Annotated in this window: 59 protein-coding genes and 1 pseudogene (1 of these 60 only partly in view); 40 read left to right on the top strand and 20 right to left on the bottom strand. The window is 69.3% G+C overall.

The annotated features are described in order from the left end of the window. Nucleotides 1–71: 71 nt before the first annotated feature. A complete protein-coding gene (locus tag CW359_RS32530; RefSeq protein WP_232838711.1) occupies nt 72–380 on the bottom strand; it encodes a helix-turn-helix domain-containing protein in 309 nt (102 codons plus the stop codon). 482 nt (nt 381–862) lie between these two features. Between CW359_RS32530 and CW359_RS32535 the strand changes: the two genes are divergently transcribed. From CW359_RS32535 to CW359_RS32550, 4 genes are all read left to right on the top strand, one after another. Continuing rightward, a complete protein-coding gene (locus CW359_RS32535; protein ID WP_105973795.1) occupies nt 863–1,684 on the top strand; it encodes a helix-turn-helix domain-containing protein in 822 nt (273 codons plus the stop codon). A 7-nt stretch (nt 1,685–1,691) separates the two neighbouring features. Further along, complete coding sequence (locus tag CW359_RS32540; protein WP_105973796.1) at nt 1,692–2,360, top strand: zinc finger domain-containing protein; 669 nt, start codon at nt 1,692–1,694, stop codon at nt 2,358–2,360. A 907-nt stretch (nt 2,361–3,267) separates the two neighbouring features. After that, nucleotides 3,268–3,609: a plasmid mobilization relaxosome protein MobC gene (locus CW359_RS32545; protein ID WP_105973797.1), complete on the top strand. Its 342-nt coding sequence runs from the start codon at nt 3,268–3,270 to the stop codon at nt 3,607–3,609. Further along, nucleotides 3,606–5,321, top strand: coding sequence for a relaxase/mobilization nuclease domain-containing protein (locus tag CW359_RS32550; RefSeq protein ID WP_105973798.1), 1,716 nt, complete (start codon nt 3,606–3,608; stop codon nt 5,319–5,321). Before CW359_RS32545 ends, CW359_RS32550 begins: the two co-directional genes overlap by 4 nt. A 129-nt stretch (nt 5,322–5,450) precedes the next feature. On the opposite strand, the gene CW359_RS32555 is transcribed toward CW359_RS32550, so the two are convergent. Then, entirely contained in the window at nt 5,451–6,137 is a 687-nt protein-coding gene (locus CW359_RS32555; RefSeq protein ID WP_105973799.1) for an SPDY domain-containing protein, read from the bottom strand. 429 nt (nt 6,138–6,566) lie between these two features. Between CW359_RS32555 and CW359_RS32560 the strand changes: the two genes are divergently transcribed. The 12 genes from CW359_RS32560 to CW359_RS32615 all read left to right on the top strand — a co-directional run bounded on the left by CW359_RS32560 (nt 6,567) and on the right by CW359_RS32615 (nt 14,229). Further along, nucleotides 6,567–6,797, top strand: a complete 231-nt coding sequence (locus CW359_RS32560; protein WP_053744568.1) for a hypothetical protein — start codon at nt 6,567–6,569, stop codon at nt 6,795–6,797. After that, complete coding sequence (locus tag CW359_RS32565) at nt 6,778–7,287, top strand: DUF6879 family protein (protein ID WP_198655478.1); 510 nt, start codon at nt 6,778–6,780, stop codon at nt 7,285–7,287. The genes CW359_RS32560 and CW359_RS32565 overlap by 20 nt, the downstream gene beginning before the upstream one ends. A 26-nt stretch (nt 7,288–7,313) precedes the next feature. After that, the gene (locus tag CW359_RS32570) at nt 7,314–8,159 is read left to right on the top strand and encodes a helix-turn-helix domain-containing protein (protein ID WP_105973800.1); all 846 of its coding nucleotides are present in this window, start codon (nt 7,314–7,316) and stop codon (nt 8,157–8,159) included. 97 nt (nt 8,160–8,256) lie between these two features. Then, nucleotides 8,257–8,646: a hypothetical protein gene (locus tag CW359_RS32575; protein ID WP_105973801.1), complete on the top strand. Its 390-nt coding sequence runs from the start codon at nt 8,257–8,259 to the stop codon at nt 8,644–8,646. Next, nucleotides 8,643–9,185 carry an NUDIX hydrolase gene (locus CW359_RS32580; protein ID WP_105973802.1) on the top strand — a complete coding sequence of 181 codons (543 nt, stop codon included), beginning with the start codon at nt 8,643–8,645 and terminating at the stop codon, nt 9,183–9,185. Before CW359_RS32575 ends, CW359_RS32580 begins: the two co-directional genes overlap by 4 nt. Nucleotides 9,186–9,325: 140 nt before the next feature. After that, entirely contained in the window at nt 9,326–9,514 is a 189-nt protein-coding gene (locus CW359_RS32585; protein ID WP_232838712.1) for a hypothetical protein, read from the top strand. A 60-nt stretch (nt 9,515–9,574) separates the two neighbouring features. Next, nucleotides 9,575–10,375 carry a diaminopimelate epimerase gene (gene dapF, locus CW359_RS32590; RefSeq protein WP_105973804.1) on the top strand — a complete coding sequence of 267 codons (801 nt, stop codon included), beginning with the start codon at nt 9,575–9,577 and terminating at the stop codon, nt 10,373–10,375. After that, entirely contained in the window at nt 10,372–11,463 is a 1,092-nt protein-coding gene (locus CW359_RS32595) for a D-alanine--D-alanine ligase family protein (protein WP_105973805.1), read from the top strand. Before dapF ends, CW359_RS32595 begins: the two co-directional genes overlap by 4 nt. A 37-nt stretch (nt 11,464–11,500) precedes the next feature. Beyond that, nucleotides 11,501–12,022 (top strand): C39 family peptidase, encoded by a 522-nt coding sequence (locus CW359_RS32600; RefSeq protein ID WP_105973806.1) that lies wholly within the window; start codon nt 11,501–11,503, stop codon nt 12,020–12,022. Further along, nucleotides 12,022–12,384 carry a glutamate ligase domain-containing protein gene (locus tag CW359_RS32605; protein WP_198655479.1) on the top strand — a complete coding sequence of 121 codons (363 nt, stop codon included), beginning with the start codon at nt 12,022–12,024 and terminating at the stop codon, nt 12,382–12,384. The genes CW359_RS32600 and CW359_RS32605 overlap by 1 nt, the downstream gene beginning before the upstream one ends. Before the next feature lie 194 nt (nt 12,385–12,578). Then, nucleotides 12,579–13,082, top strand: a complete 504-nt coding sequence (locus CW359_RS32610) for a DUF4365 domain-containing protein (protein WP_105973807.1) — start codon at nt 12,579–12,581, stop codon at nt 13,080–13,082. A 1-nt stretch (nt 13,083) separates the two neighbouring features. Beyond that, nucleotides 13,084–14,229 carry a hypothetical protein gene (locus tag CW359_RS32615; RefSeq protein ID WP_105973808.1) on the top strand — a complete coding sequence of 382 codons (1,146 nt, stop codon included), beginning with the start codon at nt 13,084–13,086 and terminating at the stop codon, nt 14,227–14,229. 117 nt (nt 14,230–14,346) lie between these two features. On the opposite strand, the gene CW359_RS32620 is transcribed toward CW359_RS32615, so the two are convergent. After that, nucleotides 14,347–15,375 (bottom strand): LLM class F420-dependent oxidoreductase, encoded by a 1,029-nt coding sequence (locus CW359_RS32620; protein ID WP_105973809.1) that lies wholly within the window; start codon nt 15,373–15,375, stop codon nt 14,347–14,349. A 658-nt stretch (nt 15,376–16,033) separates the two neighbouring features. Between CW359_RS32620 and CW359_RS32625 the strand changes: the two genes are divergently transcribed. From CW359_RS32625 to CW359_RS32665, 9 genes and pseudogenes are all read left to right on the top strand, one after another. Continuing rightward, a complete protein-coding gene (locus tag CW359_RS32625) occupies nt 16,034–16,672 on the top strand; it encodes a (2Fe-2S)-binding protein (RefSeq protein ID WP_105973810.1) in 639 nt (212 codons plus the stop codon). 13 nt (nt 16,673–16,685) lie between these two features. Next, the gene (locus tag CW359_RS32630; RefSeq protein WP_105973811.1) at nt 16,686–17,666 is read left to right on the top strand and encodes an FAD binding domain-containing protein; all 981 of its coding nucleotides are present in this window, start codon (nt 16,686–16,688) and stop codon (nt 17,664–17,666) included. Beyond that, nucleotides 17,663–19,858 carry a xanthine dehydrogenase family protein molybdopterin-binding subunit gene (locus tag CW359_RS32635; RefSeq protein WP_105973812.1) on the top strand — a complete coding sequence of 732 codons (2,196 nt, stop codon included), beginning with the start codon at nt 17,663–17,665 and terminating at the stop codon, nt 19,856–19,858. The genes CW359_RS32630 and CW359_RS32635 overlap by 4 nt, the downstream gene beginning before the upstream one ends. 146 nt (nt 19,859–20,004) lie before the next feature. Further along, entirely contained in the window at nt 20,005–21,171 is a 1,167-nt protein-coding gene (locus CW359_RS32640) for an XdhC family protein (protein WP_105973813.1), read from the top strand. After that, nucleotides 21,165–22,154: a GTP 3',8-cyclase MoaA gene (gene moaA, locus CW359_RS32645; RefSeq protein WP_105973814.1), complete on the top strand. Its 990-nt coding sequence runs from the start codon at nt 21,165–21,167 to the stop codon at nt 22,152–22,154. Before CW359_RS32640 ends, moaA begins: the two co-directional genes overlap by 7 nt. 128 nt (nt 22,155–22,282) lie before the next feature. Next, nucleotides 22,283–22,402 (top strand): annotated as a pseudogene (locus tag CW359_RS46800) (MarP family serine protease); the annotation flags it as partial. Between the two features lie 302 nt (nt 22,403–22,704). Then, on the top strand, nt 22,705–23,523 hold the full coding sequence (locus tag CW359_RS32655; protein WP_157968692.1) for a hypothetical protein: 819 nt from the start codon (nt 22,705–22,707) through the stop codon (nt 23,521–23,523). 292 nt (nt 23,524–23,815) lie between these two features. Continuing rightward, nucleotides 23,816–24,967, top strand: coding sequence for an alpha/beta hydrolase (locus CW359_RS32660; RefSeq protein WP_107503123.1), 1,152 nt, complete (start codon nt 23,816–23,818; stop codon nt 24,965–24,967). A 245-nt stretch (nt 24,968–25,212) separates the two neighbouring features. Then, the gene (locus tag CW359_RS32665; protein WP_105973816.1) at nt 25,213–26,469 is read left to right on the top strand and encodes an MFS transporter; all 1,257 of its coding nucleotides are present in this window, start codon (nt 25,213–25,215) and stop codon (nt 26,467–26,469) included. A 65-nt stretch (nt 26,470–26,534) separates the two neighbouring features. On the opposite strand, the gene CW359_RS32670 is transcribed toward CW359_RS32665, so the two are convergent. Together CW359_RS32670 and CW359_RS32675 are read right to left on the bottom strand one after the other, a co-directional pair. Further along, nucleotides 26,535–27,404, bottom strand: a complete 870-nt coding sequence (locus tag CW359_RS32670) for a helix-turn-helix domain-containing protein (RefSeq protein WP_105973817.1) — start codon at nt 27,402–27,404, stop codon at nt 26,535–26,537. Further along, entirely contained in the window at nt 27,401–28,273 is an 873-nt protein-coding gene (locus tag CW359_RS32675; RefSeq protein WP_232838713.1) for a helix-turn-helix domain-containing protein, read from the bottom strand. Before CW359_RS32675 ends, CW359_RS32670 begins: the two co-directional genes overlap by 4 nt. Before the next feature lie 184 nt (nt 28,274–28,457). Here CW359_RS32675 and CW359_RS32680 point away from each other — a divergent pair, with 184 nt between their 5' ends. From CW359_RS32680 to CW359_RS32705, 7 genes are all read left to right on the top strand, one after another. Beyond that, nucleotides 28,458–29,474, top strand: a complete 1,017-nt coding sequence (locus CW359_RS32680; protein ID WP_105973819.1) for a zinc-dependent alcohol dehydrogenase family protein — start codon at nt 28,458–28,460, stop codon at nt 29,472–29,474. 79 nt (nt 29,475–29,553) lie between these two features. Beyond that, complete coding sequence (locus tag CW359_RS32685; protein WP_105973820.1) at nt 29,554–30,219, top strand: SDR family NAD(P)-dependent oxidoreductase; 666 nt, start codon at nt 29,554–29,556, stop codon at nt 30,217–30,219. Between the two features lie 17 nt (nt 30,220–30,236). After that, nucleotides 30,237–30,776 (top strand): cyclophilin-like fold protein, encoded by a 540-nt coding sequence (locus CW359_RS46050; protein WP_198655480.1) that lies wholly within the window; start codon nt 30,237–30,239, stop codon nt 30,774–30,776. Nucleotides 30,777–30,886: 110 nt separating this feature from the next. Then, complete coding sequence (locus CW359_RS32695) at nt 30,887–32,143, top strand: MFS transporter (RefSeq protein WP_105973822.1); 1,257 nt, start codon at nt 30,887–30,889, stop codon at nt 32,141–32,143. A 120-nt stretch (nt 32,144–32,263) separates the two neighbouring features. Further along, complete coding sequence (locus tag CW359_RS32700; protein WP_105973823.1) at nt 32,264–33,031, top strand: SDR family NAD(P)-dependent oxidoreductase; 768 nt, start codon at nt 32,264–32,266, stop codon at nt 33,029–33,031. A gap of 86 nt (nt 33,032–33,117) precedes the next feature. After that, on the top strand, nt 33,118–33,243 hold the full coding sequence (locus CW359_RS47180; protein ID WP_269805614.1) for a hypothetical protein: 126 nt from the start codon (nt 33,118–33,120) through the stop codon (nt 33,241–33,243). 34 nt (nt 33,244–33,277) lie between these two features. Next, nucleotides 33,278–35,431, top strand: coding sequence for an alpha-galactosidase (locus CW359_RS32705; RefSeq protein WP_198655481.1), 2,154 nt, complete (start codon nt 33,278–33,280; stop codon nt 35,429–35,431). A 227-nt stretch (nt 35,432–35,658) separates the two neighbouring features. Here the strand turns inward: CW359_RS32705 and CW359_RS32710 are convergent, their stop codons facing one another. From CW359_RS32710 to CW359_RS32740, 7 genes are all read right to left on the bottom strand, one after another. After that, nucleotides 35,659–35,874 (bottom strand): hypothetical protein, encoded by a 216-nt coding sequence (locus CW359_RS32710; protein WP_105973824.1) that lies wholly within the window; start codon nt 35,872–35,874, stop codon nt 35,659–35,661. 251 nt (nt 35,875–36,125) lie between these two features. Next, complete coding sequence (locus tag CW359_RS32715; protein WP_157968693.1) at nt 36,126–36,716, bottom strand: TetR/AcrR family transcriptional regulator; 591 nt, start codon at nt 36,714–36,716, stop codon at nt 36,126–36,128. 236 nt (nt 36,717–36,952) lie between these two features. Further along, nucleotides 36,953–37,180 carry a hypothetical protein gene (locus tag CW359_RS32720; protein ID WP_105973826.1) on the bottom strand — a complete coding sequence of 76 codons (228 nt, stop codon included), beginning with the start codon at nt 37,178–37,180 and terminating at the stop codon, nt 36,953–36,955. Nucleotides 37,181–37,202: 22 nt separating this feature from the next. Next, the gene (locus tag CW359_RS32725) at nt 37,203–38,168 is read right to left on the bottom strand and encodes a zinc-binding dehydrogenase (protein WP_105973827.1); all 966 of its coding nucleotides are present in this window, start codon (nt 38,166–38,168) and stop codon (nt 37,203–37,205) included. Nucleotides 38,169–38,217: 49 nt separating this feature from the next. After that, complete coding sequence (locus CW359_RS44920; RefSeq protein ID WP_232838715.1) at nt 38,218–38,604, bottom strand: alpha/beta fold hydrolase; 387 nt, start codon at nt 38,602–38,604, stop codon at nt 38,218–38,220. A 390-nt stretch (nt 38,605–38,994) separates the two neighbouring features. Next, the gene (locus CW359_RS32735; RefSeq protein WP_232838716.1) at nt 38,995–39,339 is read right to left on the bottom strand and encodes an alpha-L-rhamnosidase C-terminal domain-containing protein; all 345 of its coding nucleotides are present in this window, start codon (nt 39,337–39,339) and stop codon (nt 38,995–38,997) included. 120 nt (nt 39,340–39,459) lie between these two features. Continuing rightward, nucleotides 39,460–41,373 carry an ATP-dependent nuclease gene (locus CW359_RS32740; RefSeq protein WP_105973829.1) on the bottom strand — a complete coding sequence of 638 codons (1,914 nt, stop codon included), beginning with the start codon at nt 41,371–41,373 and terminating at the stop codon, nt 39,460–39,462. Between the two features lie 280 nt (nt 41,374–41,653). On the opposite strand from CW359_RS32740, the gene CW359_RS32745 reads away from it, so the two are divergent. Further along, nucleotides 41,654–42,547, top strand: a complete 894-nt coding sequence (locus CW359_RS32745; protein WP_105973830.1) for a phosphorothioated DNA-binding restriction endonuclease — start codon at nt 41,654–41,656, stop codon at nt 42,545–42,547. Between the two features lie 451 nt (nt 42,548–42,998). Here CW359_RS32745 and CW359_RS47680 read toward each other — a convergent pair whose 3' ends face one another. Both CW359_RS47680 and CW359_RS47685 read right to left on the bottom strand, forming a co-directional pair. Further along, on the bottom strand, nt 42,999–43,181 hold the full coding sequence (locus tag CW359_RS47680; RefSeq protein WP_408647543.1) for a hypothetical protein: 183 nt from the start codon (nt 43,179–43,181) through the stop codon (nt 42,999–43,001). 20 nt (nt 43,182–43,201) lie between these two features. Next, the gene (locus CW359_RS47685; protein ID WP_408647544.1) at nt 43,202–43,402 is read right to left on the bottom strand and encodes a hypothetical protein; all 201 of its coding nucleotides are present in this window, start codon (nt 43,400–43,402) and stop codon (nt 43,202–43,204) included. A gap of 164 nt (nt 43,403–43,566) precedes the next feature. Between CW359_RS47685 and CW359_RS32755 the strand changes: the two genes are divergently transcribed. From CW359_RS32755 to CW359_RS46065, 3 genes are read left to right on the top strand one after another with little or no spacing between them, the layout of a single operon-like run. Then, a complete protein-coding gene (locus tag CW359_RS32755) occupies nt 43,567–44,565 on the top strand; it encodes an RNA polymerase subunit sigma-70 (RefSeq protein WP_105973831.1) in 999 nt (332 codons plus the stop codon). Between the two features lie 6 nt (nt 44,566–44,571). Beyond that, nucleotides 44,572–44,868 (top strand): hypothetical protein, encoded by a 297-nt coding sequence (locus tag CW359_RS46060; RefSeq protein ID WP_198655482.1) that lies wholly within the window; start codon nt 44,572–44,574, stop codon nt 44,866–44,868. Continuing rightward, entirely contained in the window at nt 44,865–45,320 is a 456-nt protein-coding gene (locus CW359_RS46065) for a DUF6069 family protein (protein ID WP_198655483.1), read from the top strand. Before CW359_RS46060 ends, CW359_RS46065 begins: the two co-directional genes overlap by 4 nt. A 199-nt stretch (nt 45,321–45,519) precedes the next feature. On the opposite strand, the gene CW359_RS32765 is transcribed toward CW359_RS46065, so the two are convergent. Genes CW359_RS32765 through CW359_RS32775 form a run of 3 tightly spaced genes read right to left on the bottom strand, consistent with a single transcriptional unit; the run spans nt 45,520 to nt 47,914 of the window. After that, nucleotides 45,520–46,254 (bottom strand): NADPH-dependent F420 reductase, encoded by a 735-nt coding sequence (locus tag CW359_RS32765; protein WP_105973832.1) that lies wholly within the window; start codon nt 46,252–46,254, stop codon nt 45,520–45,522. 51 nt (nt 46,255–46,305) lie between these two features. Then, nucleotides 46,306–47,184, bottom strand: a complete 879-nt coding sequence (locus tag CW359_RS32770; RefSeq protein WP_105973833.1) for an alpha/beta fold hydrolase — start codon at nt 47,182–47,184, stop codon at nt 46,306–46,308. Between the two features lie 28 nt (nt 47,185–47,212). Next, nucleotides 47,213–47,914: an SDR family oxidoreductase gene (locus tag CW359_RS32775; protein ID WP_105973834.1), complete on the bottom strand. Its 702-nt coding sequence runs from the start codon at nt 47,912–47,914 to the stop codon at nt 47,213–47,215. 188 nt (nt 47,915–48,102) lie between these two features. Between CW359_RS32775 and CW359_RS32780 the strand changes: the two genes are divergently transcribed. The 4 genes from CW359_RS32780 to CW359_RS32790 all read left to right on the top strand — a co-directional run bounded on the left by CW359_RS32780 (nt 48,103) and on the right by CW359_RS32790 (nt 51,901). After that, nucleotides 48,103–49,602 (top strand): MFS transporter, encoded by a 1,500-nt coding sequence (locus tag CW359_RS32780; protein ID WP_105973835.1) that lies wholly within the window; start codon nt 48,103–48,105, stop codon nt 49,600–49,602. A gap of 483 nt (nt 49,603–50,085) precedes the next feature. Beyond that, a complete protein-coding gene (locus CW359_RS32785; protein WP_105973836.1) occupies nt 50,086–50,655 on the top strand; it encodes a TetR/AcrR family transcriptional regulator in 570 nt (189 codons plus the stop codon). A 284-nt stretch (nt 50,656–50,939) separates the two neighbouring features. Further along, on the top strand, nt 50,940–51,074 hold the full coding sequence (locus tag CW359_RS47185) for a hypothetical protein (RefSeq protein ID WP_269805615.1): 135 nt from the start codon (nt 50,940–50,942) through the stop codon (nt 51,072–51,074). Further along, complete coding sequence (locus CW359_RS32790) at nt 51,071–51,901, top strand: amidohydrolase family protein (protein WP_105973837.1); 831 nt, start codon at nt 51,071–51,073, stop codon at nt 51,899–51,901. The genes CW359_RS47185 and CW359_RS32790 overlap by 4 nt, the downstream gene beginning before the upstream one ends. A 178-nt stretch (nt 51,902–52,079) precedes the next feature. Here CW359_RS32790 and CW359_RS32795 read toward each other — a convergent pair whose 3' ends face one another. The 3 genes from CW359_RS32795 to CW359_RS32805 form a co-directional block, all read right to left on the bottom strand. Then, entirely contained in the window at nt 52,080–52,772 is a 693-nt protein-coding gene (locus CW359_RS32795) for a TetR/AcrR family transcriptional regulator (RefSeq protein WP_105973838.1), read from the bottom strand. Between the two features lie 40 nt (nt 52,773–52,812). Continuing rightward, on the bottom strand, nt 52,813–53,568 hold the full coding sequence (locus CW359_RS32800) for an SDR family oxidoreductase (RefSeq protein WP_105973839.1): 756 nt from the start codon (nt 53,566–53,568) through the stop codon (nt 52,813–52,815). Nucleotides 53,569–53,720: 152 nt separating this feature from the next. Further along, nucleotides 53,721–54,969 carry the 3' portion of a replication-associated recombination protein A gene (locus tag CW359_RS32805; protein ID WP_105973840.1) on the bottom strand. The gene runs 65 nt beyond the window's last position, so only the last 1,249 of its 1,314 coding nucleotides appear in the window; the start codon falls outside the window, past its right edge; the stop codon is at nt 53,721–53,723.

Consider the following 54,969-nt stretch of genomic DNA (forward strand, 5'->3'; position numbering starts at 1 on the left):
CAGCCCCACGACCGGCAACAACGGCTCCAGCACCGACCACTGCCCATCCGAAAGATCCCCACGCCCCACACCTAGATCATCACGGCATGAAGCATGGCCAGGGACTCAGTTCCAAAACACGGCCTAGGCGGCGTGGCTCCCTGGAGGAGGGCCAGGGGTGAGACTCGGAGGGCCTGGGCGAGGGCGACGAGGTCGTCGATGTCGCAGCGGCGTTGGGCGCGTTCGATGCGGGACAGCATCGTGTTGGACATCGGTCGGCCGAGGGCGGTGACGCGGGCGGCCAGCTCACGTTGAGCGAGACCGCGTTCGGTACGGAGGATTTCGAGGGTGCGGGCGGTCCGTATTCCGGCCGGACCTATTTCCAGGGATCGTGCTGCCATAGCTCCCATTGGTAACTCGCATTCCCCGGTTTGGGAAACCGGGGATCGTCGGCTATGTTGCGCCCGGTCGGGCAAGGGGAGTTGCCGCCGGGTTGGGTTCCGGTCGGTCGACGGTTGGTGGCCACATCCTTCGGACAGGTGCTCTGACATGGGGTGTTGTGTTGTAGCTTGCGCCCCGACTGAGGTCAACGGCTTCGCGATGTGATCCTTCTGGCTCGACCCCGTGGGCAACCAATTTCGGCAACCGGCAGTCTGGGATTATCATTTAGGGAATTCTCCGGAGCATGCGTTCGCCGTCAGCTGTCTGACTTCTCGGCGGAACGCTGGACTTCTGCGGCGTTGATGTGGCTGTCTTGGCCAGGCAAAGCCACCAGCCCTCGCAGGCCCCCTCGGGCCGGGAGCTATGCCGCCCTCTCTCTGCGCACCGCCCGGCAAGGGCGCGCACATCCACCTGTCCATCCTGACCCAGGAGCCGCCGACCCATGAGCCTCGACGCCCGCGAGTGGGTGTGGGACCACAGCCGAAGCAAGGGCACCGCCCGCATGGTGCTCGCGCTGATCTCCGACCGCTGCCGCGACCGGAGCTGCGTCGCATACGCCTCCGTGCCCACCCTGATGAAGCGAGCGAACGCCTCCCGTACCGCCGTACGCGACGCCCTGGCCAAGCTGATCGCCGACGGGGAGCTGGTGCAGCTCGTTGGCCGCAAGGGGCCCCGAGGAGAGACGTACTACCACCTTCCAGGCGCTGCCCGGTTCCTCGCCGAACAGGCCGTCGAGGGGGATCAGAATCCGACCCTTGAGGGGTCGGAATCCGACCCTGCCAACCCATTCGAAGAGGGGCCGGAATTCGACCCCGGGGAACAGAATCCGACCCCCGGAGGGTACGGAATCCGACCCGTCGGGGGCACGGATTCCGACCCCCAGAACGGTAGAGAACCGAAGGTGAACGGTAAGAGCAGCAGCAGCTCTGCCCCACTCATCTCCGTCGACCAGTGGCAGATCGACGACGGTGCCCGGGCCTGGTTGCAGCGCCACGGCCATCTCGACCGCCTCGGCGCGGACGCCGTCCGATCGGCCGACGAGAAGTGGCGCACCTACCGGGCTCCATGGGCTCCCCGCACCGCCGCCGCATGGGCCGCCGACTGGCGCGCGTGGATCGCCCGGGAACACACGCCCGCCCCAGGCCGCCCGAACCTGTATGCCGTGCCCGGAAGCACGCCCACCAAGCCCTCCGGCATGACGCGCTCCGAGCAGCACATGGCCGCCCTGCTCGCCGCTCTCGACGAACCGACCGGAACGGAGTAACCCGCCCTTGGACTCACGCGAAGTCGCCGCTGTCCTCGCCTACACCGGCCGCCTCGACCCCCGCACCATCCGCACCGGCACGGGCGAAGCCCGTGACCAGATCGCCCAGTGGCAGGAGTTGCTCAACGACGTGCCCTTCGCCACGAACCACGGCTGGGACATCCGCGAGGCAATACGGGCCCACGTCCTCGACTCCCCGTACCCGATCCTGCCCGTGGACGTCGCCCGCAGATGGCGGGCCCATCGGCGCGACCGCCTCGACCGGCATACCGACCCCATACCGGCTGCCGACCCGGACGATCCTGCCGCCTGGCGAGCCGAGTTGCTCCGCGCCCGGAACGCCGTCGCGGCCGGTGTGGCCGCGCCTTCCACGCACCGGCAGATCACCGGCGAGGGCTCACCTCGCGACATCGAGGAGCGCCTGCGCGCGATCGGGTCATGCATCCCGCCGGCTGTCCGCGCCGAGCTGACCCGCTACCGTCCGGCGCACGCCGCGCGGGAGGCCGCCGTCGCCAGAGGTGTCCCCGACGCGCTCGGTGTCCGGTGCGAGTGGTGCCACGCGCCCGCGGGCACCCCGTGCCGACAACGGCGGGCAAGCCCGGACGGCACCGCCAAGGGCAACGCGGTACGTGCGACTCCCCACCCGTCGCGCATCGACCTCGCCGCAGCTTCGTAGTCCTACGACCGTCGGTCCCGGATCGTCGTACCCGATCGACGGGGACATCCCGATGAGCACCTTGGGGACCGCGTCTCGGGGACCGAGCCTGCACAGTTCGGGGACCAAACTTCGGTCCCCGGCGGCTCCCGCGATCACGGTCACCTCTTGGTGGGGACCGTCGTGTGCGGAAAACGCGGCGCGTCGGATCGGGGACCGTGACCACACCTAGCTGGGGACCGACTCAGGACCGGTCCCTCGGAAACTGCAGCTCAGGCGGGCTATCAGGTCGGTCCCCAGTGCGTCCCCGACGACGGGGACCGACCCCGCATCAGCCCATGCGGTTGGGGACCGGTCCCCGGAGTGCAACAGGACGGGACGGTCCCCCTGACGACGTGTCACAGGGACCGTCCCCGACGAACGTCGCATCGCAGCCCCGAACCGTCTGGGGACCGCGCACCCCCGCGCTCCGAGGACCGGTCCCCGCCGCTCTTCCTTCAATCACGGCTCTCGGCTCAACAGCCCTACCTCAACAGCCCGTCCCAGATCGCTTCCCGCAACAGGCACGTTGCTCCAACCGCTGCGCCATCCGCCACCAGTCGGTACCCCGGCAGCTCAGATCCCCCGACCGCCACACCCCGGAGAACCACACATGCACGACCGACACCATGAATACCGCGCCACCCGACAGGAGACGACGACAACGCCAGCCTCAGGCACAGCAAGTTGTACCGGGAGCAATGCTCCCGGGTTTCCCGCCCCAGGGGTGACGGGAACAGTCCGGCGCCAGGGGGCACCGGACCGTCAGGCAGCGACCGAGGGCGGACCGCAGCCAGGAGAACACCGGCAGGCCGAGTCCTTGTCGAAGAGACGTCAGCGCCCGCGTCAGCCGAAGTCGCGCAAGCGTCTGCACCAGCCCAGTTGCCGTATGAACGACGCCGAGTTCAAGCGTTTCACTGACGCCGCTGCCCACTGCGAGATGTCCAACGCCGCTTTCCTCTCCTACGCCGTCGACAAGGCCGCCCGTGATCTGAACCGCACCGCCGCCGAGATCGCCACCGAACGCGAGGTCATCGACGAGCTGTTCGCAGCCCGCCGCCACCTGGGCCGCATGCACGGCCTGTTCAACCAGGTCGCCAAGGCCCTCAACTCCGGCGCCGACGCACCCCACCTGGATGCCTCGGCCGAGGCCGTCCGCAGCGCCGCCCGCCGTATGGAGGCCGCCGCCGATGCCCTGCTCGCCCACCGCGACGGCGGTGCCCCGGCGTGATCCCCAGCATCCACAAGCGCGGCAGCGAGACCATCGGCCTCATCAAATACCTCTACGGCCCCGGCACCGACGAGGTGCACATCGACCCACACCTGGTCGCTGCCTTCGACCCGCTCACCCCCGATCCCGGCCGCGACCCGAAGGCCACCTATGAGCAGCTTGAGCATCTGCTCGACCAGCCCGTCAACGCCCTGGCCGCCAGCAAGCGTCCCGAGAAGCACGTGTGGCACCTGTCGGTGCGGGCCGCCCCCGAGGACCCGATCCTGTCCGACGAGGACTGGGCGGCCATCGCCCGCCGTATGGTCGCCGCCACCGGCATCGCCCCCGACGGCGACGAGCAAGCCTGCCGGTGGGCAGCCGTCCGCCATGCCGACGACCACATCCACATCATCGCCACCCTCGTCCGCGACGACGGCCGCCGGCCCCGCCGCCACAACGAGGCCCGCCGCGCCCAGGCCGAATGCCGCCGCATCGAAGTCGACTACGGGCTACGCCGCGTCCCGCCCGGGGACGGCACCGCCGCCAAGCCCCCCACCAGCGCCGAACGCCACAAGGCCCAGCGCGAGGGCAGGGAGCAGGCGGCACGTGAGGAACTGCGCGAGACCGTACGGCGGGCAGTGGCGGGAGCCATGAGCGAGGAGGAGTTCTTCGACCGGCTGGCCGCCGCCGGCCTGCTGATCCGCAAGCGCGTCGCACCCTCCGGCGACCTGCTCGGCTACAAGGTCGCCCTCCCGGACAACCGCAACGGCGAGAAGGAGCCCGTGTTCTACGCCGGCTCCACCCTCGCCCCCGACCTGTCCCTGCCCCGCATCCGCAAACGCTTCTCCGGTGGCAGCGCTCCCTCCAGCCGAAGCGAAAACGCGCCCTCCTCCCGATCTCCCGGTCCGGCCGCCGCGCGGCGCAGTACTGCCACCGCAACGTGGCGAACACTGCTGATCATCGACAACGGCGACGACGCCCAGGTGGCCGCACACATTGCCGCCGCCGGAGAGGTCCTGGACGCACTCGCCAAGACCTCCGCCGCCCATACCCGCACCGAACTGCGCGAGGCGGCCTTCGTGTTCGAGCGGGCCACCCGCTCCCACATCAAGGCCGAGCACGGGCACGACCGGGCCCTGCGCCAGGCCGCCCGCGATCTTGTCTACAGCGGGCCGGCGCTCGGCCGCGGGGAAGACGGCGCCACCACCGCGATGGCGATCGACATGGTGTTCTTCCTCGTCACCGCCGCCGCCCACTGGCATGCAAAGAAGGGCCATGCCCAGCAGGCCGTCGCCGCCCACGAGGCCGCCGAACACCTGCGCACCGCCTACCAAGCCGCGGCCGACGTCCCGTTGGGCCTGCTGTACCAGCGGGGTCAGCGCCTGTCCCAGCCCCTGCGCCAAAAGCAGGCCGCCCATCTTCGGGCGGCCGTGCCGGAGCTGGCCGAACAAATCCTGGCCGAGCCAGGCTGGCACGCCCTGGCGGCCACCCTGGCCGATACCGAGAGCGCCGGACACGACCCGGCCGCACTGCTGACGGAGGCTGCCGGACGGCGGGAGTTGGGCACCGCCGGTTCGATCAGCGACGTGCTGGTGTGGCGGCTGCGCCGCCTCGCCGACCTGCCCGCCGACGCCACCACGATGCCCGACCACACCCCCGCTTCGGCCAAGGGCAGCCGGCGCGCTGTCTCGCCCGCCCCGAGCCGAGACAACCAACCCCGCAAGACGCGGTGATGCAGCACATACGCCGGTGCCCCTCCGCCGAGGATAGGCAGGGGGGCACCGGTGAGTAAGGGAGGTGAGTGAGCGACCTGCTCCTTGGCCGGCGCCATCACGCCTGCGGCTCTGTCAGGGCGCGGGTCGTCAGCTGCGGCGGACGATGGTGAGCCGGCCCTCGGCGTTCTTGGGCACGGTGCGGCGGGGCACCGGGACCGGTGAGGCAAGCGATGACGCGAACACGGCCACCAAGTCGTTCGGAACGCTGGCGCTGAAGCTCGCGCACCACAGGTATGAGGCGCCGAGCACGGGCTCCGCCCACGCCTGCCAGCCCACCAGGTCAGGGCGCGGGTCGGCGTCCTCAATGAGCGGCGGCAGCATCTCCAGGGAGACACTGGAGGACAATCCGGGGTCCGTGGCGGTGGTGCGTGGACGGTCCACGTCGCGGATCCAGCCCTGGGCACTGAGCGCGTTGATGACCGTCTCAGGCCCATCGAAGCCCGCGTCGGGTGCCTCACGGGCGTCGATCGCCAAGAGGAGATCGGCGAGCGCCTCGTACGGAACGCCGGCGGTGAAGTACGCGTTCCACTCCGTCATCACGGACGTGGCACGCGGGCGGGCACTCAGCTGCCAGGCAACGGACAGTCCGCCCAGCTCGAACGGGTAGGCCGCGAGGATCCACTCGGCGCCGCGCAGCCCGTCCGGGCTCACGTACAGCAGGGTGTGGCGCGAGGTGGGCCACAAGCGCCAGCCGAGGCCGGCCAGGGTGTCGCCGATCCGCTCGGCGAGAACTTCGTCGTCACCGGCGAGGTGACGCGGGGTGACCCAGTACACGGGGTCCGGCAGGTCGGGACGGGAAGGATCGCTGGAGTGGTGCGGGTGCAGGGGCGCCTCCGTGCGGTCGAGATGGGTTACTGACGGTCTTTGACCTGCGGTTTCATAAGGTCGTCCACGTTGACATGCCCGTCCGCGGAGCACCAGTAGTTTCCGGATCTCCCCTGTCTGCCGTCGGCGAACTGGTGAATCGTCGAAGGGACCCGCGCGCCCTTACATCGACCAAAGATTCCCAGCGAGGAGGGGCGGACAGCTATCAAATCCGGCCATCCCAGGGTGCCCCGGCTGGCGTACCGCTCGTCGCTCTGCCCCGGCCGCGTAAGGTCAACTCCCGTACTCCTGGCAAGTTTCGGCAAGTTCCTCGTTTCACGGCACCGTCGCGGGCAAGCTCTGGCACAGAGATCGTTACCGGCATCCGAGGAGGACATCATGGCCCTGCGTAAGCTCGGTAAGGACCCGGAGAGTCCCAGTGGCGGCTCCCCCACCATCTACCTCGACGAGGAGAAGGACAGCTACCTCGTTCAGGGGCTGAAGGTGGAGGACATCGAGCGCCTCGGGCAGATGGACATCCCCGGCCACGAGTCGGTGGTGGAGATCCCCCGGCGCATGGTGCAGTTCTTCCTGGAGGTGAAGAAGGCCGATGAAGACCCCGACGTTTGAGGAACTGTTCCGCGACTGCCAGCGGACGGCCGTCCATCTGGAGCTGCGCGACGCCTACATGAAGTCGGACCCGGCCTTCGTCGACTGGAAGGCCGGCATGACACTCGACCCGGCCGAGCGCTGGGGCGACTGGCACAGCATCGTCACGGAGGCTACCTCGCGAGGCGTCGAGGTCCGCCGGGCCCGGGTCGTCTCGACGCCCGTCAGCGAGTACATCCGCTTCGAGTACGACGTGACGGACGGCCTGAACATCGCGGCCGGCGAAGACGTGCGCTGGCTCTCTCGGCGCCGCGCAACGGGCCTCACGCTTCCGGGCAACGACTTCTGGCTTTTCGACTCCAACCTCGTCCTCGTCAACCACTTCGACGGCGACGGCGAGAACATGGAGATGGAACTCACCGAAGACCCTGAGGTCGCGAAGCTCTGCGAGTCGGCCTTCGAAGCCGTGTGGACGCGGGCAACACCCCACGCAGAGTTCCAGTCGGCCTGACAGCTCGAACGGCACCTTGCAGCGACATGACATCGCCATCTTCGAGCGTTCAGGAAGCCCGCAGGGCCCTGGGTAAACGCCTGAGCGAAATCCGGCTCGAAGCCGGTCTCACCAAGCGAGCGTTGGCCACCAGTCTCGGCTGGCACGAGTCGAAGTGTTCGCGTTTCGAGAGCGGCACGCGTCCGCCCTCGGAGCGTGACCTTCGTGCGTGGGCTGCCGCTTGCGGCGCACAGAGCGCGGCCGAGGATCTCGTCTCGACGGCCCGTGGCATCGAGGGCATGTATGTCGAGTGGCGCCGGATGGAGCGCACCGGCCTGAAGCAGGCCCAGGAGTCCGTCCTCCCCCTCTGGGAACGCACTCAGCGCTTCCGCATCTACTCGCCGTGGCTGATTCCCGGCCCCGTGCAGACGGGCTCGTACATCACCGCGCTGCTCACCTCCATTCGCAACCGTCGCGGCCTCATCGACGACGTGCCGGCGGCCGTCAGAGTGCGCGTGGAGAAGCAGCAGATCGTGTACGGCAACCACACGTTCGCCATCCTTCTGGAAGAGGGAGCGCTCCGAAAGCGCATAGGCAGCACCGAGGTGATGGCCGGTCAACTCGGCTACCTGCTCAGCGTTATGGCGCTCCCCTCGGTGAGCATCGGCATCATTCCCGAGGACGCCGACCGTTCCAGCCTCTGGCCCGTCGAGGGCTTCTTCCTGTACGACGACCACACGGTCCATGTCGAACTCGTCTCGGCTCACCTCGCCGTGACGCAGAAGCACGAACTTGCCATGTATGCCCAGACGTTCACGGATCTGGCCGAACTTGCCGTCTACGGCCCGGCTGCACGCGAACTCATCACGGCAGCGATCGAATCCCTGGGGTGAATGCCAGGCAAGTTCCGGCACACTCGTAGAGCCTCACCCACCGCCCTTCTTAGCGTTACCGGCACGGCTGGAATTCGTACGCTGAAGGGGCGAAGCGGTGATCACTGTGGCAAGTAGTGGCAAGGCATCGAGAGCAACCGACAGCGCTGGGACCGAAGTTCTCCCGGTCGACGTCGAGACGATCTCCGAGAGCACCGATGCAGTGCTCTCCATGCAGATGGCCACCTCGACCCGCAAAGACATGGACGGGTCCCTGCCAGAGATCATCGGGCACCTCAACCTTCTCCTCGGCGAGGATCTGGGGGCAGACGAGGACGAGGACGTGCGGGAGCTGTTCCGCACGGGGTACCGGCTCCTCGACCTGCAGAACCGTCCGACCGCGGAGACCCCGTCGTTCGGCGCCTTCATCTACCTCCGGGACGCCGCCGACATCACCCGAAGGCTCCTGTGGATCTATGCCCAACGCCACGGACTCGGTGCCCCGTGAGCGTCAGGGAGGACCAGATCATCCGGGAGCTGTCCCACTACATCCACGAGCACCCTGACGAGAAGATGGCGCTGACGCCGGTGTACGACGCCGCCCGCGACCACGCACAGCGCGGGACCTGCACCCACAGCCGGCGCTGCCCCCTCGTGACAACGGGCGCGGTCGTCGTCGATGAACGCAATCGAGTCCTGTCCCTCCGACACGAAGGATCCTTCGCCCTTGCCGAAGCGGAGCCGGAGGCACAGGACGACTCGCTCAGCGGGGCTGCCCTGCGTCTGCTGGCCGAGTCGGTCGGCATTCGCGAAGTATGGACGGAGCCCGACAGCGAGGTCCCCTTCCTGATCGACGTGACCCGAGCCGGGCAACACAGGTACGGTCCCCGCCTCCGGATCGGCTTCCGATACCTCTTCCGGGCCCATTCCGGCGCCGTCGCCCCCTTGGTGATCGAAACGGGCGCGGCGGCCTGGATGCCCCTCGGAGAAATCGGCGTCCCGTCAGTCCGCAACCGCCTTCGCTGCCACCTGGTCGGCGCCCAATGAGCCCCCGGAACCAACAACTCGCCTACATCACAAGCCTCTTCGCACTCGGCGGCTCGATCCTCCTGGCCATCCGGAGAGGCTGAATGTACGAGCGCCGCACCACCGACCCGACTCCTACACCCCCTCCGCCCCTCGGCACCATGCCCGGTCACAGGCAGCCAAGCGACGTCCACATAGGCGACTTCGTGTGCCTCGACGGGTTGTACCTGCGGGTCCGCGACATGAGGTCCGCCGGCACTGCGGGGCACCGCGTGCTGATCTTCGACGAGCGCTCCCCGTGGGTCATGAACAAGCCGACGACGACGTATCGGCCGATCGAACTTCTCTGATCCCAAGCCCAGTTCAGTCATCGCGAGAACTGTCACCTCAGCCCAGCGAGGAGCTTTTGCATGCGCTTCCGCAAGATTCACGGAGCGGGGAACGACTTCGTCCTGTTAACCGACTCCGCACCGGACGGCGAGAAGGACTGGTCGAAGGAGGCGGAACGCCTCTGTGCCAGACGAACCGGCGTAGGCGCGGACGGCCTTGTCATCAGCAGCCTGATCAGCACCAGCCCGGTCGTCCTCGAAGTCGGCTGCTTCAACGCCGACGGCTCAGTCGCGACGATGTGCGGCAACGCACTTCGGTGTACCGCCTGGGCCGCGCACCACGACCACGGCTTCCGCGAGATGAGTCTCCGCATGGCGGGGGTGACGCACGAGGCGATCGTGAGCGACGACTCCGTGTGGGTCACGGCCGAAGTCGGCGCGGTCCATCCCCGGCGAGTTCAGACCGTCATCAACGGCAAGCCGACCTGGTTCGACAGCGCCCACACCGGCACCGAACACGTCGTCGCCCTCGTAGACGACGTGGACGCCATCGACGCGGTACTCGTCGGACGCCTCATCCGCCACCACCCGGACCTGGCCCCGCTGGGGACGAACGTCAACTTCGTACAGGCCGCCGGCCGCCAGGCGCTGAAGATCCGCACCTACGAGCGCGGCGTCGAGGCGGAAACCCTCTCGTGCGGGAGCGGAGCCGTCGCGGCCGTCGTGATCGCCACCCTGCGCGGCCTCGTGTCGCCGCGCACCGTCACCGTCCACAACCGCGCCGGGGAGCCACTCACGGTTCGGCCGCATCCCAACCGGCCGAAGCGGACCCACTGGGTCGGCGGGCCGGTCACCCACACCTTCGAAGGGGTCCTCGCATGACTGTGTTCCTCGACTCCAGCTCCGGCCTCGCGGTGCGAGAGGCCGCCCAGAAGCTTCGTGACTGGCAGCGCGACCGAGCGGGGCTCGGTGTCGCCCTCGTCTACGGGCCGGTGTCAGCGGAGGACCGGCTCTACCACTCGAAGTGCCCCGTGGACCAGCGTTCCGTGACCGCCCTGTCCGGGGCCCTGGACGACATCGGAGCCCGTTGGAAAGTGCTGAACCCGTGCGAGCCGGACTTCATCATGGAGTTGGCCGGGTACGACGTGGCTCTCTCGAACCTGCACGGGCCGTACGGAGAGGACGGGAGGCTACAGGGACTGCTCGACTACCTGCGCGTGCCCTACTGCGGCAGCGGAGTCGCAGCGTCCGCGGTGGCCGCCGACAAGATCCTCTGCAAGCGGGTGATGCTGAGCCTCGGCGTCCCCACGCCCGGATGGTGGGTCTGGTCCGGAGGCCCGATGGACTGGAACGGTCGGGCAGCGATGGTCAAGCCGCCCTTCGGCGGATCCAGTGTCGGCATGAGTCTGGTCCGTGAAAAGGCCGACCTTCCCAGGGCGTTGGCGGACGCGGCCGGCGAGGTGGGCGTAGACGTGTTGGTCGAGGACTACCTGACCGGCGTACCCCTGACCGTCGGGTTGCTGGAGCTGCCCGGAGGGGCGGTCGTCGTGCTGCCCCCGCTCGTCACCGAAGCCACCGAGGCGGAGTTCTACGATGCCGACACGAAGCTCGACGTGGATTCCAGGGGCACCGTGGCCGTACGGGCCGCCGAGCTGCCGCCCGAGATACTGGCCAAGGTCACCGCGTACGCCACGACGCTGTGGGACCGGCTCGGGCTACGTGGTTCGGCGCGCGTTGACTTCATCCTCGCCGAGAACGGACGGCCGTACGTACTGGAGGTCAACAGCACGCCGGGCATGTCCCGTGACAGCAACTTCGTGGTGGGCGCCGCGATGGTCGGACTCACGCACACGGATATCGTAGTGGCGATGCTGCACGAGGCGTTGGCCCGCCCGCCCTACGATGTTCCCCTGCCCACTCCCGCGTTCGCCGGCACCACACTGACCCGGGAGGCTGCCGTCTCACCGTAGGAGCCCGCCCACTGTGTCGCGCGTCCACGATGTCCCCATGTGCCGACAGCTCATCGCCCCCGCCGAATGGGATCTGCACGGAGGATGGGCACTCGGGGACAGGATGGAATGGTCCAACCGGGCGTGCGGCCTGGCGTCACTGAGGATGATCCTGCTCGCCTACAGGCGCCAGGCACCCACGGTCACAGAACTACTGAAACTCGCGGTCAAGAACGAGGTACTGACCCCGCGTGGAGCACTCCACGCGGGGATCGCGAGCCTGGCTACCGACCTCGGCGTCCCAGCGACCGCCGAGCCCGTGCCGGTCGAAGAACTACTCGCCCGCCTCGATGCCGCACCCGTCATCGTGTCCGTCACCGAGCAGTTCCCCGACGACGGCCGTTCGGGAGGCCACCTCGTCATCCTTCGCGGCTACGAGGACGGCCCCGACCCCGCCATCTTCATCCGGGACCCATCGGCCTGGGGGCAGGTGCACGAGCGAATCCCCCTGAGCCGCCTGTCCCCTTCCTACACCGGCCGCGCGATCATCTTCGCGCCCCTGAACAACGGAGAGTCCTGATGCCGGAGGCAGACGGCGACACAGCCGAGGCCCCAGGCGGCCGGAGGATCGCCGTACTCGGAGAGATGCTGGAGCTTGGCGACGAAGCCGTGGAAGCCCACCGCGAGGTCGGGCGCATGGCAGCCGAGAACGGCGTCGATCTCATCGTGGCGGTCGGCGACACACTCGCCAAGCAACTCGCCCTCGCAGCGGGCGCGGCAGGCGTACCGGACATCGCGATGGTCGGCGACAACGTCACCGCCGCCGCCTACCTGGCCTCCATCCTCCGCCCCGGCGACGTCGTCCTCGTGAAGGCGTCACGCGGTGGCCAGCTCTGGCAGATCGCCCAAGCACTCACCGGGCAACCCGTCACCGGCCTATAGGCCGCGCCCAACCCCCGCTAGCCCGCCAGGACATGGTTCAGCGCGATTTCCCACCTCACGGGCGGCCACGCCGGAGCTGTCGACAGCCTCAGGCTCGGACGTGGAACTCCCCGGCGTACGCGGTTCATGAGGCCCTATTCCCCCGGAGCCTCGCTCCGCTTATCCTCGCGATCACGCCAAGGGGAGGGGGACCCGTGGTCGCAGAGGCGACGAGCTGGCAGAAGGAACAAGTCAGCCGCGCGTACGTACATGTCCTTGCCACTCAGGGCGGTTACACGATCTGCGACTGGAACGTCGACAAGGACGGCGTCGATGTCACCCTGCGCTCGCACGGCCTGATGGTCGACATCCAGCTCAAGTGCACGCAGAGCCCGCGCATCGTTCGCGGCGGCTACAGCTTCGACCTCGACGTCGAGACGTACGACAAGCTGCGCGACCCGGAGCGATCAGCCCCGGGCCACCTCGCCTTGCTGATAGTCCCCCCGGACATCGGCCGGTGGGTGACTCATCAGCCGGAGTCGATCGTCCTGGCCTGTCATGGCTATTGGGCCTCGTTACAGGGCAGGGGCAAGGCCAACGGCAGCGTCACCACCGCCGTCAGCCTCCCTGAGCACCAGACGCTCACGGTGAAGGCCATGGGCGCGATGTTCGACGCGGCGCGTCGGCTGACCAATGCCAGCGGTCGGGAGGTGGACTGAGGTGGTGCACAGTGAGCCCGACTTCGGTCCTGAGGAGATCCGCAGCTACCTCAAGGTCACTGGCTGGACTCCGGTTTCCGGTGGCGTCGTCGCCGAACTGTGGAGTCTGCCCGGTCCGGCAGACGAGGTTGTCCTGGTCCCCATGAAGCCGGGAGCCCCGGACTTCGCCAAACGGACCCAGATTCTTCTGGCGGATCTGGCACGCATCGAGGCCCAGGACGCGCGAACCGTTCACGACGCCGTCGCCACTGTCTTCAACGACGTGACCGATCTCAAGGCGTCCCACCCCTCGCTCAGCGACGGATCGATCCCCTTGGAAGCCGGCTACGAACTGTTCATCTCCGCCAAGCGCCTGCGTGTCGCTTCCGCAGCGGCCACCATCCGGCGGCAGGGGCACTTCCGCAACTTCCCCACCCGGGCACGGGAACAGGCACGGGAGGTCCGGCTGGGGCAGACCCGTAGGGGGTCGTACATCGTCCCCATCATCAGCCAGGCGCGCTCCCCCGAGGACGTGTACTCCCCCGGTCAGGAGCACATCGAGGTCGGGGTGGAGGAAACACTCTTCGACCGGCGCGTCACTGCCACGATGTCCCGTGCCCTGGGAGTGCTGGAAGACATGGCGAGCGCCGAACGGGAGCCCACCCCCAGCGAGATCACGGATTCCATCGGCGAAGGCGTCTCGTACGAGCTGTGCCAGGCTCTCAGCAAAGTGGTCGGCACAGACTCCGTAGGCTCCCTCGACGTCTCCTTCAACTGGTCCCGCGTGGCCGCGCCACCACCCGGCACTCCTCCTCGGGTGGAGTTCAACCAAGCGGCGATCGACATCGTCGACCGGGTGTCCGCGCAGTTGAAGACCCGTATCTACACCAGCCAGCACCTGATCTACGGCATCGTCACCGACCTCAGCCGCCATCCGGACGACGAAACCGGCCGGGTAGGGGTCCAGACTCTGATCAAACGACGCAGCAGAACCGTCTGGATGGACCTGCCCGACAGCGCCTACCACACGGCCGTCCGCTGCCACGATGCTGGCATCCCCGTGCGTGTCCGGGGCAGACTCACCAGCCCACCCGGCGGGCACGCCACGATGGAGGTGGACGACTTCGGGCCCGATCCCTCGCTCGGCTCTGACCAAATGACCGGCTGAACCGTTCCGGGTCACAGCAGAGCGCAGTCTCGCTACCGCGGCGGTCGCGAGGTGAATTCGCGGCCTGTGGATGCTTTCCAGGAACGTGGAGGGCGCAGGCTCGAACCGAGCAGCCCGTCAGAGCCAGCTCTTGACCTTCTCCACGAGGCGGGCGGGGTCGGGGTCGACCAGCCGGACGTTCAACTGGGTTACACCGGCGGCGCGGAACGCCTCGATGCGCTCGCGTACGTAGCCCTCGGGGCCGCACAGCGACACGAGTTCGGTCAGCTCGTCGGGGACGGCCGCCTCCGCCTCCTTCTTCTTTCCGGACAGGTAGAGGTCCTGGATCTTCTCGGCGGCTTCCTCGTAACCGTAGGCGCGGGCCAGGTCGTTGTAGAAGTTCTTGCCCTTGGCGCCCATGCCGCCGAGGTAGAGGGCGATCATCGGACGGAGCAGGTCGCGGGCGGCTGCAGCGTCCTTGCCGACGGCGAGGACGCTGCCCGCGACGATCTGGAGATCCCCACGTTCCGCGGACCGAAGTGCCAGTCCCTCGGTGAGGGCGCTTCCCCAGACCTGTCCGGCCTTCTCGGGGATGAAGAGATGCGGCAGCCAGCCGTCGGCGATCTCCGCGGTCATCCGGACGTTGGCCGGGCCGAGCGCCGCGACGTGGATCGGTATCTCGCTGCGCACCGGGTGGTTGAGGAACTTCAGGGGCTTGCCGAGGGTGCCCCCCTTCTCGGGCGGCAGCGGCATGTCGACGATGCCATGGTGTTCGATCACCTCGCGTCGCCAGATGCGGCGGCACAGTTCGACGGTCTCGCGGGTGCGGCCGAGCGGCTTGTCGTAGGGCCGGCCGTGCCAGCCCTCGACGACCTGCGGGCCGGACGCGCCGAGCCCGAGCAGGGCACGCCCCCCGGACAGGGCGTCAAGTCCGGCGGCGGTCTGGGCGATCAGCGCGGGCGTGCGCGAGTACACGTTGATGATGTAGGAGCCGATTTGCACGCGCTCGGTGCGGGCGGCGAGGTAGCCCATGGTGGTCGGCGAGTCGAAGCCGTACGCCTCTGCCACCCAGACGGCGTCGAGCCCGGCCTTCTCGAGCCGCACGACCTCCTCGACGGCATTCCGGGGGTTGTTCTCGGCGTACTCAAGGGTGGTGGCGAGTTGCATGGGCTTTCCTCTCCGCGTCCCGTTCCCGAGAACACCGGTGTCCGTGAGGCGGAAGCTGATCCGGTACGGCTGGTCATCGCCTGCCGACCGGTGTGGTGCGAGCGTGGCAGCCGAGAAGACATAAATCAAGCACGCCTGCTTTTTAATTACCGGATCGTCATCGGTGTCCGGACGGGATGTTCCGTGCGGCCCGGGCCGCCAGCGCCGCTCAGCCACCGGATCTCGAACTTCCGGCGATTCGCGACGTGTTGGGCGACGAGTCCCGCTACGCGCCCGGTCGCACCGCCGGACTTCGCCCGCGGTGGACACGCAGAACGTGTAGACCCCGAGCGACGCCATGGAAGCCGATCGGGGCCCGGCGCACCGTGAGATCAGGGTGGTGAATTCGAGAGACCGCGACCTACCGCACCCCCGACGGTTCCCCCTCCCTCACTCAGCGCTTACTTGTGGGCAAAAGAACCAAGGGGCGATCAAGGAAAAGCAAGGGGGGGGCAAAACTCTCCCTGCCAAGAGTGACTCCTGTGGTGCAAGACTTCCGGCGTGATCGGCCGCCCTGTCGAGGTGAGCGGTCCCCCAGTTTCCTGCGGTGGCGTCGATCTCGTGCCTGGTCTCCCGCTGCTGTACACGACTGATCCGTCCGTGATGCGAAGGCGTACGCATGTCTGCTGACCTCTCTGAATCCGTTGTTCCACCCTCTACCGAATCGGGTGGGCCCTCCTCGGGGCCCAGTCGGCGTACCGTCATCGCCACTGGTGTGGTGGTGGGCGGTGCCGTGGTGGCCGGAGGGACGTTCCTCGCCGGCTCGGAGGAGGCCGCCGCCGCGGGGGCGTCGCCCTCCAGCCGGGTCTCTCTGACGGTCAACGGCACCCGCCGGACCGTGACGGTGGACAACCGCACCTCGCTGCTGGACCTGTTGCGCGAGCACCTGGACCTGACGGGCTCGAAGAAGGGCTGCAACGCCGGGGCCTGTGGCGCGTGCACGGTGCTGGTCGACGGACAGCGGGTCAACTCCTGCCTGACGCTGGCCGTTCGGCTGGAGGGCGCCGAGGTCGTCACCATCGAGGGACTGGCCGAGGGCGACCGACTCCACCCGCTCCAGCAGGCGTTCATCGACGAGGACGCCTTCCAGTGCGGGTACTGCACGCCGGGCCAGATCATGTCCGGCGTCGGCTGCATCCAGGAGGGCCACACCGACTCGCCGGAGGAGATCCGGGAGTACATGAGCGGCAACGTCTGCCGTTGTGGCTGCTACGTCAAGATCGTGCGCGCGGTCGAGCAGACCGCCGCCCGGAAGTAAGGAGCGGCCCCCCATGCATCCCTTCTCCTACACCCGCGTCAGCAACGTCCGGGAAGCCCTGGACGCCGGCAGCCGCGGCGGCCGTTACATAGCCGGTGGCACCACGCTGGTCGACCTGATGCGCGAGACCGTCGAAACCCCCGAGACGATCGTCGACATCAGCGCCCTGCCCCTGGGCGACATCACCGCCACCGCGGGCGGGGGCATTCGCATCGGCGCCCTGGTCCCGATGGCCGTGGCCACCGCCGACCCCAAGCTGAACAGTCTCTTCCCGGTGGCCGCCCAAGCGCTGCGGGGCGCCTCGGCGCAGCTGCGGAACATGGCCACCATCGGCGGCAACATCATGCAGCGCACCCGCTGCACCTACTTCCGTGACGTGACCGCCGACTGCAACAAGCGTGAGCCCGGCTCCGGTTGTGCCGCGCTGGGCGGGTACAACCGCGGTCACGCGATTCTCGGCGGCTCCGACCAGTGCGTCGCCGTTCATGCCTCCGACTTCGCCGTCGCCCTCAGCGCCCTGGAGGCGAGCGTCCACCTCCAGGCCCCGGACGGCAGGAACCGCAGGCTCCCCTTCGCGGACTTCCTGCTCCGCCCTGGCAGCACCCCGCACCGCGAACAGGCCATCAGACAGGGTGAGTTGATCACGTCGGTCGAGATCCCCGCGTATCCGCGACCGCTGAAGTCGGCTTATCTGAAGCTCCGTGACCGGCAGTCCTACTCGTTCGGGCTCGCCTCTGCGGCCGTCGCGCTGCATGTGCGCGGCGGGGTGATCCGGGAGGCGAAGGTCGCTGCGGGCGGTGTGGCCACGGTGCCTTGGAAGCTGTCCGCCGTCGAGCGAGCCCTCGTCGGCGAACGTCCCTCGGACCGCCTGTGGGCCGAGGCCGCCCGGCACGCGGCCGACGGCGCCCGCCCCCTCCAGCACAACCGGTTCAAGGTCGAGCTCCTGAAACGGACCGTCGAACGCCAGCTGCGCACCGTAGGAGAGATGGAATGAGTCCCCAGCCGCAGTCGGCCGTCGGTGCGCCGCTGTCCCGGGTGGACGGCCGGCTGAAGGTCACCGGCAAGGCGGAGTACGCCGCCGAGCACGACATCAAGGGTGCCGTGCACGCCGTCATCGTCGACGCGAGCATCGGCCGCGGCCGGATCAGGTCCATCGACACCCGCGCCGCCGAGAAGCACGCGGGTGTGCTCCGGGTGATCCACCACCGCAACGCGCCGAAGCTTCCGTACCGCGACAACCCCGGATCCAACAACCCGACCGGGCGCAGGCTGCGGGTCTTCCAGGACGATCTGGTCCTCTTCCACGGCCAGCCGGTCGCCGTCGTGGTCGCCACCACGCTGGAGGCCGCCCAGCACGGCGCGAGCCTGGTCAAGGTCGCCTACAACGCCGAACAGCCCTCCACCGACATCAGCAAGGCCGAGCCGGGCGCGCCGGTCCCCTACGCGCGCGGGGACGCGGAAGCAGGGCTGCGTTCCTCGGCCGTGCGACTGGATCTGACGTACGCGCTGGCCCGCAACCACCACAACCCGATGGAGCCGCACGCCACCGTCGCCCGCTGGGACGGCGACCGGCTGACCGTGTGGGACAAGACCCAGTGGATCGTGGGTACGCACGACGAGATCGCCGCGGTCTTCGACCTGCCCTCTGACGCGGTACGGGTCATCAACCCGTTCGTCGGCGGCGGGTTCGGCAGCGGGCTGCGCTGCTGGCCGCACACCATCGTCGCCGCGCTGGCCGCGCGGGTGACGCGGCGCCCGGTCAAGCTGGTGCTCTCCCGCAAGCAGATGTATTTCGGTACGGGTTTCCGGCCGGCGTACGCGTACCGGCTGCGCCTCGGCAGCGACCGGCGCGGCCGGCTCAACGCCGCGATCCACGACTTCGACGCCGAGACCTCGTCGTACGAGACGTTCTTCGAAGCCGCCGGGGCGCCGGGGCAGATGCTCTACAGCATGCCCAATGTGAGTCAGGCGTACCGGCAGGTGCCGCTGGACGTGAACACCCCGATCTGGATGCGCGGCCCCGGTTTCGCCACGGGGTCCTACGTGATCGAGTCCGCCCTGGACGAGCTCGCACACGAACTCGGCATCGACCCGATCGAGTTGCGTCGGCGCAACGAACCCGAGGAGGACCCGTCGAACGACTTGCCGTTCTCCACGCGTCGCCTGCGTGAGTGCTACACGGTGGGCGCCCGTGAGTTCGGCTGGGACCGCCGCTCGCAGCAGCCGCGTGCCCGGCGTGAGGGCGACTGGTTGATCGGCATGGGCATGGCGGCGGGTGTCTACCACTCGGGCAGCAATGCCGCCCAGGCGCGGGTTCGCCTGGACGCCGACGGGACCGCGCTGGTGGAGACGGCTTCCAGCGACATGGGGCCGGGCACCTACACCTCGCAGACCCAGGTCGCCGCCGACGCCCTCGGGCTGACTATGCGCGCGGTGACCTTCCGGCTGGGGGATTCGCTCTACCCGCCGACCCCGCCGCACGGCGGCTCCCAGACCATGGCCAGCGTGGGCTCCGCGGTCCTCGACGGCTGCGACCAGGTCCGCCGCCAGGCGATCGAACTGGCCGTCGGGGACGAGGAGTCGCCGCTGTACGGGGTGAACGCCGACGACGTCGTCGTGCGGAACGGCCGGCTGCACGTGCAGGGCACCCCGGCCCGCGGAGAGACGTACAAGAGCCTGCTGGCCCGCAACGGCCGCTCCCACCTGGAAGCACGCGGCTCCTACGCGGGGCCGGCCCAACCCGAGCGGCACTCGATCTCCGCCTACAACGCCACGTTCGCCGAGGTGGCCGTCGACGCGACGCTGGGCCTCGTACGCGTACGGCGGATGCTCGGTGTCTATGACGCGGGCCGCATCATCAGTCCCAAGCTCGCCGAGAGCCAGGCGATCGGCGGCATCGTGGGCGGCATCGGCCAGGCACTGCTGGAACACACGGTCACCGACCACCGCGACGGGCGGATCGTGAACGCGAGCCTGGCCGACTACCTCGTACCCGTCAACGCCGACGTCCCCGAAGTCGGCGTGATCTACCTGGACGGCGACGACCCCGACGGCAACGCTCTCGGCGTCAAGGGGCTCGGCGAGGTCGTCCTTGTCGGTGTGGCGCCCGCGATCGCCAACGCCGTGTTCAACGCCACCGGCCGACGGGTACGTGAACTGCCCATCACCGCTGAGGCGTTGCTCTGACCCTCGGGTCCCCCGCGTCCATCGACCGGTCCGGCGGTTCGCCTCCTTCGCTGCCGGACCTCCCTGGGCTGCCGCCGCGTGTCCGCTCCCCGTTGGGCGCGGCGGCAGCCCCCTCCACACACACGGCGAACCATGGAGTCCGACCCATGCTGAACATCGCGGACACACTGCACCGTTGGTGCCGCGAGGAACGTCCCTTCGCCCTGGCCACCGTCGTCGGTGTGCAGGGCAGCGCACCTCTGCCCATCGGCACGTCTGTCGCGGTGGACGAGGACGGCAGAGCGGTCGGCAGCATCTCCGGCGGCTGCGTCGAAGGCGCGGTGTACGAACTGTGCCGGCAGGTGCTCCAGGAACAAGGCGCTCCTCGGCGTGCCCGGTTCGGCTACTCCGACGACGACGCCTTCGCCGTGGGCCTGACCTGCGGCGGCGAACTCGACGTACTCGTGCGGCGTGTCGACCCGGCCGCCCAGCCGCATCTCGGCGCGGCGCTCGCCGAGGCCGTCGAAGGCCGGCCCGCCGCCGTCGCCCAGGTCGTGGACGGGCCTGAGAAAATGCTCGGCGCCACTTTGAGCGTGCTCGGCGACAGCTGGATCGCCGACCGTGCGCTCGGCGACGGGCCGACCGGCCAGGCGGTGGCGGACCGGGCCACCTCCCAACTCCGAATCGGACGCACCGCGCTCCTCACCCTCGGTGGGGACGCCGACACCTGCCCCGAGCAGCTCTCCGTCCTCGTCCACGCGGCAGCCACGCGGCCCCGCATGCTGATCTTCGGCGCCATCGACTTCGCCGCCGCCCTCGCCCAGACCGGCCGGTTCCTGGGCTATCACGTCACCGTGTGCGACGCCCGCCCCGTGTTCGCCACCGAGGCACGCTTCCCGCACGCCGACGAGGTGGTCGTCGACTGGCCCCACCGCTACCTGGCACAGACGGCCGTGGATTCCCGTACCGCTGTCTGTGTCCTCACCCACGATGCCAAGTTCGACATCCCCCTGCTCCGGCTCGCACTCGACCTGCCCGTCGGCTACGTCGGCGCGATGGGCTCCCGCCGCACCCACGACGAACGCCTTCTGCGTCTGCGTGAAGTCGGGCTCACCGATAGGCAGTTGGCCCGGCTCCGCTCCCCGATCGGCCTCGACCTCGGTGCCCGGACCCCCGAGGAGACGGCCATCTCCATCGCCGCCGAGATCATCGCCCACGCCGGCCGGGCGAGCGGCTTGCCTCTGGTCCGGGTCAAGGGCCCGATCCACCGTGTTTCCGGGGCGGTGCCGGAGACGGCGTGGCGCGGGGGAGGAATGGTCTCGGGAACGTGCTGATCGACACCTACGGTCGGCAGGCCACCGACCTGCGCGTCTCGCTGACCGACCGCTGCAACCTGCGCTGCACGTACTGCATGCCCGAGGAGGGCCTGCAGTGGCTGGCCAAGCCCGATCTCCTCATGGACGACGAGATCGTCCGCCTCATAGACATAGCCGTCCGCATACTGGGCATCGAAGAGGTCCGCTTCACCGGCGGCGAACCCCTGCTGCGCCCGGGCCTGGTCGGCATCGTGGAGCGGGTGGCCGCCCTGGCCCCCCGCCCCCGGATGTCCCTGACGACGAACGGCATCGGTCTGTTCCGTACGGCAACCGCCCTGAAGGCGGCGGGCCTGGACCGCGTCAACGTCTCCCTGGACACCCTGCGCCCCGATGTCTTCAAGACGCTCACCCGCCGTGACCGCCACAAGGACGTCATCGCGGGCCTGGAAGCCGCCCGCGAGGCCGGCCTGACCCCGGTCAAGGTCAACGCGGTCCTGATGCCGGGCCTGAACGCCGACGAGGCCCCCGACCTCCTGGCCTGGGCGGTCGAGCACGACTACGAACTGCGCTTCATCGAGCAGATGCCCCTGGACGCCCAGCACGGCTGGAAGCGCGAGGGCATGGTCACGGCGGGCGACATCCTGGCCTCCCTCCGTACCCGCTTCGACCTCACTCCCGAGGGCACCGACGAACGAGGCTCGGCCCCCGCCGAGCGCTGGCTGGTCGACGGCGGCCCGCACCGCGTGGGCGTCATCGCCTCCGTCACGCGCCCGTTCTGCGCCGCCTGCGACCGCACCCGCCTGACGGCCGACGGCCAGATCCGAACCTGCCTCTTCGCCCGCGAGGAGACGGACCTCCGCGCGACCCTCCGCTCGGACGCCCCCGACGAGGAGATAGCCCGCGTCTGGCGCGAGGCGATGTGGGGCAAGAAGGCGGGCGCGGGCCTGGACGACCCGACCTTCGTCCAGCCGGACCGACCGATGTCAGCGATCGGAGGCTAGGCGATTCCCCTCTGCCCTGGGTCCTCGACAGAGTCGGCGACTCCTCGGCGGCCATGAACGCTGCTCCGCTGACCATGCTCGTCCCGGCCGACCCCGGTGCCGCACTGGCCCGGTGGCCCGCCTACCTCTCCACCGTCCGCCCCGGCAACTCGGGCGGACCGCTGCTGACCACCGACGGGCCGGTGTACGGGACCGTGTTCGCCCGCTCGGCCACCCACCCGAACTCGGGGTCCGGGCTGAGCGCCGATCTGCGCACCCTCGCTGCCCAACCGACGCACCAGTCCGGACGCGGGCCGTGTCCGCGTAGCCGTCGCATCGCGCCCGGTAAGGGGGGAGATTTTCCTCCCCGGATACTCTTCGTCCCGGATGGATTTCTCCTCTTTTCGCGCCCGCGCCTGTGCGTCAAAGTCGGAATCGAGTATTTCTCGCCATTGGATCACGCCTTGGTAATTCCCGTGCGTGGTCATTGAATCCGTCGACGGAACGCAAAGGGAACGATGAGCCAGGTCATCTCCTTCACCGGCGCCGACCGGGACTCCGAAAGGCGCCCATGACGACGCAGACACTGGACCGGCCCGCTCCCACGGTCACCCCGGCGCGTCGGCCGGCCGCCCCAGAGCAACCAGCGCCCGCCATGCGGCCGGGGAAACCGAGAGCCCGCAGGGCGTTGTGGTGGGCGGCGTGCCTGATCTGCGGCGGCCTCGTGGGCCTTGTCCTCGCCGTCGTCGGCACCTTGCGCGGCCGGACGCCGTCCCAGCTGCGGCGCGGGGCGGTCGCGGCCGGGGCGGCGGTGCAGCTGGCGTCTGCCGGTTTCTTCGCGGTAGCCGGATCCGAGGGGGGCGGAAGTCTCTGGGAGACCACCCGCGTGGTGGTCAACGCGCCGGTTTCCGGAGTGGCCCTGCTCTACGGCGCCGGCAAGGGCGGCGAGGTGCACCTGGGCGACAACGGGACGACCGCCGTGGTCCTCGACGACGGGGTCGTCCGCGCCGGCACCATGTTCGGCACGGTCTTCCTGACCGACCAACGGATGGAGTCGGACTCGCCGCGCACGCGGCACCTGGCGGAACACGAGGCCCGGCACGCCGACCAGTGGGCGGCCTTCTCGCTCGCCGGCGGGCCTGCCGCCTTCCCCGCGCTGTATGCCCTCGACGAGGCGTTCTTCCCCGGTGCGTTCAACCACTTCGAACGTCAGGCCGGGCTGGATGACGGCGGCTACGACACGCCGTCGGACTGCCCGTCCGTCGCCGGCCGACTCACCCTTGCCTCCCTCGGGCTGGTCACAGGCGCGAGCCTGGTCGCCCGGCGCAGGCTCCGCCGCCCGTCTCCGGCTCCGACCGGACGTGAGGACTTCTCCCGCTCGGCGTCCTGACGACCGGCGGGTGTCCGCGGCGACACCCCCATCAAGCCCGCCGAAGGTCCGGCCGCGCTCAAGCACGTAATAACGCGGGCCTTCTGCGCACCTGCAGAGAAGGTCCACAATCTCATCACTTACGCACCGCTTACACATCACCAATTCACCCAAAGCGCAAAGTGATCCAAAAGGAGGAGTAAAGCATCCAGGGAGAAAACTCTCCCTGCCGCGAGACATACAACCGATGTCATGCTGATTTTCGGCGATGCAACACGCCTTTAGGAATTCCGTGACGTAAGGAGCAGTAGTGATGGACAAGAAGTCAGGCAGCGGCAAGCAGGCGACCGCGGCTACCGAGTCGGACAGCCTCCCGCGTCGTGGCCTGATCAAGCTGACCGCGGCCGGTGCCGCCACGGTCGGCGTGCTCGCGGCGACAGGCTGGAGCGGGGCCGGGCAGGCCGTCGCATCCCCGGCGCCGACGACCCGGAAGAAGCCGGGCCTGCCGCCTGGCGACACGTCCAACGGTGCCGACAACTGGTACACCAGCGACAAGGTGACGGTCCAGAAGGTCTCCTTCAAGAACCAGTACCAGATGACCGTCGTCGGGAACCTGTTCATCCCCAAGAGCCTGAAGCGTGGAACGAAGAATCCGGCCATGGTCGTCGGACATCCCATGGGCGCGGTCAAGGAACAGAGCGCGAACCTGTACGCCACGAAACTGGCCGAACAGGGCTTCGTCACCATGTCTCTCGACGTGTCCTTCTGGGGTGAGAGCGCCGGCCGTCCCCGCAACGCGGTCGCCCCAGACATCTATGCCGAGGACTTCAGTGCCGGGGTGGACTTCCTGCGCACGAAGAGGTTCGTCGACAAGGAGCGGATCGGCGCGCTCGGGATCTGTGGCAGCGGAAGCTTCGTCATCAGCGCGGCCAAGATCGACCCGCGCATCAAGGCCGTGGCGACGGTCAGCATGTACGACATGGGCGCCGCGAACCGCAACGGCCTCAACCACGCCGTCACTCTCGAACAGCGAAAGGCGACCATCGAACGAGCGGCGCTGCAGCGCGACGCGGAATTCGCGGGTGGCAAGATCGAATACACCGGCGGAACCCCCGACGTGCTGGACGAGAACTCGACGGACATCGATCGCGAGTTCTTCGACTTCTACCGCACCGCCAGGGGATCTCACCCGAACACCACGACGCATCCGACGCTCACCAGCAACAGCAAGTTCATGAACTTCTACCCCTTCAACGACATCGAGACGATCTCGCCCCGCCCGATGCTCTTCATCACGGGTGACCAGGCCCACTCCAGGGAGTTCAGCCACGAGGCCCACCGGCTCGCCGCCGAGCCCAAAGAGCTGGTGACCGTGGACGGTGCCGGTCACGTCGACCTCTACGACCGCGTCAACCTCATCCCCTTCGACAAGCTGACCAGCTTCTTCCGCGACAACCTGAAGTGAGCCCAGGGCGTCGAACACCTCCCTCAACGGCATAGGAGACTTTGTCCATTGCGGAAGGTCCAACGCGGCTCCTGTGCCTCCCACGGCACGGGGGCCTCGTGCGTTGCGGGCGTCGATCGCAGAAGCAGGGAGGAATTCCTCCCCCTCACAGACTGCCCGCGCGGTGCGATGCTCTACGGCGTCCCCATCCCGGCGTCCCCGCTCGTCAGTGACAGCGCGTCGTCCTGAAAAGAGATAGTCACCGAATGTCACCCTCGTCCGACGGCCGATCCCGCAAGCTGCCTTTCGTCGTTCTGGTGCTGTCCGCCGGGACGTTTCTCATGGGCACCACCGAATTCGTCGTCGCGGGTCTGCTGCCCGAGATCGCCGGTGATCTGAATGTCTCCCTGTCCCAGGCGGGTCTGCTGATCACGGCGTTCGCGGCAGGCATGATCGTCGGGGCGCCGGCGATGGCCATCGCGACGCTGCGCCTGCCCCGGCGTTCCACGCTGGTTCTCGCGCTCGTCGTCTTCGCCGTCGGCCACCTGGTCGCCGCGCTCAGTTCGTCCTTCGCTCTGGTGCTCGCGGCCCGCGTGGTGACCGCACTGGCCACCGGGACCTTCTGGTGCGTCGGCGCGGTCGTGGCCACGACGGCGGCAGGGCCGGGAGCGACGTCACGGGCCCTGGGCATGCTCCTGGGGGGTCTGACCGTGGCCACCGTGGCGGGCGTACCGCTGGGCGCGTGGCTGGGGCAACTGTCGGGCTGGCGAGGGCCGTTCTGGGTGCTGGCCGCGCTGTCGGCCGGCGCGGCGGCAGTCATCGGCCGGTTCATCCCTGCCGACGAACGACGCGAAGCGCCGTCCGTGCGGGCCGAGTTCGCGGCGCTGCGGGATGTCCGGGTCTGGCTGACGCTGAGTTGCATGGCACTGTTGATGGGCGGTGTCCTGGCGACGTACACCTACATCTCGCCCCTGCTCACCGAGCGGGCCGGCATCTCCGCAGGGGCCGTGCCCGTGGTCCTGACCGCCTACGGTCTGGGCGCGCTGCTGGGTACCACGGTCGGCGGGCGCCTGGGCGACCGTCGCCCCCTTGCCACGCTCGTCACGGCCGCCGCCACGACCACGCTGGTCCTGCTGTTGCTGACCTGGCTCTCCCCGAACCCCGTGGCGGCCGTCGTCCTGGTGACACTGATGGGAGTGACGGGCTTCGCCGCGAACCCGGCGCTCGGCGCTCTGGCCCTGCGCTTCGCCGGTTCCGCGCCCACCCTCGCCTCCGGCCTCAGCGGCGCGGCACCCAACGTGGGCATCGCCATCGGCTCCTGGACAGCGGGCATCGCCCTGACCTCACCACTGGGGCAAGCAGGACCCCCGCTGGTCGGCACAGTGGCGGTCACCCTCACCCTCGTACCACTGACCGCACTCGCGCTGATGCGCGCCACCCGCTCCGAGACGCCTTCACCTCACCGAGGTGAAGGCGTGGACCTGTCGATCGGGCCGAGCGAGAGCGCTCCGAACATCGGCTGACATGGTGCTCGTCCCACGGGCGGACAGCCTGGCGGGGTCACCCCCCGGTGTGGGGCGGCGGCTGGTCAGAGGAGGGACGAAGAGGGCGACAGGTGCTGGTCGGCGGCCCAGGAGGCGAGGATGCGCAGCCGCTCGTGGGTGGGGGAGCCGGGGGCGGCGGTCCAGACGGTGAGGTGCTGGTCGGGATCGGTGTTGGCGGTGAGAGTGTCCCACTCCAGGACGAGTTCGCCGGCGACCGGATGGTTGAGGGTCTTGGTGCCCACCGTGCGCGCGGCGACGCGATGGTCGCCCCACCACTGGGCGAACTGCTTGTCCCGTGTGGACAGTTCACCGACCAGCTCGATGAGACGGGGGTCCTCGGGATACTGCGCGGCTTCCATCCGCAGCTGTGCTACGGCGATCCGCGCCGAACTCTCCCAGTCGGCGTACAGGCTGCGCATCGCCGGATCGACGAAGATGAGCCGGGGGTAGTTGCGGTGCTTCTCGGGAAGGTGGGAGAAGTCGGTGACCAGGGCCGCCGCCAGCGCGTTCCACGCCAGGATGTCCCCGCGCCGCCCCTGCACGATGGCGGGGGTCGCGGTGAGGTCGTCCAGTACGCGTTGGAGCTGGGGCTGCACCTTCTGCCTGCCCTGGCGCCGGGTGCGGCTGGTGGTCTTTCCCGCGAGCTGGAACAGATAGCCCCGCTCGTCGTCGTCCAGGTGGAGGACACGGGCAATGGTGTCCAGTACGGGAGCCGACGCCTGCATACGGCCCTGCTCGACCCGGGTGTAGTAATCCGTGCTGATGGAGGCGAGCTGGGCGACCTCCTCACGGCGCAGCCCGTCCACCCGACGCGGCCCGCCCGTCTCCGGCAGCCCGACCGTGCGCGGGCTCAGTTCCGAACGGCGCTTCTTGAGGAACTCGCCGAGCTCATTGAGTGGAACGTTGCTGGTCATGCTTCCCATCCTGACGAGGCCGGCAGGTTCTGGTCGGCGGCCCACGAGGCGAGGATGCGCAGTCCGTCATGCGCGGGGGAGCCCGGGGCGGCGGTCCAGACGGTCATGTACTGGTCGGGGTCGGTGCTGGCGGTGAGGGTGTCGCAGTCGAGGGTGACCTCGCCCACGACCGGATGGATCAGGGTCTTGGTGCCCACGGTGCGGGCGGCGACGCGGTGGTCACCCCACCATTGGGCGAACTGCTGGTCGCGCATGGACAGTTCACCGACCAGCGCGATGAGGCGGGGATCCTCGGGATACTTCGCCGCCTCCATCCGCAGCTGCGCCACGGTGACCTGCGCGGCCGTGTCCCAGTCGGCGTAGAGGACACGCAGCGCCGGATCCGTGAACAGGAGCCGGGGGTAGTTGCGGTGCTTCTCCGGGACACGGGAGAAGTCCGTGACCAGGGCTGCCGCCAGCGCGTTCCACGCCAGGATGTCCCCGCGCCGCCCCTGGACCATGGCCGGGACGGAGGTGAGGTCCTCCAGCACCCGGCGCAGTTGCGGCTGGACCTTCTGCACGCCACGGCGCCGGGTGCGGCTGGTGGTCTTTCCCGCGAGCTGGAACAGATAGCCCCGCTCGTCGTCGTCCAGGTGGAGGACACGGGCAATGGTGTCCAGTACGGGAGCCGACGCCTGCATACGGCCCTGCTCGACCCGGGTGTAGTAATCCGTGCTGATCGAGGCGAGCTGGGCCACCTCCTCACGACGCAGCCCGTCCACCCGACGCGGCCGGGTGGACGAGGGAAGTCCGACCATGCGCGGGCTCAGCTGTGAGCGGCGCTTCTTGAGGAATTCTCCCAGTTCATTCAGGGTGACATCGCTGGTCATGCTTTCCAGCATTACATCGATCGCACCCGAAGAAAGGGGGAGAGTTTCCTCCCTGGATGTTTCTCTCCTCGGATAGATTCCTCCGCTTTTCCCGCCCGCCCTCGCGTGTGAGGCTCGATCGAGAGCAGCCATTCCTGACGTCGGCTGCGGCAAGCAGCCCTCGTACCGAAGGAAGCACCTCATCATGCGCGGAGCAGTCATTCACGCCCCCGGCGACGTCCGATTGGAGACCCTGGACGACCCGAGGATCAGCCGTCCGACCGACGCGATCATCCGTACGGTCGCCACCTGCGTGTGCGGCTCGGACCTGTGGCCCTACCGCGGGGTCGAACCGGTGGACGAGCCCCATCCGATGGGGCACGAGTACGTCGGCATCGTCGAGGAGGTCGGAGCCGAGGTCACCAATGTCAAGCCGGGGCAGTTCGTGGTCGGCTCCTTCGCCACCTCGGACAACACCTGCGCGAACTGCCGCAACGGCTGGCAGTCCAGCTGTCTCAACCGGGAGTTCATGGGCACCTGCCAGGCGGACTACGTCCGTATCCCCAACGCCCACGGCACGCTGGTCGCCACCGACGAGCACCCGTCCGGCGATCTGGTGCCCAGCCTGCTCGCCGTCTCCGACGTGATGGGCACCGGCTGGTACGCCGCCCTCGCCGCCGAGGTCAAGCCCGGCTCGACCGCCGTCGTCGTCGGTGACGGCGCGGTCGGCCTGTGCGGGGTCATCGCCGCCAGGGAACTGGGTGCCGAGCGGATCATCGCGATGAGCCGCCACGAGTCCCGGCAGAAGCTGGCCCTGGAGTTCGGCGCCACCGACATCATCAGTGAACGCGGCGACGAAGGCATCTCCCGCGTCAAGGACCTCACCGGCGGTATCGGCGCCGACTCGGTCCTGGAGTGTGTCGGCACGGCCGAGTCCATGCGGCAGGCCCTGCACTCCGCCCGTCCCGGTGGCAACGTGGGCTTCGTCGGCGTCCCGCACGAGGTCTCGGTCGAGGGCCAGGAGCTGTTCTTCTCCCAGGTCGGTCTGCGCGGCGGACCCGCCCCCGTGCGCCGCTACCTGCCCGACCTCATCGACCACGTCCTGTCCGGACGGATCAACCCGGGCAAGGTATTCGACCTCACCCTGCCGCTGAACCAGGTCGCCGAGGGCTACAGGGCGATGGACGAGCGCCGCGCCATCAAGGCACTCCTGAAGCCCTGACCTCCCGTAAACCGTCCATCGCGGGGCCCGCCCTCTCCAGTCGGCCCCGGACGGCTCTCCTCCCCGAAAGGGACTCGCAGTGACCACCTTCGCCCTGATCGGCGCCGGCCCCGGCCTCGGGCTCGCCACCGCCCGCCGTTTCGCGACCGCGGGCCACACCGTCGCCCTCATCTCCCGCAACGCCGAGAACCTGGACAGCCTCACGGCCGAACTGGCCCGCGACGGCGTCCAGGCCCGCGGCTTCACCGCCGACGTCCTCGACATCGAGTCCCTGGACGCGGCCCTGTACGCAGCCGCGAAGGCTCTCGGGCCCGTCGAGATCCTCCAGTACAGCCCCGTTCCCCGGGCCGACTTCATGAAGCCGGTCCTCGACACGAGCGCCGACGACCTCGACGCGCCCCTCGCCTTCTCCGTCAGGGGCCCTGTCACCGCCGTGAACGCCGTCTTGCCCGGCATGCGCGAACTCGGCCGCGGCACCCTGCTGTTCGTCAACGGCTCCAGCGCCGTACGCCCCAACCCGAACGTCGCCGGCACCTCCATCGCCTTCGCCGCCGAGAGCGCGTACGCCCAGATGCTCCACGACACCCTCGCCCCGCAGAACATCCACGTCGCCCAGCTGATCGTCCCCGGTGCGATCCGGCCCGACGCCGAGCACAGCAGCCCCGACGCCCTGGCCCAGCGCCTGTACGACATCCACACCGGGCGCGAGGGCTTCCGGCACTACTCCGAGCCCCTGCCCGACTGAGATCCCGGAGCACCCCCATGAACTCCGCCGCCCGCCGCGCCCTGGTCCGCGCCGTCCCGGCAGCCGCTCTTCTGCTGGCCGTGACCGCCTGTACCGGCGGTTCGTCCGAAGCCTCGCCGCCCTCCGCATCCTCCTCCCCGGCGTCCTCGGGGCGGCAGGAGGCATCGACATCCGCCATACCCAGTGCGTCAGCCGAGAGGAACACCGCCATGGCCATCCGGGTCACCATCGACGGCCGACCCGTCGACGCCACCCTGAACGACAGTCCTGCCGCCCGCGACTTCGCCGACCTGCTCCCGCTCACCCTGGATCTGGAGGACTTCCACCAGACGGAGCGGATCGCGGACCTCCCGCGCAGGCTGACCACCTCCGGCGCCCCGGCCCCAACCGTGCCCCGGGTCGGTGACCTGGCCTACTACGCCCCCTGGGGCAACCTGGCCCTCTACTACCACGACGGCGACTCCGCCTCCGCCGACCTGCTCGTCCTCGGCCACCTCGACATCGACGCCGACCGACTCGGCACGGCCGACCGCATCACCATCGAAGCCGCCTCCTAACGCCTCCGGCAGCCAGGTGGCCGCCCCGTCCGCTCCAGCGGCCTCCCGTCCCCGCTGCCTGATCCGCCGTTCCGCCGTTCCGCCGTTCCGCTCAAGGAGAGACAGCACCCATGCCTTCCACATCCGGGGCCACTCCCGGCAAGCTCCCCTTCGTCGTCTGGGTGCTGGCCGCAGGAACGTTCCTGATGGGCACCACCGAGTTCGTCATCGCCGGCCTGCTGCCCGAACTGTCCACCGGCCTCGGTGTGAGCACCTCTCAGGCCGGGCTGCTGATCACCGCGTTCGCCATCGGCATGATCATCGGGGCGCCGACCATGGCCCTGGCCACCCTGCGCCTGCCCCAGCGCCAGACGCTGGTCCTGGCCCTGTCCGTGTTCAGCCTCGGTCACGTGGTGGCGGCCCTCAGCACCTCCTTCACCGTCGTCCTCGCCGCGCGCGTCGTCACCGCGCTGGCCACCGGAGCGTTCTGGTCCGTCGGTTTCGTCGTCGCCACCACCGCCTCGGGCCCGCAGAGGGCCACCCGCGCGACCGGCGTCATGATCGGCGGACTGACCCTGGCCAACGTCGTCGGCGTACCCATCGGCTCCTTCGCCGGCCAGTTCGTCGGCTGGCGCGGCCCGTTCTGGGCCCTGGCCGCCCTCTCCGCGCTCGCCGCCGTCTTCATCGGCCGCTTCATCCCCACCCAGGAACAACGTGCGGCCGTCTCGCTGCGCGCCGAGTTCGGCGCCCTGCGGCAAGGCCGACTGTGGCTGGCGCTGAGCGCCGCCATGTTCATCATGGGCGGTGTCCTGGCGACGTACAGCTATGTCACCCCGCTGCTGACCGACCGCGCCGGCATCCCGGCGGGCGCCGTACCGTTCGTCCTCATCGCCTTCGGCGTCGGCGCCCTGGGCGGCACCACCACCGGTGGCCGCCTGGGCGAGCGCCGTCCGATGGCCACCACCATCACCGCCGCAGCGGCCACCGCCCTGGTCCTGTTCCTGATGATCCCGCTGTCCACCAACGCGGTCACGGCCACCGTCCTCGTCTTCCTCATGGGTCTGACCGGTTTCGCGGTGAACCCCGTCGTCACGGCGCTCGCCATGCGTTTCGCCGGGGACGCCCCCACCCTCACGTCCGCGCTGACCACCTCCGCCTTCAACGTCGGCGTGGCCGGCGGATCCTGGATCGCCGGTACGGCCCTGGACTCCTCCCTCGGGCTGACCGGCCCGCCCCTGGTCGGCACGGTCATCGCCGTACTCACCCTGCTCCCGCTCATCACCCTCGCCGTCCACGGCACCTCCGCAGGGAGCCGGATCGTGGCTCAGCGCACCGCCCCGGCCCACGCGCCGGACGACGTACCCACACAGGCGCCGTCCCTTCGCTGACCGCGGACCCGCCGCACGACACCGACACGGACCGGCACGCGGAGCAAGCGCAGAGACCTCGCCACCAACCCATCGACGAGCCCCCGGGACACAGAACAGCCCACGATCGGAGAGCACGACATGAACCCCACCTACGACTTCACCGGCCAGGTCGCCTTCGTCACCGGGGCAGGCTCCGGCATGGGCCTGGCGACCGCCCGCGCCTTCGCCGAGTCCGGGGCCGCCGTCGCCCTCACCGACATCGACGAAGCCGCCGTAAACGCGGCCGTCAAGGAACTCACCGACTCCGGCCACCAGTCGCTGGCCCTCACCTGCGACGTCAGCGACGAGGACCAGGTCGCCGCCGCCGTCGACCGCACCGTCGAGACCTTCGGCCGCCTCGACCTGGCCTACAACAACGCGGGCATCCAGATCCCGCCCAGCGACGCCGCCGAGGAGCCCGCTGAACGATTCGACCGCGTCAACGCCATCAACCTGCGCGGCGTGTGGGCCTGCATGAAGCACGAGCTGCGGCACATGCGGGCCCAGGGCAGCGGTGCCATCGTCAACTGCTCGTCCCTCGGCGGCCTGGTCGGCCTGCCGGGCCGCGCCTCCTACCACGCCTCCAAGCACGGAGTGATCGGCCTGACCACCAGCGCCGCCCTCGAATACGCCCCGCGCGGCATCCGTATCAACGCCGTCTGCCCCGGGACCATCAACACCCCGATGGTCAGCGACATGATCGCCAAGGGTGAGCTGGACCTGGCGGAGGCGGAGGCCAACCAGCCCATCAACCGCCTCGGCACCGCCGAGGAGATCGCCCAGGCCGTCCTGTGGCTGTGCAGCCCCGGAGCCGGTTTCGTCGTCGGCGTCGCCCTCCCCGTCGACGGCGGGTACGTCGCCCGATAAGGACGCCACGACGTCGGCATCGGGTCGGCGCGGTCACCCACTCATCGGGCACGGAGCACCGGCACGGCGCTGTACCCGACGCGTTCGTGGAGCACCTCGCCCTGTGGGACGGCAACGGCGACGGCAACACGGAGTCCAGCTGGGCCGAGCCGGTCACCGACGAGCAGTACGAAGGCCCGCGAACCCTCCAGCTCCCGCGCGCCACCTCCTGATCACTCCCCTGACACACTGAGGACGATCCGCGCCATGAAGACCCCCACCGACGCCGCAGCCGAAAGACTCATCCATCTCCGGGCAGCAGGCGTGAGTCTGATCCTCGACCTGCGGGGCAACGGCCTGCCCACCGTGCTCCACTGGGGCGCCGATCTCGGCGACCTCACGCGTCAGGACCTGTCACAGCTGGCCGACGCCGTCACCACGCCGAACATCGCGGGGTTCGATGACGTCGTACCCCGGGTCTCCTTGCTGCCCGAGCACGGCACCGGATGGCCCGGACAGCCAGGACTGACCGGGCATCGGCAGGGCGCCGACTGGTCACCCCTGTTCACGCCCGACTCGGTGGAGGCCGACGGCCTCTCGGTACGGATCCGGGCCACCGACGCCACCGCTCGCCTCGGCCTCGTCCTGGAAGCCGGCCTCACTGCCTCGGGGCTGGTGCGGATGCGAGCCACCGTACGCAACGACGACACGGTACGGCCGTACGCGCTCGACGGGTTGATGCTCGCCCTGCCGGTCCCCGCTGCCGCCACCGAACTGCTCGACCTCACCGGCCGCTGGTGTCGCGAACGCGCACCGCAGCGCCATCCGTTCAACGCCGGCACCTGGCTGCGCGAGACCCGCAGCGGGCGTACCGGCCCCGACGCCGCCCTGGTCCTGACGGCCGGCACACCGGGCTTCGGCTTCGGCCACGGGGAGGTGTGGGGCCTGCACATCGCCTGGAGCGGCAACCACCGGATCCTGGCCGAACGGCTACCCGCCGGCCGCCCGGCCCTCGCCGCCGGTGAACTGCTGCTTCCGGGCGAGGTGGTCCTCGGCCCCGGAGAGGAGTACACCGGCCCGTGGCTCTACGGCTCCCACAGCGACGGGGGCCTGGACGGACTGTCCTCCCGCTTCCACGAACACCTCCGCGCCCGCCCCGGCCACCCCCACCGCTCCCGCCCAGTAGTCCTCAACACCTGGGAAGCCGTCTACTTCGACCACGACCTCGACAAGCTCACCCATCTCGCCGACCTCGGCGCGCAGGTCGGCGTGGAACGCTTCGTCCTGGACGACGGCTGGTTCCGCCACCGCCGCGACGACCGCGCCGGACTCGGTGACTGGTACGTCGACGAAACCGTCTGGCCCAACGGCCTGGGCCCACTGATCGACCGTGTCCGCGCGCTCGGAATGGAGTTCGGCCTGTGGGTCGAACCGGAGATGGTCAACCCCGACTCCGACCTGGCCCGCGCCCACCCCGAATGGATCCTGGCCACCGGTGGCCGCACCCCCGCCGACCGCCGCTTCCAGCAGGTCCTGGACCTCACCCACCCCGAGGCGTACGCGTACATCCTTCAGCGGCTCGACGCCCTGCTCACCGAGTACGACATCGCCTACCTCAAGTGGGACCACAACCGCGAACTCGTCGACGCCGGCCACTCGCCCGACGGCGAACCCGCCGTCCACCGCCAGACCCTCGCGGTCTACGCCCTGCTCGACGAACTGCGCGCACGCCACCCGGGCCTGGAGATCGAATCCTGCTCCAGCGGCGGCGGACGCGTCGACCTCGCCGTCCTGGAGCGCACCGACCGCGTCTGGGCCAGCGACTGCAACGACGCCCTGGAACGCCAGTCGATCAACCGCTGGACCGGTCTGCTCCTGCCGCCCGAACTCGTCGGCTCCCACATCGGCACCGCCCGCTCCCACACCACCGGCCGCACCCACGACCTCGCCTTCCGGGCCGGCACCGCGCTCTTCGGCCACCTCGGCATCGAATGGGACCTGACCCGCGCCAGCGAGTCCGAACGAGCCGAACTCACCCGCTGGATCACCCTCCACAAGCAACTGCGCGGCCTGCTGCACACCGGCCGTGTCGTCCGCGTCGACCACGCCGACCCGGCCCTGTGGGCCCACGGCGTCATCTCCCAAGACCGGACCGAAGCCGTCTTCGCCCTCGCCTCCGTAGCCACCCCGGTCGCCGCTCACCCCGGCACACTGCGGCTGCCCGGCCTCGACCCGAACACCACCTACCACCTGCGCCCACTGCCCCCGGCCGACCACGCCCCCGGCATGGAACGCGGAACCCCCGCCTGGTGTACCAAGGACGGCATCGCCCTGCCCGGCAGCGTCCTGGAACGCGTCGGCATCCAGATCCCCACCCTCCACCCCGAACAGCTCATCCTGCTCCACCTCACAAGCCGCTGAGCCTCCGCCGCTCAGCTCGTAGCCTGCGGACTGCCCGCCGCTGAGCACCCAACTGGAATCATGCCTAGGGGACCGCGATGGGTGAATCAGGGTGCGTCCGGTTCCAGATCTGGCCTCGGCCTTGCCGTAGCGGGTGGTATCCGTGGGGTGGCGAAGCGCAGGTCGCCGCTGTACCGGCGCAGCCGGCTACGGGACGGACGACGGGCAAGTCCGCCAGGACTTCAGAGTCAAGCCAATAGGTCCCAGCCGTGGCGGCTTTGCTCGTTCGGCGATGACCCGACGGATGCAGCGCTCCAGAGCAAGCGCCGGTACCTGTCGTGGTCGTAGCCACGGTCTGCGAGGAGCGTGTCGGGGCGGCGTCTGAGGCTGCCGACGACGCCGGCCACAGCCGGAACCTTGTCGAGCAGGGGCAGCATGTACGTGACGTCGTTGCGGTTGGTCATGCTCGAGCCGAAGCACCCGCGGTCGGCCCTCCGTCGGCTTCGGTGCTGGCTCGGGCAGCAACGGCTCTATCGGCAACCACAGTTCGTCCGAGACGACCCAGGGACGCGACTCCTTCTTTCCCACGGGCAGCCGTGACGGCGGTCGCGCCATCGGCCGACCCGAGGCGTACGGCGTCCGGTGCCGTGTGGTGATCATCAGCCCGGGCCTGAAGACGGGGGTCGGCTCGTACGAGCGTGGGTTGCCAGCGTCTTCATCCGCGGTTGTCGGCCGCCGGGTGGTCTGCGCGTAGACGGCTGAGGAAGTTGGCTGTGGAACGGTGGCAATGCTCCATGTCCAGCTCGGGATAGGTCAGGGCGGTCTGGAGGAGCCCCTGGATGGTGGACGCGGCGGTGAGGCCCGTGTCACGGTCACCGATGCAGGATGCCAACAGTTCACCCAGTTCCTCGTGGAAGCGGTGGAACGTGGGCCGCAGGGCGCTGTCGTAGGCCGCGGCGGTCACCATCTCCTGCATCGCAATCGTCGCCGCGCGGTGCTCGGTCAGCAGCGCCACCACGAGGTCCGCCGCGAACTGGGCAAACGACTCGGGAGCGCTCTCGCTCTGTACGCCGACCTGGGCCACCTGGGATGCGACGGTTCGCTGCGCGTGCTCGAACATCGCCGTGCGAAGGTCGTCGATGGACGAGAAGTGATAGCTCACCGACGCCAGGGACACCTGGGCGCGCGCCGCCACGGCCCGGTGGGTCAGCGCCGCCGCCCCCGCGTCGGCGACAAGTTCGATCGCGGTGTCCAGCAGCAGGGCGCGTCGAGCCGTACCACGCGCCGTCAGTCGTTCCTCACGCACCCTGTGCTCCTCGCCTGTGCTTCTGCTGGACCAACGTATCGGAGGCAGGCGGGCCCGTTTCGTGCAGCCCGAGGGGCCGGGCAAGGACCGACAAGGCATGTCTGCGGGAGAGGTCGTGTTCCGTCAGGGGATGCCGTCCCGCAGCCGCGCGAAGATCTTGCCGCCCTTGCCCACGCCGGTTACCCATTGCCGTCCGTGGAGGAGGTGCTGGGTTGGACGCGGAACTGGGCGAGTCCTCACGCCGAGCCTATGGTTCCGATCTCGTCGGATCTTGCGGCGGCCGGTGCGTCATTCATCGCGAAGAGCGCCGAGAGGCTGATGCCCACCCGGTGAGCCCCATCTGTTAAGCCCACCGCCTCCACGACGTCCATGGTGAAGTGGAGACGGCCGTCGACACAGGCAGCTCCGCAGTGGTCCGTGCGGTCGTCGACCTGGGCGTCGGCAGTGAACGCGTTCGCGTGCACTGCCGACAGGGCCCCCGATTCCTTACACGATCAGGAGCGTCTTACCGATCGTGCTCCTGGATTCCATGGCGGCATGGGCGTCGGCCGCACGCTCCAGCGGGAATGTCTGTCCGATCACCGGCCGCAGTCGGCCGGCGGCGGCCTCCTTGAGTGCGGTGGCCGCCAGCGCGTGCTGGTTCCCGAGCGCCCCCATCAGCTGCTGCAAGCCGATGACGGTGACGCCCCGGGCAGCGAGCGCCCTGGTGTCGGTGAACACACCTCCGGCCGCGCCGGTCAGTACGAATCGCCCCCCGGCATCAACCATCGAGGCCGCCGCCGTGCCGGTCTCGCCACCCACGCAGTCGAACACCACGTCGACGCCGGCGCCGCCAGTCAGCGTGCGCACCCGCTCGGTCCAGTCGGGCCGTGCGTAGGTCACCGCCTGCGCGCCCGCGTCCCGCACGGCCTGCAGCTTGGCCTCGCTGCCCACGGCACCGATCACCTTCGCGCCGGCGTTGAGAGCGAGTTGCACCAACAGGCCGCCCAGGCCGCCGGCCGCCGCCTCGACCAGTACCCACTCGTCCGGCTTCGGAGCGCCCAGCCCGGACATGGCCAGCGCGGCCGAGCCGTCGGTGAGCAGCGCCACCGCATCGGCGGTGGACAGCTCCGCCGGGATCGGGATCGTTCGGTGAGCGGCGACCACCGCCTTCTCCGCGTAGCCCCCGGTGCCGTTGGTGTGGCCGATCACTCGTCGGCCGAGCAGGCCCGGGTCGGTGCGCGGGCCGACCGCGGTGATCACGCCACCGATGCCGGTGCCGGGCACGTAGGGCGGGGTGGGCGACTGCATGGGGAGGGGAGGGCGTCCGGCCCGGATCTGGGTTTCGATGAACACCACGTTCACAGCTTCGACGTCGATCAAGACCTGTCCCTGGCCGGGCTTCGGATCAGGGGCCTCACCGGCCACCAGTACCGACGGATCTCCGAATTCGGTCAACCAGATGGTTCGCATCGGCGGTCGGGGCACGGTGTCCTCGCGGGTCCGTTGCCCCGTCCTCCTTTCATATTCGTGTGGGTGTGGGTGTTGTGCGGCCGGCGGACGACATTGCCTCGTCGGCCCCATCGGGCATGTCATCGCTGCGCAGACGTTCCGGATACGGGGCGGTCGTCCACCAGGCGTCGGCACCACCCCAGTCGTCCCCGACGAGGTCGAAGCTGTCCCGCCCGAGCCCGTCGGCTATGGCCAACACATTCGCCACCAGCTCGCTCACCCCGTAGGCGGAGGGCTCCTGCGGCCCCACCCCGGCGGAGTAGCCCCGCAGGTCAGGTAGGACGGCACGAAGGCCCCGCTTGCCAAGCGCGGCGACCTGGCAGCCCAGGAGATGGCCGTCTCCGGGAACTCGTCCAGCAGAAGGAGCGGCCGGCCGCAGGACCCGCGGCGATCGCATCGAAACTGCCCAAGGAGGCGGGGATGGTCAGAGGTCGGGGCATCGCGCGCCTTTCGGGCCAGGAGAGCGCCAGTCGATCGAGTACGGCGTACCGGATACATTCGTATCAGATACATTCGTACTCGGTCCAGCACCCCGAACAACACGGACCCAACCAGGCCGACACGGACCACAGGAGGTACACCGTCGAGCCACTCCGGGAAGCAGATCTCCAGGGCCGACCACGACGGATCGGCCCCAGCACCCTCACGTCTTTACGGGACTGCGCACCCCGTCCCCGAGAGCGGAACACGTGCGGAGGCGTTATCGGCGATGCAGTGACCAGCCGAGGGGATGACGGCGTCATCACCGTGACACGACCTTCGTCAAGCGTCTTTGACGGCGCTGCCCTCACTGACGACCGTCCATCGGTGGCTTCCCGAGCCCACCTCCACCAATTCCCCGCTCGGCAGCAGCACCTCGGCACCCGTGTTGGGCGGCCACACTCGCGTACAGGGAGAAGACGCCACCGTCGAGGGTCCACCGAACGGCCGCCCCGCCGTAAGGCGTCCGCAGGCGCGCGTCGCCCCGGCGGATTCCTCCCCCGGGGCGGGGAGCGATGCACAGTCTGCGATAGCCGGGCTCGGCCGGGGCGAGTCCCGCGACGGTCCGGTGCAGCCAGTCCGCCACGGCACCCAGCGCGTAGTGGTTGAACGACGTCATCTCGCCGGGGTCACTCCAGACAGGAACGGACACGCCACCGCGTCCGGCGTTGGGCGAAGAGGAACAGGGTCGAGCCGCCAAGTCGACACCCTTCCACAGCGTCTGGTCTGTAGTCGGCCTGGAACCGCGAGCCCACGTAAGGGAGCCTGCTGGCTACCGCCGCCCGGTCAGCGAACGGACGTTCTCCAGCAAGGCGTGCAGCAAGAACGGGGGCTCCGTAGCGGCCGTTCGGGTCGCCTCCAGATATGTCGCCGCGTTCTTCCCGTCGACACCTTCGCCGGCACGGACGAGTTCCCGCCTGCGCTCCTCCCAGGTCGGCCAGTGCTCGTTGAGGTGGGTCTCCAGGGTGTCCTCGAATACGGTGTAGCGGCCGGTCGAGCCGTCGGCGGGCTGGGGATCGGGCGTCGCACCCAGGTACCGGAGAAGATTCGCGTTCTTGGTGCGGTTGTTCCGCGCCTGGCGCTCGAACTCCTGCTCCTTGTCCTGCGGCTGCTGCGGGATGAGATGTTGCACCGACTCCCGCTTGCGCTCCTCCATACCGGCGTCGCCGTCGAACACGACGTAGCAGGGCACGCCCAGGGCGCTGAAGAGTGCGTCAGAGATCATGAGGTTGTCCTTGCCGTGGACCTCGATGACGCTGATGCCCTCCGCGCCCAGGTTGATCCCTGACCGGTCCGCGCAACCGGTGATCACTCCCTCGTCCCCGCGCCCCTCGACCAGCACCACGGCATGGGCGAAGAAGCCCTCTGCCAGCGCACCGCTCAGCGTGCCCTCGGTCCTGCTCCTGATCACCTTCTTGTCGACGAGCCCGTCCAAGGCCCCGCACAGGTCCTCCTCCGTGGCCTGCCACACTTCGGTGACGGGGTGCCCCTCGCCGGCAGCGCGGCCCAGGCGCCGAATCTGGTGATACCCCTTCGGATCGATGAAGACCGGGTTGTGAGTGGCGTACATGACCTGAGTACGCGCCTGCGGCGAGGTGGCGACCAGCTCGCGGAGCGCCTTCGCGAAGGTCCGCGCCTGGGGAGGGTGCTGGAAAAGCTCGGGCTCCTCGATGGCCAGGCACAGCGTCCGCATGCCGTCGGCAGAGCGCCTGCGGTCGGCGAGGTACTTCAGCGCCGCGATGATCAGGGCGCGCTGGAAGCCGTGCCCTTGCCGGTGCACCGAGGTATGGGCAGCCCCGTCCCGGATGCTCACCTGGAAGGTTGTTCGGGCGGGCCTCGGAGCCTGTACCGTGGGGGTCACGACCACCTCGCGTCCAGTGGTGAACTTGGCGACCTCCGCCGACAGCGCGGCCGACACTTCGTCCAGCACGGGGCCGTACACCTTGCTGTGCACTTCCTGCCGGGCCAGATGAGCGTTCTCCTCGATCTCGCCGAGTTGCTCGTTGGCCTGTGAGCGGTCCACGGCATGGTCGAGGATGCGGCCGAGCGCGGTCGCCTTCTGATCGTCGGCCTCCTCGTACGCCCGCAGATCAGCGGAGACGAACACGAAGTCGATCAGCTGGGCGAGCCTGCTCTGCCCGGCGAAGCCGAAGAAGTGCGTGTCCTCGACCTCGGCCTCGGTGAGACGGTCGCGATTGGCCAACTCCCACGTGCGCATCGCCTCCAGAACCTTGTCCTTGGTCCCGGCGGTCGACAGCCCCAGGCTCGTGTCGCTCTCCCTCAACTGGTCATAGGCACGGCGCAGTTCCATGGCCTTCTCGTTCTTGCGCACCTCCTCGAACGGCCCGTACGCGAGCGCCTTGCCCGTGATCTTGTCCTCGCCGTTCTGCCAGGTACGCCAGATACTCACGCTCGCGACGCCGTCGGGCGCGTACCGCCCGAGGTTCTGGCGATCGTGATCGGTGAGTCCGTCGAACTCCACCTCCACGGAGATACGGCCGCCCTCGTGGATGTCGTCGTCGCTGAGGGCGACACCCTTCTCGCCGTTGAAGAACCAGTCGAGCGCACGCAGCACGGTGGACTTGCCGACCCCGGTCGGTCCGATGAAGGAGGTGATGTCTTCGAAGGACACGTCCACCTTGTGCAGACAACAGAAGTTCTCGATGCGAACGCGCTTGATCTTCATCGTCGTCCTATGCGCTTGGGGCAGGCGGGGCATTTGAGTGCCCACGTGACGATCGTGACGCTAGCGGCGTGGCTGACAGCCCATCAGCCGATTTCCCCTGATAGGTGATTCCTCAGAATCGAGCGTCGTTTCTGCCATGACGTTCCGCGACGATCATCGATATCCATAAGGAGTGCACCGGCTTGGCCTCCTCCCCTGCCTCTTCCTCGGCCCAGCCTCCAGCGACACTCGATCGGGACTCCGACGCACTCAACTCAAAACCTCACTACGATCACCGGCCATGGACTGGCTCGGGCGGATCGCGAAGCTCAGGCAGTGGACCAGGAGCGGAACGCGCGCCCCGCACAAGCCGCTGTTGCTCCTGCACGCCCTCGGCCGGTTCCAGCAGGACGCCGACAGCGAACTCCGCTACAGCGCGGTGGAGGAGGACTTGCAGAGTCTGCTGACCGAGTACGGCCCGCCCAACAGGACAACGCCCGCCTACCCGTTCCACCACCTCGTCAGCGACGGCGTGTGGGAAGTGCGTACCGACCTCGGGCCCGGCAGCCCCGGGACTGGGGTACGGGTTCTCCGGGAGACGGGCGCCACCGGCCGCCTCGCACCGGAACTCCGAACCGCCCTGCGCGGCGAACCCGAACTGCTGGGTCGGATGGCGCGGTTACTGCTCGACCTGCACTTCCCGCCCTCGCTCCACAGCGAGTTGTGCGAAGCCGTCGGCCTGGAAATGGAGCCGGCGGAGACCGGGCACCTCGTGCCCGCCCGCAGACAGCGGGACCGGCGCATGCGCGAACTGGTCCTCACCGCCTACGAGTACCGGTGCGCCTTCTGCGGCTACGACGGCAGGATCGGCACGGTCCCGGTCGGGCTGGAAGCCGCACACGTACGGTGGTGGGCGTTCGGCGGCCCGGACGACGTCGACAACGGGCTGTGCCTCTGCTCGCTGCACCACAAGCTCTTCGACAAGGGCGTCCTCGGGGTCGACGACGTCCACCGCATACTCGTCTCCCAGCACTTCGTCGGCCACAGCCCCGCCGCCCGCGAGCACGTAGTCGCACTCAGGGGCCGTCCACTCATCGGCCCGCAGCCAGGCGCACGCCCTGTCGCAGCCGACCACCGCGCCTGGCACACCAGCCAGGTCTTCCACGGCATTCCACGCCCCGCCACTGCGGCCTGACCGGATGACCGACACCTCCTCTCGAGCCCCCTCCCTGAAGTCGGCCCGCTTTACCACCTCGGCGGTGTCCACCCCGATCAGGCCCGCGTTGCTGAAGCCTCTTCGACCCCTCTCCGCCCCGAGTTGTCCGGACGCCGCTGAACCCTCCTCCGTGCGCTCCTGCAATGGCATCCTTCCGCCCAGCGCTCACTTCCAGGGCTCAGCAACTCCTCAGCCACCAAGAGGGGCTCCCTGCAACTCCGATCGAACGGCGTGCCCGTAAGACCGGTCAACCACGGTGCGATCCTGCACCTTCGGGCGCCACGCCCGGCTACATATGCCCAGGTCAGATCCATCCGCCTACCCAAGCGCCGTAGCTTCCCAAACTGAGAGTGCGAGTTCGATTCTCGTCACCCGCTCCATTACGAGGGTCCAGGTCAGCGACTTGGACCTTTTTTGCTGTCGCCGTTGGCTAGTCACCGCAGGCCAGATTCGTGCCAGAACGTTGATCGCCGGGGTCGACCGTCTCCGGTTCTGGCACGGCAGCAGGTTTCTGCTGTCGATCGTCGTCGGAGTGTTGATAGATCAACGCGGCCTTCTCCTTGCCTGCTCCCTTGGTTCGGCGCGGGTGGTGCCTGATCAGGTCGTCGTCCACGGTCGTCTCCTTGATGCTTGTCAGGAGGCGGTACGCCTTGGTCGTGCGGAGGTGTTCGGCGTGCCATTCGTGGACGAGGGTGCGGTGATCTCGGCGAGGTCCGATTCGCCGAGAGTGGCCGTGGGCCACATGCGCCGGCCGAGGCCGACCAGAGTGTCGCCGATCCGCTCGGTGAGAGCGCCGTGGTCACCGGCGAAGTGGCGCCGGGTGACCCAGTACACCTGCGCAACGCGCCGGAGCGGTGCCCTGTTCGTCGTACCGTGCGTCGTGCTCCGCCACCGGATCCGCCGTTGGATCAGCCGTGCCGACCGACCCTGGTGATGAGTTTTCGCGTCCGCTCCCGTCATACCTACGACGGGACACGACGAGGCGGAGGGACGACGTGATGAGTGCGGACACGTGGCTGGAGGAGCTGGGCGTGAGCGGGCTGGGCGAGGTCGACGAGCCGGCGTTCTCGGCGCTGGCGGAGCGGCACCGGCGGGAGCTGCACGTGCACTGTTACCGGATGCTCGGGTCGTTCGAGGACGCCGAGGACACCGTGCAGGAGACGTTCCTGCGTGCCTGGCGGCGGCGGGAGACCTTCGAGGGGCGGTCGACGTTCCGGGCCTGGCTGTACCGGATCGCCACCAACGCCTGCCTGGACCTGCTGGCCAAGTGCCGCCCGGAGCCCGCGACCGGCGGCGAGGTGCTGTGGTTGCAGCCCTACCCGGACCGACTGCTGGACGAGCTGCCCGCGGGTGACGCGGACGAGCCGGAGGCCCTCGCCGTCGCACGGGAGACGATCGAGCTGGCCTACCTGGTCGCCGTCCAGCACCTGGCGCCGCGCCCCCGGGCCGTGCTGATCCTGCGGGACGTGCTCGGCTGGCCGGCGAAGGGCGTCGCGGAGTTCCTCGGGGACTCCGTCAACTCCGTGAACAGCGCGCTGCAGCGGGCCCGCGCCGGCATGCGGGAGCATCTGCCCGCCGAGCGGCAGGACTGGACCGGCGGCGAACAGGACGCCGGGATGCGGGAGCTGGTGCGCCGCTTCACCGAGGCCAGCGTCGCGACCGACGTCGACAGGCTCGCGGCCCTGCTGCGGGACGACGTCCGGTGCTCGATGCCGCCGACGCCGGGCCTGTACGTCGGCCGCGACACGGTGGTGACCTACTGGGTCGAGAGCGGCTTCGAGGGCATGAAGGGCCTGCGCGCCGTCCTCACCTCCGTGAACCGGCAGCCCGCCCTCGCCTTCTACCACTGGCGTGAGCGGGAGGGCGCGTACCTGCCGCTGACGATCGACGTCCTGCGCATCACCGGCGGAGCGATCACCGAGATCGTCACCTTCCACGACGACCGGTTCCCGCGGCTCGGGCTGCCGGAGCGCCTGCCCGCCGACGGCACGGAGTAGTTCCTCGTGCGGACGCTCGCGCTGCGCGGTGGCACGCGTGTCGCGGTGGTCGCGGCGCAGTGGTACGACGCGTTCGGCGTCGTCACCCGCGGGCGGGTGCAGCTGGAGCTGCGCGACGGCGAGCCCGGGCCGGTCCTCGAACGCGGCGCCGGGTTCTGGCTCCACGGCACCGGCGTCCGCGCCCTGCGCAACCCCGGCCGTCGCACGGCGAGGGTGCGCATCGTCACCCCAAGGGCCAGGACCGTCACCTGCCGGTCAACACCCGTACGCCAGTTACCGAATGATGGAGGAACGCCAACATGAACAGCATGAAGGACACCGGGGTCGTCACCGGCGCGGCATCGGGCCGGACCAGCCACACCCACCCACTCCGCGGGCTCACCGGCACCGGCTTCCTGGCCGCTCTCGCGGCGACGGCGGCCACCGCCCTCGCCGCGGCGCTTGCCCAGGCCGTCGGCGTCGACTTCAAGGTCCCCGACGGTGGCGAGACGATCCCGTTGTCCGGGTTCGCCGTGGTGACCGGCTTCTTCTCGGTCGTGGGCATCGGCATTGCCGTCGCTCTTCGTCGTTGGAACGCTCGCCCCGCCGAGCGATTCGTGTGGACGGCACTGTCGCTGACCGCGATCTCGTTGGTCCCGCCCCTCCTCTCCGGGGCGAACACCGCCACCACCACCGCCCTCCTCGGGCTGCACCTCGTCCCTGCGACGGTGATGATCCCTGTCCTGGCGCGGAGCCTGCGCACCCGGACCGATTGACTCGCGAGTCGGCATCAGGCTCACACCGCGCCAGGACGCGCTCGCAGCCAGGCCCTGACACCTACACCTGCGGGGGGGCACACCACCGGGGAACGGACAGCAATCGGATCCGGCCATCCCCGCGCCCCTACGGTCGGCCCGAGAGGAGTTGCAGGGACCTCTCCTACGGGGTGTGCGTCGCGGCCAACGGCAGGCGTCGTCATCTGTGGGCGGCGCGGTTCATCTCGACGATGTCCTCCAGGGTGGGCTCGGCACCGAGGGCGGCGAAGCGCTCTGCCATGCTGTCGCGGACGGCTGCGTCCTTGACGGGGTCGGCCGCGGCCAGGGCAGCCGGCAGCTCGTTCAGGGTCAGCTCCGTGCAGTAGGCGGGGCTCATCGGCTGCTGGCGCCAGGAGTCGGCCAGTGCACCCGCGTCGTAGGGGTCGAATCCGGTGTCGTCCACCAGACGCATGGCCACACCCTTCGCTTCCTCGGAATCGCCGGCGACCGGGATGGCGATGCGGCCCGGAGTGCCCGCGGGGACACCCTTCGTTCGCTGGGTTTCGGCCAGGGCGGCGTTCCACGCCTTGACCACGGGGCGCCCAAGGAGTTCGGAGGTGTACACGCTCTCCACCACACCGTCCTCCACCGCCTCGATCCACCCGTTGAGATGCGGGTAGTAGTTGGAGGTGTCGATGACCACCGTCTCGGCGAGTACGGAAGCGAACAGGTCGGCCAGCTCTCCCGCCACTCCGAAGGGAATGGCCAGGACTACGGCGTCCCTGTCCTCGACGGCGTCCTCGAGTGCCACGGCGCGGGCGCCGGTCTCCAGCACGTCGGGGGCGACGGCCTCGGGGCCACGCGCGCCCGCCACCTCGACGTCGTGACCGGCCCCACTGAGTTTGCGGGCAAGATTGCCGCCGATGGCCCCGGCGCCGATGACAGAAATTTTCATGATTTTCCCTTCGAGGGGTTGCACCGCACCTCAGGCCGGTGGTCCCGGGGGTCAGGCCACCGCGGTCAGCAGGTCGGCCAGTACGTCGGGCCGTTCCAGGGCGATGAAGTGGCCCGCCCTGGGGACCTGGGTGAAGTCGGCGGTCGGCAGCAACTCCTTGTTGGCCTGCCGGTCCGAGGGGCGGGACCAGTCCTTCTCGCCGTAGACGAGGTGGATGGGGGCCTTGACCTCGCGGTAGCGCGAGCGGGCGGCGATGAGGCTGGGCAGGCTCTGGTACACGGCTCGGGCGACGGTCGGGTAGCCGGGGCGGCTTCCCACCTGGAGGAGCTCGTCCACGTAGTCGGCCCGCAGCGCGCTCTTGTCGCCGAGGCCGCCCTGAAGGATTGCGCGGAGAGCCGGCCTGGGCTCCACCCCGGCGATCACCGGGCCCACCCCCGGGGAGAGAACACCGCTGACCACCACACGGGCGAGGAGGCTGGACCGGGCGATTCCGCCGCGGAAGTCGTAGGTGTTCACCGCGACGACGCGTCGTACCCGCTCCGGGAGATCGGCCGCGGTGGTCAGGGCGAGCACCGCCCCCATGGACTCCCCGGCCAACGTCACGTCGTGGAGGTCGAGTTCGGTCAGGAGCCGCTCGACGCCCGCGCGCATGGCCGGCTCGTCGTACGACGCCCCGGGCACGATCTCGGAGTAGCCCATCCCCGGCAGGTCGAGGGCGTACACGGTGTAGTGGTCCGCGATCAGGGGGATGAGGTGGCGGAAGTGCTCGGCCTGGGTGCGCACGGTGTGCAGCAGGACCAGGGGAGCGCCGGTGCCCGCCTTGAGGTAGCGCAGGGCTCCCTCGCGGCCGTCGAGTCCCGCGCGCGGGGCGAGGGTGTGGCTGGTGGTTCCCGGAATGTGGATCGTGGGATGTGACTCGCGGTCGGGCATCTCGCCGACTCCTTGTGTGTGAAGGGGGTTATTTCGTCATCTGGGCGTACAGCCCTGCCAGGTCGCCGGCCAGGCCCGCCTTGACCTGCCGCGAGATGTCGTCGGCGAGCACCTCGTACGCACCTGTCTCGACCCCGTCGAGGGCGAGTACGGCGACGTCACGCGGGTCGGACTTGGGCGCCTCGACGCCGGCCGCGAGGTCGGTGTCCACGTAGCCGACGTGCAGGCCGGTGACGGCGATGCCGCGCGGCTGGAGCTCCAGGCGCAGGGAGTTGGTCTGCGACCACAGGGCGGCCTTGGAGGCGCTGTAGGAGCCGTCGAGCGCGATCCAGGAGAGCACGGAGTGCACGTTGAGGAGGTGGCCGCCGCCGTTGCGCTCGATGACCGGCACGAAGGCGCGGGTGAGAAGCAGCGGGCCGTAGAAGTTGGTCTCGAACTCCCGGCGTACGTCGTCGACCGGGGAGCCGAGGAAGGACGCGCCGACCGAGGCACCGGCGTTGTTGATCAGCACGGTCACGTCCTGCGCCTGTGCGGCGGCGGCCGCCACGGAGGCCGGGTCGGTGACCTCCAGCGCCACCGGGACCGCGTCGGGGTGCGTCACGCTGCGCGGGTCGCGGGCCGTGGCGTAGACCTTGCCGGCGCCGCGCGCGTACAGCTCCTCCACCAGCGCCTTGCCGATGCCTCGGCTGCCGCCGGTGACGAAGACGTTGGCGCCCTTCAGGACGGTCATGACTGCCTCCACAGAATGAGAAACCGTTCGGTTTCCTCGTTACGGTAAACCGATCGGTTTCCAGGCGCAAGCCCGACGGGGCCCGTTCACTTGCGCTGTGGAAACCGATCTGTTTTTCTAGGCGGAAACAGATCGGTTTCCGACCGGTGGTCGGTCCATGGGCCTATGACCAGCAGCTAAGGGGAAAAGTGAGTACCACCTTCGACCGTGGGGCGCCCGCCTCCGGGAAAACAGACTCGGGCCGCCGCGGCTCCCATGCCGTGCGCTGGTGGGTGCTTGTCGTGCTGGGTGTGGCGCAGCTCATGGTCACGCTCGATGCGACCGTCGTGAACATCGCGCTGCCCGAAGCGCAACATGACCTGGGTTTCAGTGACGGCAGTCGGCAATGGGTCATCACGGGGTACGCCCTGGCGTTCGGCAGCCTGCTGCTGCTCGGGGGCCGACTCGGTGACCTGTTCGGCCGACGTACGACCTTCGTGACCGGCCTGATCGGTTTCGCGGGCGCATCCGTCGTCGGCGGCGCGGCCGGCAGCTTCGACATACTCGTCGCGGCGCGTGTGGCCCAGGGCGTCTTCGCCGCGCTGCTCGCACCCGCGGCACTCTCACTGCTCAGCGTGACCTTCACCGACCCGGCCGAAAGGCCGAAGGCGTTCGGCATCTTCAGCGCGCTGTCCGGTGCGGGCGCCGCGGTCGGACTCCTGCTCGGCGGCATGCTCACCGAATGGGCGTCATGGCGCTGGGTGATGTACGTGAACGTTGTCTTCGCGGGCGTCGCGCTGGTCGGCGCGCTGCTGTTGCTGGCCAAGCCCGTGGTCACCGAGCGACCCAGAATCGACGTTCCCGGCACCGTCACGGTGAGCGCCGCGCTGTTCGGCATCGTCTACGGGTTCGCGCACGTCGAGTCCACCAGTTGGACCGACCCGGTCGCCCTCGGCTCCATGATCGGCGGCGTGGTGCTGCTCGCGGTGTTCGCCTGGCTGGAGCTCAGGGTCGCGCATCCGCTGCTGCCGCTGCGCGTCGTGCTGGACCGGACCCGAGGCGGCTCGTTCCTGGCGGTGTTCGTCCTGGGCATGGGGATGTTCTCGATCTTCCTGTTCCTGACCTACTACCTGGAGGCGAGCATCGGCTACTCGCCGATCGAGGCCGGTCTGTCCTTCCTGCCGATGGTCGGGGGCATCGTCGCCGCGTCGACCACCGTGCCTTCACTGCTGTTGCCCAGGGTCGGCCCGAAGATCGTGGTCAGCGCCGGCTTCCTGGTCTCCGCATCCGGCATGGCCCTGCTGACCCGGCTCACGCTGGACAGCGGCTACGTCGCCGACATCATGCCGGGCATGATCCTGCTGGGCCTCGGCATCGGTGCGGTGATGACCACCGCGTTCCAGGGTGCGACCGCGGGCGTGCACCACGAGGACGCCGGCGTCGCCTCGGCACTGATCAACACCAGCCAGCAGGTGGGCGGCTCGATCAGCACGGCGCTGCTGACCACCGTCGCCTCATCGGCCGCGACCGACTACCTGTCCTCGCACAAGCCCGGCGCCCTGACCGTGGCCCAGGCCGGGGTCGAGAGCTACACGGCCACCCTGGCGTGGGGCGCCGGGATCTTCGTGGTCGGCGCGGTGCTCGCGGCGTTCCTGATGCCGAACGCGGCCCTGGCGCCGTCGGAGGGCGAGCCTGTCATCGCCCACTGAGCCCGAATCCACTGTCGTAAAGGATGCCCTGCGCTGATTGGTGCTCTCCAAGCACACATCAGCGCAGGGAACACAGGGGCCCTCCGAGAGGGTCCCGCGCGTTCCGTCTTCGGCGAAGCGATCATCGCCGCTAGAGGGCACGCACGGTCTGGGCTGAATTTCCGAGGCCGGTGGGACACTCCGACCATTGGGGGCACCACCGAGCACAGTCGCAGCGGCGGCAGGCCAGCGACGCCGGGCGCACCGAACTCGGCAAGGAGGGTGAGCGCACCGATTCCGGAGACCACGACGGCGCATACGAGGGCGGTGCCCGCCGCTCCGGAGGGGCGGTTCAGGCCGCGCCGCTTCCCCACGGGTAACGAAGCCCGAGAGTACGGCCGCACCAAGGCCGACAGCCATCATCATCCAGCACCGTGGATCGCTCCCACGAGTAGCGGAAACCGATCGGTTTTCAGCGGGCCGGAATCGAGTTAACCTCGCAGTATGACCACCGAGGCGAAGTCAAACTCCCGAGAGCGGCTGCTGGAGGCAGCGGCCACGCTCACCTACCGAGACGGCGTCAGCATCGGCGTCGACGCACTGTGCAAGGCGGCGGGGGTGTCGAAGCGCTCCATGTATCAGCTGTTCGAGAGCAAGGACGAACTCCTGGCGGCAAGCCTCAAGGAGCGCGCCTCCGCCTACGTGGCGACTCTCCTGCCTGCGGCGGATGACAGCCGGTCACCCCGCGAGCGGATCCTGCACGTCTTCGCACAGGTGGAGTCACAGGCCGGCGCCTCCGATTTCCACGGCTGCCGGTACCTGGCCGTGCAGATCGAACTCAAGGACCGGAGTCACCCCGCGAGCCGGGTCGCCCATCAGGTCAAGGCGAACCTGACGTCCTTCTTCCGTGGCGAAGCCGAGCAGGGCGGGGCGGCCGATCCCGACCTGCTGGCCCGGCAGCTCAGCCTGGTCTTCGACGGCGCCAGCGCCCGCGCGGGAATCCAGGCCGACAACCTGACCGGGCTCATCGCACCCACGGTGACCACCCTGCTCGACGCGGCAGGCGTGCGCTGACGCATCACCCGCCCAGAACGCTCCCCCGCCTGCCCGCACGTGCGGGAAGCCCGATGGCCGGACCAGATACGACCGCATGACGCCCACCCGCCCGGCGAATCACCGCGGTGGCGGTGCCGCGGTGGCCCCTGCGTGCGATCGCCGCGGTGGCGGTGCCGCGGTCGGTGGTCCCTACGTGCGATTCGCCGCGCGGATGACGCTCTCACGCCTGTCCAGCGCACCGATCCCGCCCATGCCGTCAGACCCAACCGGGGCCGCGGTGCGCGTCCGCCCGCTCCGGCCCCATGCTTCTCCCGTGCCCCCGGGGCGTCGCCGCCCCTTTGCCCCGCTCCGGCGAGCACGCCGACTCCGCGCTCGCCGACCGGGGCCTGTCCACCGCCGAGATCACCGCACTACGAAAGGACGGTGCCGTCGCATGACCGTCATCGACGTCTGGGCCCAGCACCCCACGCTGCGCTTCATCCAGCACGAGATGTTCGCCTCCCTGCGCCGCTGGACCGGGGCCGACACCCTCACCGAGGAACTGCCCGTCGACCTGACGATCGCCGCCATGGACGCCGGCGGCGTGGACATCTCCCTGCTGAGCGCCTGGTACGGGCCCGACGGCGCCCTCATCTCCAATGACGAGGTCGCCGCCTTCACCGCCCACGCCCCGGACCGGCTCGTCGGCGTCGCCTCTGTCGACCTGCGCAAGCCGATGGAGGCGGTACGCGAACTGCGCCGCTGTGTCGACGAACTGGGTTTCAAGGCGCTGCGCGTGGTCCCCTGGCTGTGGGGCTGGCCGCCCAACGACCGCCGCTACTACCCGCTGTACGCCGAGTGCGTCCACCTCGACATCCCCTTCTGCACCCAGGTCGGCCACACCGGCCCACTGCGCACCTCCGAGACCGGTCGGCCGATCCCGTACCTCGACGACGTGGCACTCGACTTCCCCGAACTCACCATCGTGGCCGGGCACATCGGCTACCCGTGGACGGAGGAGATGATCGCCGTCGCCCGCAAGCACGAGAACGTCCACATCGACACCTCCGCCTACACCAGCAAGCGCATCCCGCCCGAACTGGTCAACTACCTCGGCAGCGACCACCACAAGGTCCTCTTCGGCACCAACTACCCCATGATCACCGCCGACAAGGCCCTCGCCGACCTCGACACCCTCCACCTCAGTGACACCGCCAGGGAGCTGTACCTCCACGGCCACGCCGAGAAGGTCTTCGGTCTGGAGGTGACAACGACCAAGAAGTGACACGGCTTCCACGCCCCCTCGGACGCCACCCTCACCGTCGCAGCCGGGAGACCAGAACCGCAGGGCGTCAGCGGCTTGTCCCCCGGCGTTCGTTGTCGGTCGAGTCACCCGTACCCGCGCCTGTCCCGGTAGGGCGACGTATCGGGGGTTCTGGCAGCGTGAACCGGTGGTCCGGGATTCAGGATCCGGTGCGATAGCGGGTGAGCATGAGGGCGACGGCTTCGTCCACGATCGTGGTGTCGGTGGGGTCGGGCGGGACGAAGTCGGTGCGTACGAGTTGGGGCCACAGGAGCTGGCCGCAGATCATGCCGAGGAACTGTTCGGCCACTGCGGATGCCGGCTGTGGCTGTCCGTCGGCCGAACGGAAGTCGAGTGTGCCGGCCTGCGTTTCGGCGTCCAGGTAGTCGCGGAGCCGGTCGAAGAAGGGGCCGCGGTCGATGGCGAAGCCGGTGCCGACGATGTCGGCGAGTTCCGGCATCTGGGGAAGCTCGGTGATGATGAGGCGGCACAGCGCCGCCGTGCCGGGCCGCGAGACCAGGCAGGCGTAGTCGCGGCCGATGTGGTCCAGACCGTACCGGGGATCGCCGGGCGGGGGCGGTTCGGCGTACTGCACGTCCAGTTGCCACTGTTCGGAGGTGACGGCCGCGAACAGCGCGGCCTTGGTGGGGTATCGCTTGAAGAGGGTGCCGGTGGAGACGCGGGCCTCCCGGGCGATCTGGGCCAGGGAGGTCTTGTCGTATCCCCGGGCGAGGAAGAGGTCGCGGGCGGCGCGGATGATGCGCGCGCGGTTCTCCGCCTTGATCTGCGCGTGATACCCGGCCTGGCACGTATCGCCACCGGATTCCGTTCGGTCACGGTCCGCCACCGACATACCCACGCCCCTCGTCCGTCTCCCAGCCGCGTCCTCGCTGTCAGAGAACGGTCTGGCCACCGTCCAGGATAAGGTCCTGGCCCACGGTGAAGGCCGAGGCGTCGGAGGCCAGGTACACGACGGCTTCCGCGACCTCCCCGGGCATACCCATGCGTTCCAGCGGGATGCCGGAGCTGATCGCCTCCAGAACCGCCGACTGCTGCGCGGGATCCTCGATCCCGAGCTTCGAGTACAGCGGGGTGTTCACCGGGCCGGGGCTGATCGCGTTGAACCGGATGCCGTGCGACCTGAGCAGGTCCGCGTTCCACGACCGCATCAGGGAGCCGACGGCCGCCTTCGTGGCGGCGTAGGCGTTCGACTGCCCGTAGCCGCCGTGCGCGCTGTTGGACGCGTTGAGGATGACCGAGGACGAGTCGGCCAGCACGGGCACCAGGGCCTGCGTGAGAAAGAAGACGCTCTTCACGTTGATGTCGAAGAGCCGGTCGAAACTGTCCTCCGTGTGGTCCTCGAACGGCCGCCAGTCCGAGACGCCGGCGTTCAGGAACGCCACGTCCAGCTCCCCGAAGTGCTCACGCACCCGCTCCGCCAGGCCGCGCTGCGCATCGAGATCGCGTGCGTCGGCCTGCACCACCGGCACCTTGTCCCCGAGGACCTGCCGCGCCCTGTCGATGCTGGCCGGGGTGACCCCTGTGACCAGCACGTCGGCCCCCTCCGCGACAAAACGCTTCGCGGTCTCCAGACCGATCCCACTCGTGCCGCCGGTGATGAGGGCGCGCTTGCCCGCAAGACGATTCATGTTGATTGTTCCTTGCCGAGTCGTAAGGTAAGTCGATGGACTCACCATCTGAAGGTAGCCCTCACTTCACCCATAAGGCAAGTCGATCCACTTACCATCGACGCAAGGAGTGCCCCGGGGTCCGGTTCCCGCCCTGAGAACCCGTCGGCCGGTCAGCCGCGTTGCCGGCGGGCGCGCAGGGCGGCCCAGTGGCGCAGGCGCTCGGTGATCTGGGCTTCGTAGCCGTTGCGGGTGGGCTGGTAGTACGTCTCGCGGTCCATGCCGTCGGGGAGGTAGTCGTCGCCGGAGAAGCCGTCGGCTGTGTCCGGGTCGTACTGGTAGTCCTTGCCGTAGCCGAGGTCCTTCATCAGCCGGGTCGGGGCGTTGAGGATGTGGGCGGGTGGCATGAGTGAGCCGGTGTTCCGGGCTGCTCGGTGTGCGGCGTTGAAGCCGCGGTAGACGGCGATGGACTTGGGGGCGGTGGCGAGGTAGACGACGGCCTGGGCGATGGCCAACTCGCCCTCGGGGGAGCCGAGTCGCTCGTACACGTCCCAGGCGGCGAGGGCCTGCTGGACGGCGTGCGGGTCGGCCATGCCGATGTCCTCGCATCCGAAGCGGACCAGGCGGCGGGCGACGAACAGCGGGTCCTCGCCGCCGTCGAGCATGCGGGCGAGCCAGTACAGGGCCGCGTCCGGGTCGGAGCCGCGCATCGACTTGTGCAGCGCGGAGATCAGGTTGTAGTGGCCCTCCTGCGCCTTGTCGTACAGCGGGGCCCGCTGCTGGATGTGATGGGCGAGCCCGGCGGTGTCCAGGGCGATCTCGGTGTCCGGGAGGGCCTGGAGCTGTTCGGCCATGTTGAGGAGGTAGCGGCCGTCGCCGTCCGCCATGGCGACCAGGGCGCGGCGGGCGTCGTCGTCCAGGGGCAGCCGGTGGCCCGTGAGCTGCTCGGCGCGGTCGAGGAGCATGGACAGGGCCGCTTCGTCGAGGCGCTTGAGGACGAGGACCTGGGTGCGGGACAGGAGGGCGCCGTTGAGTTCGAAGCTCGGGTTCTCCGTGGTGGCGCCGATCAGGGTGACCGTGCCGTCCTCGACGTAGGGCAGGAAGCTGTCCTGCTGGGCACGGTTGAAGCGGTGGATCTCATCGACGAACAGCAGGGTGGCCCGGCCGATGCCGCGCCGACTGCGTGCGGCGGCGAAGACCTTGCGCAGATCGGCCACGCCGGAGAAGGTGGCGGACACCGGTTCGAAGGCCAGGTTGCCGGCGTCCGCGAGGAGGCGGGCGATGGTGGTCTTCCCGACGCCGGGCGGGCCCCACAGGATGGCGGAGCCGAGGCGCTGCTGGGCGACCATGCGGCCCAGCGGGGCATCCGGGCCAAGGAGGTGGTCCTGCCCGACGACATCTTCCAGCCGGGTGGGGCGCAGG

Source organism: Streptomyces geranii (assembly GCF_002954775.1).
In the GTDB taxonomy this organism is placed as follows: Bacteria; Actinomycetota; Actinomycetes; order Streptomycetales; family Streptomycetaceae; genus Streptomyces; species Streptomyces geranii.

What these genes read in the sequence shown, in the direction of transcription:
- CW359_RS32630 (WP_105973811.1), top strand. Translation starts at nt 16,686, where the DNA reads ATGCATCCCTTCTCCTACACCCGCGTCAGCAACGTCCGGGAAGCCCTG.
- CW359_RS32680 (WP_105973819.1), top strand. Translation starts at nt 28,458, where the DNA reads ATGCGCGGAGCAGTCATTCACGCCCCCGGCGACGTCCGATTGGAGACC.
- CW359_RS32665 (WP_105973816.1), top strand. Translation starts at nt 25,213, where the DNA reads ATGTCACCCTCGTCCGACGGCCGATCCCGCAAGCTGCCTTTCGTCGTT.
- CW359_RS32535 (WP_105973795.1), top strand. Translation starts at nt 863, where the DNA reads ATGAGCCTCGACGCCCGCGAGTGGGTGTGGGACCACAGCCGAAGCAAG.
- CW359_RS32770 (WP_105973833.1), bottom strand. Translation starts at nt 47,184, where the DNA reads ATGCCCGACCGCGAGTCACATCCCACGATCCACATTCCGGGAACCACC.
- CW359_RS32800 (WP_105973839.1), bottom strand. Translation starts at nt 53,568, where the DNA reads ATGAATCGTCTTGCGGGCAAGCGCGCCCTCATCACCGGCGGCACGAGT.
- CW359_RS32620 (WP_105973809.1), bottom strand. Translation starts at nt 15,375, where the DNA reads ATGCAACTCGCCACCACCCTTGAGTACGCCGAGAACAACCCCCGGAAT.
- CW359_RS32725 (WP_105973827.1), bottom strand. Translation starts at nt 38,168, where the DNA reads ATGCGAACCATCTGGTTGACCGAATTCGGAGATCCGTCGGTACTGGTG.
- CW359_RS32785 (WP_105973836.1), top strand. Translation starts at nt 50,086, where the DNA reads ATGACCACCGAGGCGAAGTCAAACTCCCGAGAGCGGCTGCTGGAGGCA.
- CW359_RS32765 (WP_105973832.1), bottom strand. Translation starts at nt 46,254, where the DNA reads ATGAAAATTTCTGTCATCGGCGCCGGGGCCATCGGCGGCAATCTTGCC.
- CW359_RS32565 (WP_198655478.1), top strand. Translation starts at nt 6,778, where the DNA reads ATGAAGACCCCGACGTTTGAGGAACTGTTCCGCGACTGCCAGCGGACG.
- CW359_RS32660 (WP_107503123.1), top strand. Translation starts at nt 23,816, where the DNA reads ATGGACAAGAAGTCAGGCAGCGGCAAGCAGGCGACCGCGGCTACCGAG.
- CW359_RS32560 (WP_053744568.1), top strand. Translation starts at nt 6,567, where the DNA reads ATGGCCCTGCGTAAGCTCGGTAAGGACCCGGAGAGTCCCAGTGGCGGC.
- CW359_RS32755 (WP_105973831.1), top strand. Translation starts at nt 43,567, where the DNA reads ATGAGTGCGGACACGTGGCTGGAGGAGCTGGGCGTGAGCGGGCTGGGC.
- CW359_RS32655 (WP_157968692.1), top strand. Translation starts at nt 22,705, where the DNA reads ATGACGACGCAGACACTGGACCGGCCCGCTCCCACGGTCACCCCGGCG.
- CW359_RS32605 (WP_198655479.1), top strand. Translation starts at nt 12,022, where the DNA reads ATGCCGGAGGCAGACGGCGACACAGCCGAGGCCCCAGGCGGCCGGAGG.
- CW359_RS32795 (WP_105973838.1), bottom strand. Translation starts at nt 52,772, where the DNA reads ATGTCGGTGGCGGACCGTGACCGAACGGAATCCGGTGGCGATACGTGC.
- CW359_RS32545 (WP_105973797.1), top strand. Translation starts at nt 3,268, where the DNA reads ATGAACGACGCCGAGTTCAAGCGTTTCACTGACGCCGCTGCCCACTGC.
- CW359_RS32745 (WP_105973830.1), top strand. Translation starts at nt 41,654, where the DNA reads ATGGACTGGCTCGGGCGGATCGCGAAGCTCAGGCAGTGGACCAGGAGC.
- CW359_RS32710 (WP_105973824.1), bottom strand. Translation starts at nt 35,874, where the DNA reads ATGACCAACCGCAACGACGTCACGTACATGCTGCCCCTGCTCGACAAG.
- CW359_RS32625 (WP_105973810.1), top strand. Translation starts at nt 16,034, where the DNA reads ATGTCTGCTGACCTCTCTGAATCCGTTGTTCCACCCTCTACCGAATCG.
- CW359_RS32530 (WP_232838711.1), bottom strand. Translation starts at nt 380, where the DNA reads ATGGCAGCACGATCCCTGGAAATAGGTCCGGCCGGAATACGGACCGCC.
- CW359_RS47185 (WP_269805615.1), top strand. Translation starts at nt 50,940, where the DNA reads ATGCTTCTCCCGTGCCCCCGGGGCGTCGCCGCCCCTTTGCCCCGCTCC.
- CW359_RS32700 (WP_105973823.1), top strand. Translation starts at nt 32,264, where the DNA reads ATGAACCCCACCTACGACTTCACCGGCCAGGTCGCCTTCGTCACCGGG.
- CW359_RS32675 (WP_232838713.1), bottom strand. Translation starts at nt 28,273, where the DNA reads ATGACCAGCGATGTCACCCTGAATGAACTGGGAGAATTCCTCAAGAAG.
- CW359_RS32670 (WP_105973817.1), bottom strand. Translation starts at nt 27,404, where the DNA reads ATGACCAGCAACGTTCCACTCAATGAGCTCGGCGAGTTCCTCAAGAAG.
- dapF (WP_105973804.1), top strand. Translation starts at nt 9,575, where the DNA reads ATGCGCTTCCGCAAGATTCACGGAGCGGGGAACGACTTCGTCCTGTTA.
- CW359_RS32775 (WP_105973834.1), bottom strand. Translation starts at nt 47,914, where the DNA reads ATGACCGTCCTGAAGGGCGCCAACGTCTTCGTCACCGGCGGCAGCCGA.
- CW359_RS32635 (WP_105973812.1), top strand. Translation starts at nt 17,663, where the DNA reads ATGAGTCCCCAGCCGCAGTCGGCCGTCGGTGCGCCGCTGTCCCGGGTG.
- CW359_RS32640 (WP_105973813.1), top strand. Translation starts at nt 20,005, where the DNA reads ATGCTGAACATCGCGGACACACTGCACCGTTGGTGCCGCGAGGAACGT.
- CW359_RS46050 (WP_198655480.1), top strand. Translation starts at nt 30,237, where the DNA reads ATGAACTCCGCCGCCCGCCGCGCCCTGGTCCGCGCCGTCCCGGCAGCC.
- CW359_RS32600 (WP_105973806.1), top strand. Translation starts at nt 11,501, where the DNA reads ATGTGCCGACAGCTCATCGCCCCCGCCGAATGGGATCTGCACGGAGGA.
- CW359_RS32595 (WP_105973805.1), top strand. Translation starts at nt 10,372, where the DNA reads ATGACTGTGTTCCTCGACTCCAGCTCCGGCCTCGCGGTGCGAGAGGCC.
- CW359_RS32705 (WP_198655481.1), top strand. Translation starts at nt 33,278, where the DNA reads ATGAAGACCCCCACCGACGCCGCAGCCGAAAGACTCATCCATCTCCGG.
- CW359_RS32790 (WP_105973837.1), top strand. Translation starts at nt 51,071, where the DNA reads ATGACCGTCATCGACGTCTGGGCCCAGCACCCCACGCTGCGCTTCATC.
- CW359_RS32570 (WP_105973800.1), top strand. Translation starts at nt 7,314, where the DNA reads ATGACATCGCCATCTTCGAGCGTTCAGGAAGCCCGCAGGGCCCTGGGT.
- CW359_RS32585 (WP_232838712.1), top strand. Translation starts at nt 9,326, where the DNA reads ATGCCCGGTCACAGGCAGCCAAGCGACGTCCACATAGGCGACTTCGTG.
- CW359_RS32695 (WP_105973822.1), top strand. Translation starts at nt 30,887, where the DNA reads ATGCCTTCCACATCCGGGGCCACTCCCGGCAAGCTCCCCTTCGTCGTC.
- CW359_RS44920 (WP_232838715.1), bottom strand. Translation starts at nt 38,604, where the DNA reads ATGCGATCGCCGCGGGTCCTGCGGCCGGCCGCTCCTTCTGCTGGACGA.
- CW359_RS46065 (WP_198655483.1), top strand. Translation starts at nt 44,865, where the DNA reads ATGAACAGCATGAAGGACACCGGGGTCGTCACCGGCGCGGCATCGGGC.
- CW359_RS32740 (WP_105973829.1), bottom strand. Translation starts at nt 41,373, where the DNA reads ATGAAGATCAAGCGCGTTCGCATCGAGAACTTCTGTTGTCTGCACAAG.